The following is a 57671-nucleotide window of genomic DNA, read 5'->3' on the forward strand; positions in this document are numbered from 1 at the left end:
TGGAGGATTAGCTCAGTTGGGAGAGCGTCTGCCTTACAAGCAGAGGGTCACAGGTTCGAGCCCTGTATCCTCCATTTTTTTTTGCGGAAGTAGTTCAGTGGTAGAACATCACCTTGCCAAGGTGGGGGTCGCGGGTTCGAATCCCGTCTTCCGCTTATAATATGAATAAATCGGTTAAAGATTCGAGTCTGGGACAAAAAGTTTCGGACTCTTTTTATTTCTAGATCTTTGGTGTGAAAATGCGTACTTAAAGATAACTAGTTGAACTTAATCTCTTAATCTAAATATGCCAAATATGAGATTGAGATTATCCGGAGTGAGATGTTAGGCCACTCTAGTTAATTGCCTCATAATATATTTTTGTAATCAGTTAGTTTACTTTTCTTATATTGTAAACATAAATTTTTTGAGTTTGTAAAATATTTTACAACATTGAAATTAAAAATAAGTTATCCTATATGTATTCAAAGATATAGGGGTGATTTTGGATGATTGATGATACAGATGATATAAAAGAATTGATTAGAAATTTTAAAAGATTTCAAACAGGGGATATGTTTAATGAATTGTTTACGTGTTATCGGCCATTAGTTGCAACATGTATAAATTATTTCAAATTTAGTTATTTAGATATCGATGATCTTATACAAGAAGCAAGAATTATTTGTTATCAAACTGTCATGTCATATCAAAATGATATGGAGATAACTTATGGAGTATATTTCAAGCGCTGCTTGTTAAATCAATATCATACGCTTTTACGATATGAAAATGCTCGAAAGCGTGGAGGAAAGGAAAAAGATGTTTCTTTAGATAATTTACTAAAGAAAAAAGGTGAGGATATTTTGGAAGATGATAAGAGAACATTTGGCATTGAAGACTTTATAGTATTAAACGATATTTTAAATAGAATTCCAAATTTCTTTTCAAAAATAGAATTTAAAGTTTTTCAAATGCATCTTATATATGAATATACACCTAAAGAAATTTCAGAAATGTTAAAAATACCATTAGCTAATGTTTATAATGCAATTTATCGTTATAAAAATAAATTAAACAGAATGTATTGATAAATAAATTGGGGTAATGCTATGCGAGTAGTGTAATAGATAAATAGAAGTGAAATAAAAAAGATGTAATTCTTGTAATAAAAATACAAGGATTACATCTTTTTAACTAAATTACAGTTATACGAAAGCCACTTACCGGATTTGAACCGGTGACCCCCACCTTACCATGGTGATGCTCTACCTGCTGAGCTAAAGTGGCATTGCAGTACCTAAAATAGTATATTATACTGCTTAAATAAATGCAAGTAGTAATTTAGATTATTAGAAAGTGGAGGCCTGTTCTTTGATATAAAGATTGGGGTCAATAGTCGAGAGAACGGGAGCTAATTCTTCAATACTTATTAATATCAAATGGTGCATTGCGCGTGAACAAATTGTATATAAGATACCAATACTACTTGGATGTGAATAATTTTTTGATGAAACGTCATAAGCAATTACATTATCAAATTCTAAGCCTTTAGCTAGATAAATGGGTAAAATAATAACACCTTTTGGTAATACGCGATCAGCATCAGTTAGTAAAGTTGTAGGAAATCTTTTATTTAGTTTATTATAGATTTGGTTACTTTCTTGCATATTAGCTGTAATTATCGCAATTTGATCATTATTTTCAAGTGCTTTATGGATATGGACATAAAGGGCCTGTTCTGCTGCTGTATTGTCATTAGCAAAAACGATATGTGGTTTATTACCAGAACGGGTAAATGCTTGAATTTTATCACCATCTGGTAGTAAGGATTTCATAAAATTAGTTATTTCAGTAGTCGAACGATAGCTTTTATTCAAAGCAATTGTGCGTGTTTTTTTAATATTCAAAGTTTTTTCTAAAGAATCTAACAAACTAGAGTTACTGACTAGTGGATTAAAAAGAGCCTGTTCACTATCACCAAGTAATGTCAATTTTGCATTAGGAAAGGCAAAATGTAGGTATATAAGTTGGGATAAAGTGTAATCTTGGATTTCATCAATAAATAGGTGTGCAATTGTATGGTTGCGGCCACTATCAGTGATTAAATCACGTAAATAAAGTAGAGGTGCACAATCTTCTAGAGCAAGTTTGTGGAGTTCTAGATGCTCCACAAATAAAGGTAGAGCACTCTTAAGATTTAATTGCAGAAAATCTTCATATTGTGCATAGATATCAATAAAGTAATTGTTGTATAAAGCATCATAAACTACCGCGTAATGTTGTTTAACAATTTGATGTGCAATATAGTGTTCTTCATCACTTATTTCTTGGAACAGACCACGTTGTTTATTTTCTAAATAAGCATTATATTGTTCATCCGAAAGAATATCAATTTTTTCTAGTACCCAATCTGACCGTGATTCTTTATTGACTAGTTTATTTAGCCGTTTAATTAATTTGTTTTTAGTTTCAAAAAAACGTTGTGGGGTTTTCATAGTGGTTGGCAAATTAGCAAAAATTTCAGAAATCTCTGTGTGATTAAAGATAGTTGTCCCACCTAGCATAATATCAGTAAATTGTAGTTGTTTTGAATTAAGTGAAGCAACATAATCTTTAATTTGCTGCATAAAAGAAGCTTGTTCTTTTAATTGTTGGATATTACGCTGCTTTTTACTTAATGTAGGTTTTTTTTCGTAACGTTCGAATAAAGTTTCAACGGTTAGTCCTTGAAAACGTTGAGCTAAAAATTCTGCTAAAGTAAGTTGACGCATGTTTCGTTCACCTAAGCTTGGCAAAACCTCAGAGATATAACGGCTAAACAATAAATTAGGTGAAAACAATACGATTTGATCAGCATTTAAACTCGTACGACTATGGTAAAGTAAAAAAGCAATCCTTTGTAAAATGGCTGAGGTTTTACCACTACCAGCAACACCTTGAACTAGGAGCAAATCATGTTTTGTGTCGCGAATTATATCATTTTGCTCTTTTTGAATGGTAGCAACAATATTATGCATATATTCATCACTGTGTTCACCTAAAACACTTTTAAGAATTTCATCACCCACAAGTTCATTAGTATCAAACATATTTTTTATTATTCCATTATTAATCGTGAATTGACGTTTCCGTTTTAAATTAGTAGTTTGTTTTCCCATAGGTGTTTCATATTCAACTTCTCCAAGTCGACCATTATAGTAAATAGAAGAAATTGGAGCACGCCAATCATATATTATAAATTCCTGATTAGAACCAACTAAAGAAGCTGTGCCAATATAGAGTGTTTCGTTGTCATCTGCTGAATCTTGAATGTCTATGCGACCAAAGTAAGGGGAATTGTTTAGTTGTTTTAGTTCTTTGATTTGTTTATTTAAGATTTGCTCATTTTCGATGTTTTTTGCGACCAATTGCTTTTGTTGCTGAATTTCAGCATTGGTTTCCATACGATCATCAATCTCAAAGGTGTTTATCCGGGCATTTTGAACATAATTTTTTTCTACTAAAGAACGCTCTTTTTGAGCCTTATCGTAGACGGTTTGCGCTTGTAGTAGTTGATTAGAAATTTCATGTCGCACCATAGCGACGCGTTGTTGCTCTATTTGACGCTCTTTTTCCATGAATTATCTCCTTAATTAATAAACTGCACAATATGCTAACATGGATATTAGTTTATAGCAAGTAAAAATTATGTGCTTGTTATATATAAAAATAAGGCCTCATAGACTACATTCATAGTAGATAAGACCGATGTTATTATTAGTGAATTGTTTCAGCATCAGGGATAAAAGAAACATCTGTATCAATAATCCCAAAACGATGTAGCATTAAATTTTCAATTGACTCAGCTAGACGATAACTATCTAAAACGGTCATGTTTGCATCAACGACTAAAACGACATCTAAAGTAACTATATTACCGTTGTAATGAGCCTTTAATTCGTCAACTTTTTTAATTTCAGGAAGCCTATTCAAGGATAGCCGAAATTGTTCTTCAGCATTTGGATCAAAATAATCAGCTAAATTTAAACTACTTTCCCAAAAAATACGTGCACCAGAATACAATATGAATATACCAACTAAGATACTAGCAGCGCCATCAAGCCAAGTTAGATGAAATAAACGTGCACCTAAAATTGAAATAAAGGTCCCGATACTCATAAGAGAATCACTTAGACTGTCTTTAGCTGATGCAACTAAAGCAGCATTTTGAAGCTTTAAGCCTGCTTTTTTATTGTAATACCATACACCTAGCATTACGATACTTGCAATTGCAGCACCAACAAGCGCAAATTGGTTAGGAACGATTCGTTTGCTCGGTATTAAAAGGTTTTGTATACCTGTAATAATAACACTTAATGAAATTGTAACCATGATAATACTTGTGACGAGAGTAAAGATGGTTTCATATCTAAATCGTGTGAATTGAACCCGCTGATCATTACCTGTTTGACGTAAAGAAATTTTAGGTATAGGTGCACCAACGATATCGTCATCATCAATATCTTGTGCGATATGAAGGCCAACCATTAATAAAATTGTTGAGATTATTCCCGAAAGGTTATTAAAAGCATCGGCTCTTAAAGTTTGTGAATGACTGATATGTGCTAAAAAATACTCCAATATTGAGATTGATAAGTAGGCACCTACGTTAACAATTAGATGTTTACTAGCAGCCTTTAATTTAGCTAATTCTTTACTTTGGAGTTTTTCCCATGCTTGATATTCGCGTTCTATGTGACGGTTAATATTACGCAATTAGAGTCCCCCTCTTAATAACTATGTTAACCAAATTTTAAATTACTCAAGAATAAACTATTATGGTGCTTATTTTAACAGCTTAATATCTAATACTCAAATAATATAAAACTGTAGATGAATTCAATTTAATTTTATTGAAAACAAGATTAAAGTTAACTATTTTAAATAATTGTGCTTTATTTAACTCGATAATGTCTAATACAGCTAAGTTCTATGTGTAATTTTAATATAAAGATTGAAATTTAGGTTTATTTAAGTTGAAAAGTTAAGCATTGTTGGATAAAATAAAAGAGTACTTTGTTGAAGCAGTAATAGTAGAAACGTAATATTAACAGAGAAGATACCTTAGCTGAAAAGTATCTTTGCGTGTCGAATTGGAACTGAGAGAAGACAGATAATTGAATAAAAAACTAAGAAGAGGCAGAATTTTCTGCAATATAGGTGGTACCACGGCGCTGTCGTCCTATTTAGGGATGATAGCGTCTTTTTCTTGGTAGTATCTTGTATAGAAGGGACAGATTTAAATGGAGAAAAGAAAACAAATTATTTTAACAGGTGATCGACCAACAGGAAAGCTACATCTTGGTCATTATATCGGTTCATTACTGAATCGAGTAGAGATGCAAAACTCAGGAGATTATGATTCATTTATTATGATTGCTGACCAACAAGCATTAACTGATAATGCCAGAGATCCAGAGAAGATAAAAAACTCTTTGTTACAAGTAGCCCTAGATTATTTATCTGTGGGAATTGATCCAAAGAAATCCACTATTTTTGTACAATCACAAATTGCAGCATTAGCCGAGTTAAATTTATACTATTTAAACTTAGTGACTGTTTCACGGTTAGAACGAAATCCAACAGTTAAAGCTGAAATTCAACAGAAGAACTTTGAACGTTCGATTCCAGCAGGTTTCTTCACATATCCAGTGAGCCAAACAGCTGATATTACAGCATTTAAAGCTGATTTAGTTCCTGTGGGTGATGATCAGGAGCCCATGATTGAACAAGCACGTGAAATTGTACGTTCATTTAATTCGATTTATGGAAAGGAAGTATTAGTCGAACCTAAGGGTGTCTTTCCTCCGAAAGGAAGAGGAAGATTACCAGGTTTAGATGGAAATGCAAAGATGAGTAAGTCATTAGGTAATGCTATTTATTTATCAGACGATGCGGACACGCTTAAGAAAAAGATAATGTCAATGTATACTGATCCAAAGCATATTCATGTTGAAGACCCAGGCCGAATTGAAGGAAATATGGTATTCACCTATTTAGATGTTTTTGATGATGATAAAGCAAAAGTTGCTGAATTAAAAGAGCAATATCAAGCTGGTGGTTTAGGTGATGTCAAAATAAAACGCTATCTAAATGAAGTATTAGAAGCTAAATTAGCGCCAATTAGAAAAAAGCGTGCGGAATTTGAAAGTGATATTCCAGGAGTGTACAGAATGTTAAAAGAAGGCAGTGCACGTGCAAATGAGGTGGCTAATCAAACGCTAGCTGAAGTGAGAGCTGCTATTGGTGTAAATTATTTTGATGAAATCTAAACTAATTTTTGATGAAAGATGTGGTATAATCTTGTCAATCAATAAGATGAGGTGTAGATGATGCAAAATGTAGTAATGTTAGATTTAGGATCTAATTCAACACGTCTCTCAATTAATGAGTTTTCTGAAAATGGTACATTTAAAGAAGTTAAGCGATTGAAAAAAATGACGCGTATGGCTGAAGGTATGGGGAAAAATTCTAATGAAAAAATACTACAGGAAAGTGCAATTAAGCGAACATTAGCTGCTTTACAGTGTTTTAAAAAAGAATATGAAAATCTACCTAATTTAAAAGTTAAAGGTATTGCGACAGCAGCTGTAAGAGCAGCAGAAAACAGTACTGATTTTTTACAAAAAGTTAAGGAATTAACAGGGGTAGAAGTTGAAGTTTTATCTGGTGACGCAGAAGCCTATTATGATTACGTAGGTGTAAAAAAATCGTTAAATTTAGATGATTTTATGTTATGTGATATGGGTGGAGGCAGTTTTGAGCTTGTAGTAGTAAAAAATGGTGAAGCTGTCAATTTAACAAGTATCCCTTGTGGTGCAGTTAGTTTAACGGAAAAATTTAATGTGGCAGATGAAGTATCTGCACAAAATCTCTTTCGGTTTCAAGGATTTATTCAAAAAATTTTTAATGAACAAAGATGGTTGTTGGAAGGACGATATTTACCACTGGTTTTATTGGGTGGTGCGAATAGAACTGTAGCACGGACAGAGATGCAACGACGTGGAGCAAAGAACCTAGATGATTTTCATGGTGTCAAAATGTCGGCAAGAAGTTTCTTAAATATTTATACGGATTGGCTTGGCTTGGATAGGCGTGAACGGGAGCAACGGTTAGGTATTGATGCAGAGCGAGCTGACATTATTTTGGGAGGCTTGACTCCGATAGCGTTATTAATTCAGCAATTAGAAATTCCAGAAATTATTTTTTCTGAGAGTGGGGTTCGGGAAGGTATCTTGTATACATCGATTTAGTAGTTTGTATGTACAATGAGAGGTGAAAATTATGGTACTTTTAATATCATTGTTAGCATTATTTATCTTTTGGAAAGTTATTAAGTTCTCGTTTAAACTAATCTTTGCGTTGTTTCTAATAATTTTAATCGCAAATATTTTAAAATCAATATTTGTTGGTATAGCAATTGCAGCAGTATTTTTATTAGGCGGATTTTTTGTAAGAAACTAATATATTTTAGACTTAAAAGACGAGTCTGGGTTTTGTCCCTGACTCGTCTTTTTTCAAAATATTGGTATTAAAAGGTGTGTTAAAAAGGCAACTGATTGTGTTTTTCTCTTAATCCAGATAATCAAAAACTGGATTATTACGACTTTAACGTGCTCTAGCTAATTAACTTTTGTACAGTCCAAGCTTTCTTTGATAGTATTTTTATTGATATGACCAATCTTGGCGCAAGAACTTTTCAGATAATGTTGAAATAGTGCCATCACTTTTTAGATTTTGGAGAGCTGTGTTAAGTTGTTGGAGTAATTTTTTGTTATGATAAACACTTGCTACTAATTGTTGTGAGGTAATCTGTGAATCACTAATACGATTTAATACTTGAGCAACTTCACTTTTATTAGTAGGGTCATTTGCTTTTACCAATTCGGGTTGATCAACAAGTAATTTTGAATATTGATAATCACTTAGAATAGCAGCCTTTACTTTTCCTTTGTTTAAAGCAGTTAGTAAAGAAGTCATATTTTTATATTTTTTAGGATGCATTTGTAAGCTTGTAAGCAGTGAAGCTTGATTATTATCTATTAGCATACCTACATTGTGATTTGCAAGTTTAGTGATTGTTTTATATTTACTATCGTGGCGAATAAATAAGATATTTCCTGGATATAAATAGGAGTTTGTCTTTGAAAATTCACTTGGTACAATACTTGTATCACTACTACCCAAGGCAATATCAATTTTGTGCGTACGTAGTTTTGAAAACAGTTGCTTGTGATTTTTAACAGCAATAATCTTAACAGATCTATTTAATTCGGTCCCTAACTTTTTAGCAAGAGAAACATCTAAACCAGTATATTTATGTTGGGAATATGAGCTATATGGTTTATTTGTTTTTAACACACCTACTTTTAAAACTGTTTGGGCATGCACGTTTGAAACGGTTGTTAAAGTCCCCAGTAGTAAACTAAAACTCAATAAAAAGAATCCTAGCAGTCTTTTCAAAAAAAGACCCCCTTAATTTGATTGATAGGACTATTTATAAAACAAAATTTTTTTCTAGTCCTAGTTTATTATATAATATACATTGACAAGTAAAGTTTAAAATTTTTAAAACTAATCGTTTTTTTTGAAAGGAAGTAAAAATGTCTGGATTTAAAAAATATTATCAAAAAACATGGAATGAACGCCTTCAAGTTTTAGAAGAAAAACATCTACTAAATGTTAATGAAATAACATATTTACGTGAGCTTGTTTCTGCAAATTCTTTAGGTGATACAGTTATTGAAAATTTTATAACAGAGTATTCTTTACCGGAAGGATTAGGTCTTAATTATTTAATTGATGGGCAAGAGTATGTTATTCCAATGGTTACTGAAGAACCATCAGTGGTTGCTGCAAGTTGCCATGGTGCTAAAATTATAAAGGCAGCTGGTGGATTTAAAACTAAATTAGTAGAACGTTTAATGATAGGTCAAGTTTTACTCGAGAATGTAGTAGAAGCTGAAAAATTAATTGCAAAATTAGAGGATTATACCGCACAGATGTTAAAAGTCGCAAATGATGCGCACCCATCTATTTTAAAACGTGGTGGAGGAGCTCGTTGGATTCGTTTACGTATTTTAGATCATGATCTTATTTCAGTTGATTTAGCAGTTGATGTGAAACAAGCTATGGGAGCAAATATGCTAAATACAATGCTTGAAGCAGTAGCAAATTTTATTCAGCGAAAATTTAATCAAGATATCTTAATGAGCATTTTATCTAATTATGCAACTTCATGTTTAGCAACTGCACAATGTGAAATTCCAGTGGATAAATTAGCTAAAGGAAATATTTCTGGACTACAAGTTGCTAAAAAAATTGCGCAAGCTAGTCGTGTTGCCCAATTAGATGTGTATCGTGCTGCTACACATAATAAGGGGATAATGAATGGTGTTGATGCTGTTGTTTTAGCCAGTGGTAATGATTGGCGGGCGATTGAAGCCGGAATTCACGCATATGCAGCTCGCGATGGACAATATCGCGGATTAAGTAATTGGAAAGTTGAGGCAGATAAGCTTATTGGTGAAATGACGTTGCCATTGCCTCTAGGGTTTGTTGGTGGGTCAATCGGCATTGTTCCACTTGTAAAAATTAACCATAAGTTATTGCAGATTAATAACGCAGAGCACTTAGAGAGAATTGTCGTCTGTGTTGGTTTAGCCCAAAATTTAGCTGCTTTAAATGCACTCGTAACTGAAGGAATTCAGAAAGGACATATGCATTTACAAATGAAATCTCTTGCTGTGACAGTAGGTGCAAAATTAACAGAAATTAACATGTTGGTTAATTTATTAGAAAAAGATAAAGTAAGAGATTCGGCAAATGCTAAAAAACTATTGGAACAATTACGAAAGAAGGAAAATTAATGTCGGAAGTGGTTTTGAATGCTACTGTTAATGATCTTATTAAAGAAGTTCAACAAATTCATCCTGGAAAAATCGAATTTAGTTATTTAGATAAAAGTGTAGGCTATTTACGTCATAATCAAGCACAACAATATTTAGCTGATGGACATATTAAAGTTGATGTATATGATCAAACAGCGCCGAATTATACAGTGTCACATGAGTTATTACATTTTATTTTAATGTTTAAGGGAACTCCGCGAATTTCATTTAATTTAACAAGTGGTGATCGCAAACTGGATGAACAGCTAATGATTACAGCAACTGAATTATATGACTCAGTTTTGCATTTTGTAGTGTACCAACAACAGCGTGATCGTGGTTTAATCGATAATCAGATTGAAGAATTATATTTTAAAGGTGTATTAGCAACGCTTAAGCCTGAACCTGAAGGCACGACTGATCAATGGATGGTATTGAGAACATTAACTTTATTTGACACATTAGTCTTTTTTAAAGACCAGTTGGAAGTGATAATACCTAAACTTGAAGAATTATATCCGAATTCTTTGCGAGCTGCGCAACAGCTTTATGCTGAAGCAACTAAAAAAGAAATTAAGACAGCCTTTGCGATGCGACGGGCCGTTGTTAAAGTTTGGCAGCTTTTTGATGAGCAACTACAAAGCTGGGGATTAATGAAGATGCATTTAAATGAGTTTGCAACTCTTACAGCAGTTTTAAGTGAACGCCAAAGTCGTTTAGAAGTCCAACAGTTATTTGGAATATATCATTCAGCATTTCAAGATAATCTACATTTTAAGGATGCATATATAGGTAAGTTCAAAAGCGATGGCCAAAATACATTTATTTTTTCTGAAAAAAATATGGATAAGAAAAAGCAATTTGCAGATATTTATGCGATGCAAACTGGAACCTATTTAAAAAAGACGGGATATCCATATTTAACGCGCTAAGTTAAAGAAAGGTGAGCAATAATGACAGAGCTTAACAAAATATTAAATCGTGCAAATAAGATTGTTTTTTTAACAGGTGCAGGTGTTTCAACAGCATCGGGTATCCCTGATTATCGTTCTAAAAATGGGTTATATGCACAAAAGAAAACACCAGAGTATTTGTTGAGTCATACTTGCTTAATCCGTGAACCAGAAACCTTTTATCAATATGTTAAACATAACTTATATTACCCTAATTCTAAGCCAAATATTATCCATAAAAAAATGGCTGCTTTTGCAAAAGCAGGTAAAGCAATTATTATTACACAAAATATAGATAATTTACATGGACAGTCAGGTGTACCTGTCGATAGGTTAGTTGAGTTTCATGGGAATTTATATAAAATATACTGTCAAAAATGTCATCAAAGAGTTCCTTATCAAACCTATTTGCAAAGTATGCACCATCAAAACTGTGGTGGCATTTTACGGGCAGATGTTGTGTTGTATGAAGAAGGAATTAAACAAGAAAATCTACAAAAATCAGTTTTAGCATTGCAACAAGCTGATACAATTGTAGTTTGTGGAACGTCTTTTGTTGTATATCCATTTGCGGGTTTAATAGAGTATCGTAATTCCAATGCGAAAGTTGTGGCGGTTAATAAAGAAACAATTAGCTTGCCGGAAAAGGGAATTATGATTAAAGGTGATGCTGTTCAAGAATTTGAACAAGTTACCATTAAAGCCTAAATATTTTGAGATAGCATAAAGAGGTATGGAATCTAGATTAATAAAAGATACTGTAATAATAGGCTTAAAGAACAATCAATGCTTCTCGTATTGAAATAAAGATTATGGTATACTTTAAACATCTAGCAGTAATTTTTAACGTTTTTTGGTTTTATTTTAATTTTTCGAGAGGTAAAAAACGTTATTGTGAAAGGAATTGAATTTAATGGCTGAAAAACCAACATTTTATATAACTACGCCAATCTATTATCCATCAGGCAAACTACATATTGGTAATTCATATACAACGATAGCATGTGATGTTTTAGCGCGTTATAAGCGATTACAAGACTTTGATGTGTTTTTCTTGACGGGAACAGATGAACATGGTTTAAAGATTGAACAAAAAGCAGAAGAATTAAAAATGTCTCCGCAAGACTACGTAGATCAAATGGCAGCTAAAATTAAGGAACTTTGGAAAACACTAGAAATTTCTAATGATAAATTTATTAGAACAACAGATAGTTATCATGAAAAAGCTGTGCAGAACATTTTTGAAAAGTTATTGGCTAAAGGTGATATTTATTTAGGTAAGTATAAGGGATGGTATTCAGTTTCTGATGAAGAATACTTTACAGAATCACAATTAGCTGAAGTCTATCGAGATGATGATGGCAACATGACCGGAGGCAAAGCTCCTTCTGGTCACGAAGTTCAATTAGTCGAAGAAGATTGTTATTTCTTTAAAATGAGTAAGTATGCAAAGCGTCTAGTTGAATATTATGATGCGCATCCTGATTTTATTATTCCAGAAAACCGTAAAAATGAGATGATAAACAATTTCATCAAACCAGGTTTAGAGGATTTGGCCTTAACACGGACAAGTTTTAATTGGGGGGTAAAAGTTCCAAGTAATCCGAAGCATGTTGTTTATGTGTGGATAGATGCGTTATGTAACTACATTACAGCATTAGGCTATGAAACGGGCGAAGATGCTAGTTTATATAAAAAATATTGGCCAGCTGATGTCCAGATGGTAGGAAAAGAAATTGTGCGTTTCCATACAATTTATTGGCCAATTATTTTAATGGCGTTAGATCAACCATTACCTAAGCATGTTATTGGACACGGATGGTTGTTGATGAAAGACGGTAAAATGTCTAAATCAAAGGGTAATGTTATCTATCCAGAAATGCTAGTGGAAAGATATGGTTTAGATGCATTAAGATACTATTTGATGAGAGCTGTACCATTTGGAAATGATGGTGTTTTTACACCGGAAGACTTTGTCAGCCGCGTTAATTTTGACTTAGCTAATGATTTAGGCAATTTATTGAACAGAACGGTAGCTATGGTTAACAAGTATCGGGCAGGTAATGTGCCGGAACTTAGAGCTGGTGTAACAGCATTTGATAGCTCTTTGGAAGAAGAAGCACAGACAATGATTGCTGAATATGAAAAGGAAATGGATGCGGTTCGTTTTTCTAACGCCTTAGATGCTTTATGGAAATTTGTTTCACGTTCTAATAAATATATTGATGAAACACAGCCATGGAGTTTAGCCAAAGATGAAGCTAAAGCAGCCGAACTTGATAGTGTGCTAGCACATTTAGTTGCAAGTTTACGCTTGATTGCTATCTTATTACAGCCTGTAATGACACATGCACCTAAAAAGATTTTTGAACAATTAGGAATTGCTGAAGAAAACACTTCAATTAAGGGTGCTTCATTCTTTGATTTACCTGTAAAAACGGTTGTTGTTGCCAAAGGAACACCTATTTTTCCACGCTTAGATGTGGAAGAAGAAATTGCCTATATCAAAGCTAAAATGACAAAAACACAAAAGGTTAAAGGTCGTAAAGCATTGGCTGAACAAGCAGCAAATAATTTTGATCCTAAACAGACCCAATTAAATCTAACCAAAGATGCAATTCGTTTTGATAAATTTGATAAAGTTGAATTGAAAGTTGCAAGAATTAAGGCTGTTTCGCGAGTAAAAGGAGCAGATAAATTATTGAAATTCCGACTAGATGCTGGTGATGAAGGTGAACGTCAAATTTTATCTGGAATAGCACAATGGTATCCAGAACCAACTGAATTGGTTGGTAAGAATGTAGTTGCAGTTACTAATTTGAAACCACGTGAAATGCGCGGAGAAGTTAGCCAAGGAATGCTCTTATCTGCCGAATTTGGGGAAACAGTCCAACTAATTACGGTTCCTGATAATATCCCTGCTGGTTCGATAGTTGGATAATAGAACAAAAACAAGCAAAAGTATATCTAAAATTTAAAATGTGGGACAAAAGATAGTGTTGCGCAAGGGCAAGCTATTTTTTGTCCCATTCTTAAACTGTTTCAGAAAAACAAATTTAGTTGTAAAATTAAGGGTAAATAGATTAATTAATGGAGAAAAATATGGAAATTTTTGATTCACATACACATATAAATGCCCCAATTTTTGCTAATGACTTGCCCGACGTTATTGAACGTGCTGCAGCAATGGACGTATCAGCAATGTTATTAGTAGCCTATGACGAAGAAAGTGCTGCTAAAATGTTGTCTCTTTGTGATAAGTATCCACATATCTACGGAGCAATTGGTATTCACCCAGACAATGCTACAGGGTACAATGAGGAAAAAGAACAATGGTTACATCAAGTGCTAGCTCAGCCTAAAGTGTGTGTATTAGGTGAGATAGGTTTGGATTATCATAATGAGATAGATCATACGATTCAAAAAAAAGTTTTTGAAAGACAATTGCAATTAGCAAAAGAGCTAGATTTACCTGTTAGTATCCACAATAGAGATGCTACGGCAGACACGTATAGCATTTTGAAAGAACATTACTATGATGGATTTACAGGAATTATGCATAGTTTTAATGGTGATGAAAACTGGGCGAATAAGTTTATTGAACTAGGGATGTATTTGTCATATAGTGGAGTTGTGACCTTTGGTAATGCTAAAGAAGTTTTACAAGCTGCTAAAAAGACACCATTAGATAAAATTTTGGTTGAAACAGATGCACCATATCTAACGCCATTACCATTTCGGGGAAGAATGAATGAACCCGCAATGGTACGCTATACACTAGAATTTTTAGCGCAAAAACTTAACATACCAGTAACGAAACTTTCAGAAATAACTTATCAGAATACGAAAAGGATTTTAAAAATAGATGACAGAAGAAAAAATGAAAATTAAAGAAGTCATTGTAGTTGAAGGAAAATCAGATACAAAGCGGATAAATATGGCGGTTAATGCCGATACATTAGAAACGCGGGGTTCAGCTATCAGTGAAGAAACTTTAGAGCAAATTGAAGAATTACATGAAAAGAGAGGCGTTATTGTATTTACAGATCCTGATTATTCAGGCGAAAAAATACGAAAAACGATTCGTGAAGCAGTACCAGGAGTAAAACATGCTTTTTTGAATAGGAGTGAAGCGGCTCCCAATCACAAAGGCAGTTTAGGGGTTGAACATGCAAGCTTTGAGGCAATCCGAGCCGCCTTACGTAATTTGTATACAGAACAACCAGAAGGTCAAGTTTTAATTACTCGTGAGGACTTAGCAATAGCAGGTTTAATTTTAGGAGCGGATGCGAAAAAAAAGCGACGTGAATTGGGAGAATATCTACATATTGGTTATACAAATGGAAAACAATTGTATAAGCGATTAAATCTATTCCAGATTACGCGCGAAGAGTTTGCAGAAGCAATGCGTTATATTAACAAGATGGAGGAACAAGATGGCAAATGAAATCCCTGAAATTGCTTCACCAACTAGAACAAAAGCAATTATGGAAGCATATGGATTAACTTTTAAAAAGAGCTTAGGCCAAAACTTTTTAACTGATATAAATGTTTTGAAAAAAATTGTGTCTGCTGCCCAAGTTAGCACAGACGATGATGTAATTGAAATTGGTCCTGGCATTGGAGCTTTGACAGAACAATTAGCAAAAAAAGCGCACCAAGTTTTAGCATTAGAGATTGATGAACGCTTATTACCCGTACTTTCAGAAACATTAGCGCCATACTCAAATATTCAAGTAGTTCATCAAGATATTCTAAAGGCTGATTTAGAAAAATTAATTGCGCGTTATTTTGATGGTAAACATAATTTAAAAATTGTGGCTAATTTGCCATATTATATTACAACACCAATTATCATGCACTTATTAAGTACAAAGGTAAAATTAGCGGGTATTGTTGTAATGATGCAAAAAGAAGTAGCTAATCGTCTTGCTGCTAAACCAGGGACAAAAGATTATGGCTCATTATCAATTGCAATTCAATACGAAATGGATTGTGAGGTAGCATTTATTGTACCTAAAACGGTATTTGTACCTCAACCTAAGGTAGATTCAGCTATTATATCTTTGACAATGAAAGAACATAAAAGTGAAATGCCACAAGATGAGACGCATTTTCATAAACTTGTAAAAGGAGCTTTTATGCATCGCAGAAAGAGTCTTTGGAATAATTTACAAGGACTATATGGAAAAGAAGCAGATATTAAAGAATCAATAGAAAAAGCACTACAGCTGGCGCAAATAGAGCCTTCAATTCGTGCAGAACGTTTAACAATTACTGAATTTGTTAAACTATCAGATGCTTTGTTAGTAAATGGATTGAAATAATAGTCATTAAGATAAAAACCGTTAAAACTTGTTAAGATAGCCTAGTTAGTTTTTACACTAATAAGGAAGGTCTAAAACAATCGTTTTAACGGTTTTTTATAAGAAATATAATACCTAGGATAGATAAAAAAATAGTATTTTATTTTTTTGAAGAGACTAATGAATATGGATGCACAAGATAGACTTCATTGCAGAAGCCACAAAGACTATTATAGATATGCTGAGCCCGTGATTGCTTTTGCGATATTCCAAAAACAGTAGGACCACTGCCACTCATTTGAGCCGCATCTGCACCAAATTGGAGCATTTTATTTTTAATACGCAAAATGTCGGGATAACGCTTAGCTGTAATTGGTTCTAGCGAGTTACCCATGGTGGCAATCATTGCGTCATAGTCATTTTTTTGAATTGCTGCAACAATACCTGGGACATTTTGATGTTTTAATGAAGCATAATCTATCTGTCGTAAAATAGATGGTGTTGAGACACTTGCCTTAGGTTTAGCGATGACAATCCAAAATGGAGGTAAGTCACCAATTGGAGTAACAATTTCGCCTTTACCAGTAACTAATGCGGGTTCGCTGTAGATACAAAAAGGAACATCAGAGTCAATTTCAAGTCCGATTGTAGCTAATTGTGCATGGGTAAGCTCTAGTTTCCATGCTTTGTTTAATGCACGTAAAACAGCCGCTGCATCAGAAGATCCTCCGCCCATTCCTGCTGCAACAGGAATATTTTTGTCAATTTTAATAACAACACCTTCATTGATATGATAGAGACTTTGTAACTTGCGAGCTGCTTGATAAGCGAGATTACGATGATCACAAGGTAAAAATCCTGTATTTGTTAAAACAACAATCTTTTTTGTATTAGAAATGGTTTTTAAATGTACGTAATCTGCCAAATCAATTGCAGTCATAACCATCTGCCACTCATGTTCACCATCTTGATGGCGAAAGGGTGTGTCTAAGCTTAAATTTAATTTAGCTGGAGCCTTCTCTGATATCTCCATGGCCTCACCTTGTTTCTTGATAAAATAATTAATTTTATTATACTAATTTGTGCACGATGACGCAAACGAGCACTGTAAGTACAGTCAATAATTGGATCTAGGAAAAAAACTCTAGATTTTTTATGCCATAAAAATGGGCGCTAAAAGGTTGCTAGTTACATATATCTCCGTTAATAAGGTAAGTAAAGTCCTTAATTAGCTAATCATTTTTTGTGCCATTTTCTTATGAAAATAAAAAAGCGTGTGATCAAATTAGCTTACGTAAACATAAGCAAGTTTTAGCACACGCTTAAAATAGTTATCTGGAGCCAAGTTGGTAGATAATCAAACTATTCACCATATTCTAATAGATTCTGAAAACCAGTATCGCTTAGGTTTGGTGATACCCGAACTCTGTGTAATTCTAACAATCCATTACTACTGCTGGCTAAGCCTTCCTCGGTTGATGTAGCAATTGTATATCCCGCCTTTTTGGCTTCAGTTAGCGTAAGACTGTTATATTTTCCAGATGGGTAACAGAGGTATTTTGTATTTTGATCTAAGGTTTTATCCAACCAAGACTTAGAATTTTTAATTTGATAATTCTGTTCAGTTGCTGTAAGTTCTGACAAGTCTAAGTGATTAACCGTATGACTGCCATAAGATACTAAACCACTTTTTTTCATTTCTTTAAGTTGTGCAACAGTTAATTTGTTGGCTTGTTTATTTTGAATTTGACCGGTGATTAAATTAATAGTTGCTTTAATTTTGTACTTTTTCAAAATTGGGTAAGCGGCAGTATAATTATCTTCATAGCCATCATCTAGAGTAACCCAAACAATTTTTTTAGCAGGTTTTTCGTTTGTTGTTAAAACACGATATGCTTCAGCAGCAGTAAGGGTATAATAACCATGTTTTTTAAGCCATTGCATTTCTTGTTTGAATTTTTCTGGTGAGACGCATAATGAATTGCCAGAAACGTTTGAAATGCTATGGTACATTAGAATTGGAAATGAAATTTTAGTTGAATATTTTTTCCATTTGGCATTTTCTTTTTTTTGTTTAGCAATTGATGAAGCTTTTGCTGCTGCAACTACTTTTTTAGATGATTGCTTTTTCATAGCAGATATTTTTTGCTCTTGTAACTGCTTTTGATGTTGAGAATACTTTGTACAAGCAATAGCAACAATAATTACTAGTAGTATTCCAAGTAACCCCAAGATAGTACTTTTCTTTTTTGACATATTTAGTTCCCCTCAATTATAGAAAGTTAATTTCATTTTAGCATATAAGACAAAAAAGTGGACAATTAAATAAATTTTTAAAGATAGCTAGTGTTTGATTAAAAAATAACTTGACGTTATTAGCATAATGTAATATATTTAATGTAATTCAAGCGTAGAGAGGTATTTAATGATGATAAAACCTGTATCTTTACAATCGAATAGCTATTATTACTTTTATTTCTTTAAGGAATGTTTGTAATCAGAATTCTTTCTGGGTGCAAACAACAAGCAATGTTTGCGCCTGTGAGAGATAGAAGTTTTTGAAGTATCAAAACGACTCACAGATGGTAATTGATAAACTGTGGGTCTGCTAAAACAGAAATTTAACAGCATGAATGCTATTAAACCTAGAGATTATCATTACTGTGATAGTTTCTAGGTTTTTATTTTGTGTAAAAAAGAAAGAGGGAATTTTGGATGCAAAAAATTAGTGGCAAGGAATTCACGCTTAATATTTTAAATGGAATAAGTTTGGGAGTAGTTGTTACGTTGGTACCATCAGCTTTAGTCGGGCAATTAATGAAAGCTTTAACAGGTATATTTCCAATGGCAACAACAATTATTGCAATGACGACATTTACGATGTCATTATTAGCTGCAGTTTCTGGTTTTTGTGTAGGTTATTTATTCAAATTTAATATGATTCAAACAAGTGCAGTTGCAGCAGCAGCTATGATTGGCTCAGGGGTAATTACACAAACTAAGGCTGGATATACATTAAGTGGAACAGGTGACGTTATCAATACGGCAATTACAATTACTTTAGCTGTTATTGTTGCACGGTTTATAGGTGATAAATTTAAAAACTATACGGTATTACTATTACCGACATTAGTAATTATAATTGCTGGAGGGTTGGGGTTAGTCGCATTACCTTTTATAAAAATGGTAACAACATTCATTGGGATAGGTGTTAAGAACTTAGTAACTTTACAGCCAATCTTGATGGGTGCGTTAGTTGGAGTTGTTTTTGCAATTTTAATTTTATCTCCAATCAGTTCAGTCGGGATTGCAACAGCAATCAGTTTAGCAGGCATTGCTGCAGGAAGCGCAAATTTAGGTATCGTTGCAGGAAGTTTTACTTTAGCTATCATGGGAAGTTCAGTTAATACATTAGGAACAACATTAGCGCATTTTATCGGAACACCTAAGATACAAATGGCTAATATGTTAGAGAAACCATTTTTATTTATACCAGTAATAATTAATGCGGCAATTCTAGGGGCATTGGGGGCAATTTTTAATATTCAAGGGACTGCAATGAGTGCAGGATTTGGTTTTAGTGGGTTAATTGGACCTTTAGCTGCTTGGAATGAAATGAGTGCAAATATTGGTTCAATATTAATTTTAGTAATTTTGTTTTTGTTGCTACCAATCGTACTTGGCTTTACAGCAAAATATATATTTGTTCAAAAAACAAAACAAATTACACCAATGGATTTATTAATTCAAGTATAGTGTCTTAATAATTACATTAAGACACGGGTAAATAATAGCAGTAAAAAGTGATTTTCTTTTGTGTATTCAGTAGAGGAAATCACTTTTTGTATTGTTGATAGTAATAATACTAGGCTGAAAGCTCAACAATGCTTGACGTAATAGAACTCCAGTGATATGCTATAAAAAGTTTTGCCTTTTTACCGAACGTTAATGCTTATTGGATAAAAGCAAATATAAGATGGAATATTCTCTATTTAAGAAGTTAAAAGCGAACAATCTTAATGTTTTTTTCAAAAAAGCTAGGAAATAAATGTGATATAACGTATAATGAAATTGGGATAAAACAGATAATATGAATTTGTTGGAGGAAATAATTTGAAAACTAGAAGAAGCGATCGTTTAATCGATATGACACGCTATTTATTAGAACGACCACATACATTGATTTCATTGACATATTTTGCAGATAGATATGAATCCGCAAAGTCTTCAATCAGTGAAGATCTTTCTATTATTAAGCGGACATTTAAGTTTCGTGGAATCGGAATTTTAGAAACTATACCAGGAGCAGCAGGAGGGGCCCGATTTATTCCTTCCATATCAGAAGAAGAAGTGCGTAAATTTATTTCAGATATGACACATGAAATGTCAGAACAAGATAGATTATTGCCTGGTGGTTATGTTTATTTATCAGATTTATTAGGAAGACCAGATGTATTACGGAAAGTCGGTCGTGTAATTGCACGTCAATATATTGATAAGAAAGTCGATGCAGTTATGACTGTTGCGACCAAAGGTGTTCCAATTGCACAAAGCGTTTCTAGCTATTTAAATGTACCATTTGTAATAGTGCGGCGCGATTCAAAAATAACGGAAGGTTCAACGGTTTCTGTTAATTATGTATCAGGTTCAAGCGAACGAATTGAAAAAATGGAATTGTCAAAGCGTAGTTTAAAAAGAGGCTCGCATGTGTTAGTTGTTGATGACTTCATGAAGGGCGGTGGAACCGTCAATGGTATGAAGAGTATGATTGAGGAGTTTGAGTCTGAACTTGTAGGAATTACAGTTTTTGCTGAAGGTGCTTTTGAGGGGCATCGGATGGTAGATGAGTACACTTCATTATTACGTGTGGATAAAGTAAACACATTGGACAAGACAATTCATGTGAGTGCAGGTAACTACCTTGAGAAGGTATACTCTAAAGACTAGTAGCCAAGCATAGAGTAAGAAAACGATATAAAAGCGAGATAATTGATGTAACTAGCAAAAAAGAAAGGCTAATTTTAAAGATAGCCTTTCTTTTTTTGCATGCTTTGAGGAATAATTTAATTTCTGAAACGTATTTTGGTGCTTATAGGAGAATAAATAGTAATGCGTCAATCTTATTTTAAATTATGATAGTCTGTTAAAACTAAGTACATTAAGGTCAACCACTCCTGTCTAAAGTCAAAAGCTTGTGAGAACTGCCCCTAACGACAATTTGCTTAGATACAGCGATTGCCTGTAAGCAGGTCTTACGTGCTAATTACCAAAGCCTTTATAGTCCGCAGGTTGCCAGACGGACTATATTCTCTTACATTGATGCTATACCTTTAGCCAAAATATTTTTAGCAGCATTATGGTCACGAATATGGTAGGTTTCGCATTGCGGACATGTCCAATCACGGTCGGCTAGCGTAAGTTTGTTAGTTGTTCCAGTACCCATAACAAAGCCGCAAGCACTACATGTTTGGGTAGTGTTTCTAGGGTTAACGGTGATAAATTTTTGACCATACAGATCGGCTTTATAAGCCAGCATGCCTAAAAGCGTTCGCCAACCAACATCAGAAATACTCATGGCCAGAGCGTGATTTTGTAGCGTATTCTTACTTCTTAGCTCTTCAGCGACAACCAAATCGTGTTTCTTGATAAGTGTTATCGAGACGAGATGTAAAAAGTTTTTACGGCGATTAGCAATTTTACGCTGTTTCTGATAATTCTTGGCATTGCTTAATGGTTTGTGCTCCTTTTTGGCACGTAGTGCCCGTCGAGAAAGTTTACGCTGTGCTTTTGCCAACGTACCTTTAACAGAACGATAGTAACGGGGATTGGCAACAATCTTTCCTTCAGAGTCAGTTAGAAAATTATCAATATTTAAGTCAATCCCAATTGAAGTGGCTGTTTCATTATTAACTTTGTTTACAAAAGGTTGTTCAGATGCTAATTGCATTGAGACATAGTAACGACCAGTGGCGTCCATTGAAATTGTGGTTGTGCCAATACGAATATTGTCGAGACGATTGAATATTTTCTTTGATATACCCTTGAAACGCAAGCTACCTAATTTCGGTAGTTGAATATGTTGGAAATTAATGATCCTAACACTGCCATTTTTCATGTTAGGTAGAGCTAATTTACTAGCATACATACATGAAGTTTGGTATTTTTGTTCAATTCTTTTTTTATGAAACACTGGTATTCCAGCATGATGAACTTTTCTAAATAAATTCCAAGCAGCACGATAGTTTTATAACTTTCATTTTCATTTAATTTGGGTAACAAAATATAGAAATCTTGCATTTACAACGCCGGCATTAGTTTCAGACATGAAGATAATTCTGATAAGAATCGCAGAACTAAATGAGGTTACAATAGAAAAAATGGAAGTAATGCCAGACCACATACACATGTTGGTAAGCTTCAAGCCTAAGTACGCTCCTACTAATATTGTGAAAGCATTTAAGGGTGCCTCTGCACGCATGTTTTTCGAAAAACACCCAGAAATAAAGCGACAAAAATTCTGGGGTGGTCATCTATGGTCTCATAGTTATTACATGAGTACTTTAGGCAATATGAGCAAAGATGTTGTGGAACGATATATCCAAAGCCAAAAGAAAGACGTCTCTCGGCGTTAATACAAAGACATTCAACTGCCTGATTAAAATCATAAGATTTCTACCATATTTCTAATTAAAATATCTTGCAGCTAGATTACATGGTTAAGTAATATTAAGCAGTGATATGTTCTTTTAGGTAATTAAGTAAGGATAAGATAGCTTTTATTATGGAGAATCCTATGTTATATTGGTATTATATGGGTACTTGAAAGTATGGTTCTATAAACAGATGCATTATTTGTAAGAAATAAACATTTATAATGTTGCTTTTTTATGGTGATTGTATAATGTTTCATTTGTTAATATGACATTACAAGAGTAGCCATCTTTAATGAAAGATATATTATTTAAGATGAGGGATTATAATGACAGCGAAGTATGCAATTATTTTGGCAGCAGGTCAAGGAACAAGAATGAAATCGAAGTTATACAAGGTTTTACATCCTGTTTGTGGTAAGCCAATGGTGGAACATGTTCTAACACAAATTGAAAAAAATGATATGGATGAAATTGTTACAGTTGTAGGTCACGGTGCACAAAAAGTTGAAGAAACATTAGGTACAAGAACAAAATATACTTTACAAGCGGAACAATTAGGAACTGGACATGCCGTTTTACAAGCAGAATCTCTTTTGGGTGATAGGGATGGGATGACATTAATTGCTTGTGGAGATACCCCATTGTTTACTGCTAAGACATTTTCAGAATTATTTGAATATCACAAGTCAAAAGGTGCTGTTGCAACGGTATTAACAGCGAAAGCTGAAAATCCGTTTGGATATGGCCGAATTATTCGAAATGAATTGGGAATTGTTGAAAAAATCGTTGAACAAAAAGATACGAATAAAGAAGAAGCTGCTGTTAAAGAAATCAACACTGGTGTGTATTGTTTTGATAATAAAGAACTTTTCCATGCTTTACATAAAATAAGTAATGACAATTCACAAGGCGAGTATTATCTAACTGACGTAATGGAAATTTTTCAACAAGAGGGTAAAGTAGTTGCTGCATACCGGATGAAAGATTTTTCAGAATCAATGGGTGTTAATGATAGAATTGCCTTGTCTAAGGCGACTGCAGTAATGCGGATGCGGATTAATGAAGAGCATATGCGTAATGGTGTGACATTGATTGATCCACAAAACACGTATATAGATACTGATGTTAAAATTGGTTCAGATACAGTGATTGAACCTGGTGTGCAACTTAAAGGACATACTGTAATAGGTAATGACTGCTTTATTGGTGCACATTCTGAAATTTTAGATAGTGTTATTGAAGATAACGTAACAGTAACTGCTTCTTATCTAGAAGAAGCAATTATGCATAAAGAATCTAATATTGGACCATATAGTCATTTAAGACCACAAGCTGATATTGGTGAGGCCGCACATATAGGTAATTTTGTAGAAGTGAAAAAAGCGCATATTGGTAAAAATACTAAAGTTGGTCATTTAACGTATGTCGGTGATGCCACATTAGGTAAAGAAATTAATGTGGGTTGTGGGACAATTTTTGTCAACTATGATGGAATTAATAAGCATCATACAAATGTAGGGGATTATTCATTTATTGGCAGTGGTTCTAATATAATTGCGCCAGTAGAAATTTCCGATCATGCGTATGTCGCAGCAGGTTCGACAATTACAGATGATATTTCTTCGCATGACATGGCAATAGCACGTGGTCGACAGGTTAATAAAAAAGGTTATTTTGATCATTATCCCGTTGCTAAGGCAGCAATAGAAGCTGAAAAGAAGCAATAATAAAAATTTAAAGATAATTTTTAGTAAAGGCTTGATTTTAGAAAGATAAATGCATAATATTATTATTGGAATAATACTGAATAAATGGAGGCTGTTATGTCTGAACAATATGCTGGATCAAAGTTAAAAATTTTTGCTTTGAATTCCAATAAACCATTGGCTGAAAGAATTGCTGATGCGGTAGGTGTACCGTTAGGAAAAACGTCTGTTGATCGTTTTAGTGATGGTGAAATTAGGATTAATATTGAAGAAAGTATTCGTGGTGATGAGATTTTCATCATTCAGTCAACTTCAGCACCTGTGAATGATAATTTAATGGAACTTTTGATTATGATTGATGCGTTACGCCGTGCAAGTGCAGATAAGATTAATGTGGTTATCCCATACTATGGTTATGCACGTCAGGATCGGAAAGTTCGCTCTCGTGAGCCGATAACAGCTAAATTAGTTGCGGATATGATTGAAAAAGCTGGAGCAAATCGAGTCATAGCACTAGACTTACACGCTGCTCAAATCCAGGGATTCTTTGATATTCCAGTGGATCATTTGATGGGAGCACCATTATTAGCAGACTATTTTTTAACACAAGGGTTAGAAAAAGATGCAGTTATAGTTTCACCTGATCATGGTGGTGTAACTCGAGCACGTAAGTTAGCAGAGTTTTTGAAGGCACCAATTGCCATTATTGACAAACGCCGTCCTAAAGCAAATGTAGCTGAAGTTATGAATATTATTGGGGCAGTAGATGGGAAAAGATGTATTTTAATTGATGATATGATTGATACTGCTGGTACAATTACTTTAGCCGCTCAAGCGCTAAAAGATGCAGGTGCTACAGAAGTCTACGTGTGCGCAACGCATCCTGTTTTTTCTGGTCCAGCTATTGAAAGAATTGAGAAATCACCAATTAAACAAATGATTGTGACAGACTCTATTCAATTACCAGATGAGAAGCAAATTGATAAATTAATTCAGATTTCAGTTGGCCCTCTAATTGGAGCTGCAATTAAACGAATCCATGAGAATCAGCCTGTTAGTCCATTATTCAAAAATAGATTTCATGGTGTAAAAATCGATAATTAAATTTTAGTATATTAATATTAGAGAATACTGTAAGAAAGTTTCGTAAAAGATGCTGGTTTATGGTATTCTTTTTGTGTAGAAAATAGAATAATTAGAAAAAGTATGCTAAATATGTTTTAGATTAGGTGATAAATTGAAACAGCGGATAGTTTTACAACCAATAACGAAAAAGGATAGTGTAGAATTATTAGAATTAATTAGTGAGAATAGTAAGTCTTTTAGAAACTGGATTCCACATTTGGAGTTAGATACAGCTCAACAAGTGGAAAATTTTATAAAGCTAAATCAATATCGTGAAAATGTGGCGCATAATCAAATTATGCGTGGAATAAAACTAAATAATGAACTTATTGGAATAATAGACTTACATAACATTTCTATGTATGAACGTAGTGCAGATGTGGGATATTGGTTGGCAGATGGGTTTGTTGGAAAGGGTTATATTACGGAAGCATTGCAGAAATTACACCATTACGCCTTTGTAAACCTAGAATTAAATAAAGTACATGCTTTAATAAAGAGATCTAATATTAAAAGTCGGGCAGTTGTTGAACGAAATAATTATCAAAAGGTGAATTCAATAAAGGGGTTATGTAATGTGGAATATATAGAATATATATTAATGCGTAATGATTGGTTAAAGACAAAAGATTAGAATAATATATACAAAAAATCTAGGACAAAGGGTATGTAGGCCCTGAGTCCTAGATTCTTTGTGTCATCTCATATTTGGTGACAAAATTTGTTTTCAAAGATAGCTAATTGTATTTAATCTAGTAACTTACGACGTTAAGTTTTCTTAGCAATCTGGTTTTTATAATACTTTCATTTTGAAATGATTAAATTATAATTCTTGATAATTAGCAGGATCTTGTTCCTTTTTTAGGCGACCATTACTTTTATCTAAGTTGGAAATAGTTGCCATTTCGGCGGCAGTCAATTCAAAATCAAAGACACTTCGATTTTCGATTTGATGTTTAGCAGAACTGGCTTTGGGAATTACGGTAACTCCAAGTTGTATTTCCCAACGTAAGATAATTTGACTGATAGATTTACCATGTGCTTTTGCAATACGACTAATTGTTTGATCATGTAACATTTCACTGGAACGACCAATGGGACTCCAAGCTTGAGTTACAATACCATGTTCTTGATCGTATTCGATTTGCTTAGGCTGTGACCAATAAGGGTGCAATTCAATTTGGTTAACTGCAGGTGTAACACCAGTTGCGGTAATGATACTGTCTAAATGTTCAGGCAAAAAGTTGGAAACACCAATGGAGCGTACGAGTCCAAATTTTTGAGCTTGAACTAGGGCTTTCCATGCTTCAATATATTTGCCATTCATTGGATTAGGCCAGTGAATTAAATAAAGATCGTAATATTCTAAGGAAGAGCGATAAAGTGATTCTTGGATTGTTGTCAATGCTTCATCATAGCCATGATGTCTTCCAGGGAGCTTTGATGTGACAAACAGATGACTTCGAGCGATGCCAGAAAGTGCAACAGCTTTGCCAACTGCACCTTCATTTTCATAATTAAAAGCAGAATCAAGCATTGTATAGCCATTGTGAAGTGCACTAGTCATAACATTAACACCGACAGCACCGTTTAGTCTAAAAGTACCAAAGCCAATCTTAGGCATGACATTGCCGTCATTTAAACGAATATTTGGAATAGTTGTCATAAAAAGCCTCCTAAGTATAGTAAAATTTAATTTTTTTCAGATTCATTTTCAGTAACACGTTTAATAACTGAATAACGACGAGCGTGCTCATCTTTTTCATCTGTCAAGGCAGCCATTTCATCGAAAATAAAATAAGGATTGCCGTCTTTTTCCTGAACAACTAGAATAGGTTTCTTATCTTTATGGTGATAAATTTGTGCTGCAATATACGCTTGGTTGAAATCATAATCACTAGCAAGTGATTCACCTGGATTGAAAAGAACATTTTCACTCATATACATTCACATCCTTACTATATTCTATTGTTATTTTACCACTAGAATAACAATGGAACAAAAATTGAGTTTATTAATCAAAAAACTGATGACTAATACTTGCAAATGGCTTAACTTTTACAACAGGTATTGTGTGGGGAAGAAGACTTTTTTCTAGCCATACCATGTCATACCAACGATTAAATTTATTTGCACAATTATGAAAATGTGCATTTAGTTTAAAACCACGGTTTTCATGAAACAAGATACTTGCTTGTGTAACGTAAGGATCATTAGCAGTACGTGGATAAGTTACGCAAGCATTCATATTAGTTATATTTTGGGCCTGACAAATTTTTTCTAGTAAGTTGTATAGTTGGGTACCTAAACCTTGATGGCGTATATTTTGTGCAAGATAAATTGATGTTTCTACTGACCAATCATAAGCAGCGCGTTCTTTAAATGCAGAAACATAGGCATAACCAACGATTTTTTCATTTTGTTCAGCAACAATATATGGATACTTTTTTAAGATAGTGTAAATACGTGTGGAGAATTCAGATAGTGAAGGTACATTTGTTTCCAAAGTTATCGCAGTATTTTCAACGTAAGGTGCATAAATATCTAAAAGTGCTTGAGCATCTGTTTTTTTCGCAATTCTAAATGAGAAAGATGACATAGATAATCCTTTCTTGATGAAATAATTTAAATGTTGTTTAACAACAAAATTAACACAATTGCAAAAATAGTCAAGAACTGCTTGCATTGAGCTTAGAATAGGATATAGTATAATAATGCATTAACTTTTAGGAAGAGAAGAAAGGATTAGGTATGCAATTAAACGTTACTTCGACAAAACCAACTAAAGGATTATTATTGTTTTATTTTTTCTTATCAATTATTTTGAATAGTATAGGCAATGCGCTAACAGTTGCCATAAATTTAGGGAGCGCTTTGTGGACTGCGGCTTCGGTCAATTTAGATCATGTTTTAGCCGTTTCTTTGAGTTTGATGATGTTTGTGCCATCATTTTTGATAATTATCGTGAATATAATTATTTTAAAGAAAGTAAGTTTATCACGAATTATTGGTAATTTAGTGTTTTTAGTGCCTTTTTCGTTGTTAGTGGGCCAATTTTCAACATTATTAGGGAATACAGGAATAAACAATTTAGCATTTCCAATTAGAATAGCACTTGATTGTTTAGGTGTATGTCTTATTTCAGTTGCAATTTCATTATATCAAAGAGTAAATTGGATGCTTCATCCAGTTGATGATTTAATGCAAATCGTGCGGTTTAAGTATTTTAAAGGAAACTCAGTTATTGCACAATTAGTTGTTTTTACCCCACCATTGATAGCAATAATTATTTCTGTAATTATTACACATCAGATTTATGCGGTGAATATTGGGACTATTTTTGCACTTGTGTTTCAGGGAGCATTAGTAGGGATTGCAGATAAATACATTTTTCCAAGTCTCAAGCACCAGAATATAGATAAGTAATTATAGCAAGTAAAAAAGAAAAAGTATTTTGAAAAACAGTATAATAAGAAAAGCAGTTAGAGTTAGTCGAGCTGCTTTTTTATTTAATTTGCATTTATATAGATGTTTATGCTAATTTATATTTTGAGAGTCTTAATACAATGTAAGCGTAAAATGTTTACACAGCCACTTTTAAATGAAAAGCGAGGAATAATAATTGATTACAGTTAGTGACTTAAGCTTAAACTTTTCTGGTCGTCTCTTGTATGATGATGTTAATTTAAAATTTACAGCAGGCAATTGTTATGGAATTATCGGGGCAAATGGCGCAGGAAAGTCAACTTTTCTAAAATTATTAGAAGGAAAACTGGAACCAACTACTGGAAAAATTACAATTGATAAAAATGAACGAATGTCCAGTTTGAATCAAGATCACTTTGGCTTTGAAAAATATACAGTTTTAGAAACGGTGATTCAAGGACATAAGAAGTTATATGCTATTATGCAAGAAAAAGACATGTTGTATGCAAAACCTGATTTTTCTGAAGAAGATGGGTTAAAAGCCGCTGAATTAGAAGGAGAATTTGCTGAGATGGATGGTTGGAATGCGGAATCCGATGCAGCCCAATTATTACAGTCATTAGGTATTGCTGAAAAATTGCATACACAAAAGATGAGCGAGTTAGCTGAAAGTGACAAAGTTAAAGTTCTGCTTGCACAGGCATTATTTGGTCAACCAGATATTTTATTATTGGATGAACCGACAAATGGACTTGATGTGCAAACTATTAGTTGGCTAGAAAACTTTTTAGCAGATTATCCTAATATTGTGATTGTAGTTTCCCATGATCGTCATTTCTTAAATCAAGTTTGCACGATGATGTGTGATGTTGACTTTGAAAAAATAAAACTTTTTGTTGGTAATTATGATTTTTGGCTAGAATCTAGTCAATTAGCAGCTAAACTTCAAAGTAGTGCAAATTCCAAAAAAGAGGAACAAATAAAGGAACTACAGGAATTTATTGCACGCTTTTCTGCGAATGCTTCGAAATCCAAGCAAGCAACTTCGCGAAAAAAACAACTTGATAAAATCACTTTAGATGATATAAAACCTTCATCAAGGAAGTATCCATTCATTAAGTTTGAAATGGAACGTGAATTAGGCAATGATTTAGTTAAAGTTGAAAATGTTTCAAAGACAATTGATGGAGTTAAAATATTAGATAACATTAGTTTTATTTTACGTACGGGAGATAAAACAGCAATCATTTCACGAAATGATTTGGCAACAACGACTTTAATGCAAATTTTAGCTGGTGAGATTGAACCAGATGAAGGAACGGTAACATGGGGTCAAACAACAAGTCGTAGTTATATGTCACGGGATGTAAATGCTAATTTCAAACAAGCTGATCTTACTATTTTGGACTGGTTGCGCCAATTTGCTTCAAAAGAAGAAAATGATAATACATTTTTACGTGGCTTTTTAGGGAAGATGCTCTTTTCGGGTGATGATATTATTAAAGAAGTTGGAGTGTTATCTGGTGGTGAAAAAATGCGCTGTGTGCTATCAAAGATGATGCTTCAAAAAGCTAATGTTTTATTAATGGATGACCCCACCAATCATTTAGATTTAGAGTCAATTACGGCGTTAAATGATTCGATGATTGATTTTGCTGGTGCAATAATATTTACTTCGCATGATCATCAATATATTCAAACGATTGCAAATCATATTGTTGAGGTTTCCGCAAAAGGTGTTATTGATAGAGCTGATACAACATATGATGAGTTTTTAGAACATGAGACAACCCAAAAGCAAGTAGAAGATTTATATAATTAATAGTTGCATAGATAGATTAAATAAGACGATTCTGAGGGAAAAAACCACTAGAATCGTCTTATTTGCATACACTACGATATAAGTTTTATTAAAGTTTGAAATAATACTTGAAAAATTGGTATATACCTATTATAATTGGACTATACCAATAAACGGAGGTAAGTGAAATGAAAGTTATTATTGTTAAAGATAAAGAAGTTGGCGGAAAAAAAGCTTATGATGTTTTTGTTGAAACTCTAAAAAAGGGAAGTAGAACTTTCGGATTGGCAACTGGTGGAACCCCTGAAACAACTTACAAACAACTTGTGAATAGTGATTTAGATTTTACTGATTGTACATCAGTTAATTTAGATGAATATGTTGGATTAACACCAGATAATCCTCAAAGTTATAATTACTATATGCACAAACATCTTTTTGATAGCAAACCGTTTAAGAATTCATATTTACCTGATGGAAGTGCAAAAGATGAAAATGAAGAAATTAAGCGATACAATAACATTTTAAAAGATAATCCAATTGATTTACAGCTGTTGGGAATTGGTAAAAACGGACATATTGGTTTTAACGAACCCGGTTCACCAATTGATGCAAAAACACGAAAAGTACATTTAACAGAATCAACAATTGCTGCAAATGCACGTTATTTTAAAAATAAAGATGAGGTTCCCCAGTATGCATATTCGATGGGGATTGGATCAATCATGCAAGCTAAGGAAATTTTGGTTGAAGCATTTGGTGCAGAAAAAGCAGAAGCTGTCGCAAAGATGATTGAAGGAAAGGTTAGTCCTGATGTACCTGCAAGTATCCTACAACGTCATGCAAATGTAACTGTTATTGTGGATGAACAGGCTGCTAAGCTATTGAAAAAAGATTATAAATAAACAATAAAGCAAGACCTTGACTAAATATAAGAAAAAAGTATAGTAAAAAAGACTGTATTATATTGGGATTTTTTATCTCAATATGATACAGTTCTTTTTTTATAGTCAGAATAATAGTTGATTTCAAATTCTTCTTTCGATTAGGCAAAGAATTTTTAGCTAATTAAAGTGGTCTGATTTTGGTTACTTCTCCAGAAGAAAGAATGGTTCCATCTGCTAGAACCAAAGCGCCCTTATCATTGATAGCAGTGACTGTGCCGGTAAGAGTCTTTTCTCCTTGTGAGATGGTAACTTTATGGCCAATGATATTTGAGTGTTGCCGATATTCATCCATGAAGGTACCGTCAAAATAGTTTTTATATAAATTAAAAAATTCAATTAAATAGTTAGCGATAAATTCATTTCGGGAAACGTGGGCTTGCAATGCATATTTACGTAATGAACCTGCACGTTTTTCAATTTCAATCGGAAATGTAGTAGTTAAATAATTAATACCGGCACCAACAACTATTTTAGTGAGTGATTGTGTTTCAAGATCACTAATACCCTCTGTTAAAATACCACAGATTTTTTTTTCATCAACAATAACGTCATTAACCCATTTAATTTGGGCTGTTGCGTTTAGTTTTTTTTCAATTGTTCGTGTTATTGCTAATGAGACGGCAGTAGTAAGCAATCCAGGATCAAAATCAAAACGTGAGTTGTTAAGTAAAATACTAATATAGATACCTGTCCCACTTGGAGATACAAAATTACGTCCGTACCGTCCATAGCCAGCCGTTTGTTGATCAGCTATTACAATGTATGGTGTAGCGATATTGGCTTGATTTCCAAGCTGCTTAGCCCGGATGTTAGTTGAATCAATTGTTTTGTGAATTTCTATAGGATATAAAAAAGTTGTAGGTAAATATTTGCGAATTAAAGCTTCACTAAGGTTCCCACTGTCGTATAATTGATAGCCAACCCGGGGGCGGCTATCAATTTTATAGCCAGCTGTTTGCAAGCTTTTAATAGCTTTCCAAACAGCTGTACGTGATAGGCCTAATTGATTAGCTATATCTTGTCCAGAAAGAGGATCGTTTGTGTGTGTGAGCAATTCTAAAACTTGTTGCGTAGTGGACATATAATCTACTTCTTTCGTAACGTAATTAGTTTAATTATAGAAAAATAGTCTTATAAGTGCAAACTATTGGTTAAACTTTTATCGGAAGTCTTACAATTCAAGTAAAGCAGTGGTATCTTGAACATAAGTGTTTTCAAGGGAGTTGAATTTATGAAAAAAAGGCAATTTAAACGTATTTCAATTGAGATATTTGTAATTATCTTTAGTGGGTTAGCAATATTTTTTTGCTCGACACACAATGAATCTTTATATAAGCAAACGATTGGAAATGTTGTTTCGGTAAAAAATGGGAAAAGAGAATCAGTAACAGATGAGTATAATAATAAAGATTATCAAACAACACAAACTGTTAATTTGCAGATTATGAATGGTAAAGATAAGGGTAAATATGTAGAACTAAAAAATACGTATTCACAATCGGGTGCACTTGATCAGAAACTCAATAAAAATCAAAAGATATTTATTGAGTTGCATCATACAAATGGAAAACTAACAGCTGTTTTTATGTATTCCAAACGAGATACATATTTATTGATGTTGTGCTGGCTGGTAATTGTTTTACTCTACATTATGATGCAAATTAAAGGAATTAGAACAATCTTAAGTGTAACAATTAACTTTATTCTTTTCTTAATTTTTGTGCAATTAGATGTAAACTTGAATATAACGTATTTTTTCTGGTTATTCGCTTTAAGTGCCTTGTTATTTACAGCTTTGTCACTTATTATTGTGATAGGTTGGAACAGGCAATGTGCAATAACCTTTGTGGCGATTGTGTTTGGGACAACTTTAGGGTTGGTGATAGGTTGGTCTATATTAGAATTGACAAACAGTCAAGGTGTGCATTATGAAGCACTAGATATGGCGACACAAGCACCTAAACAGTTATTTTTCGCAGCAACACTTATTGGGCTGTTAGGGGCAGTTATGGATGCAGCAACAGATATTGTCTCAACTTTATTTGAAATGAAGGAGAATACACCTAATATTTCTCAAAAGCAACTTTTTTTATCTGGCAGACAAGTTGGACGTGCAATTATGGGACCATTAATTAATGTATTATTTTTAATTTTCTTTGCTGAAACTTTTGCAATGGCGGTTCTTTATTTTAGAACAAATAACACATATAGCTTTACATTTGCATGGACGATGTCATTAGGTGTGGTCCAATCACTTATTAGTGGTATTGGAATTGTATTAGTTATTCCTACAGCTAGTTATCTTTGTTCACGTTTGCTAGGAGGAAAGTAATGTCATCAATTAGTGTTTTAATAATTATTTTATTTGCTTTAATGACGATTGTTGGTGGTAAGCAAGGGATGGTTTCTTTTTTTAGTGTTGCTTTGAATTTTTTTATTTTATTTATTACGGTAATTTTAATTTCTGGTGGCTTTCCAATATTAGGCGTTTCATTATTTGCAGGGATTTGTATATTAGCAATTACAATTTATATGGGCAATAATGATGAACGTTCGACAAATGTAGCATTTATTGCTACTGTAATAGTAATGCTAATAATGATAATATTAATTATACCGTTTGATCATATGGTACAAATTCAAGGGTTTAGTAACGAAGAATCAGAAGAAGTGGAAGCTTTTAATTTGTTGATTGGCATTAATTTTGAATCTTTGGCAATTGCAACAACTATTTTAAGTACATTAGGTGCTATTGCAGAGGCTTCAATAGCAGTTGCAAGTGGATTAGAAGAACTAATTGCTCAAAACAGTGATATTACAGTTACACAACTATATAAAAGTGGACGTAATATTGGGTTTCAAATAATGGGAATGACTTTTAATACGTTATTTTTTGGAATGTTTGGTGGTAATTTAGCTTTATTCATTTTGTTATATAAGTTGCATGCATCATTTGGGTATTATTTAAATTCGAAGATTTTTGTAGGCGAAAGTATGTCAGTTCTGTATTCTGCAATTGCTGTAATTTTGGTGATTTGGATAACCACATATTTAATGGGAAGAAAATTGAATTCGCTGCAAGAAACTACAGCTGATTTGAATAAACAAGATAAAAGGGATTTATAGTAATTAATTTAGAGGGGGCTTTATGATGAAGAAGTTTAATAAAAATGTCGTTTTGGGGATGGGCTTAATAATGTTGTTGACAAGTCTAAGCGCTTGTTCAAATAGTAGTTCATCAAGCCAAAAAAGTTCAGCTAGTGAAAGTGTAACGCAATTAGATAAAGTAGCTAATAGTACGTATAAAAAAGCAGTAAAAAATTTAGAAGATGGCGATGTTAAATTAGCTTACCAGAATCTAAAAAAAGTGAAAATTAAAAAGACAACGCCAAACAAGGTACGCCAACTAAAGAGCAATGTAACATCATTATATAAAGCTAAGGTTGCCTTAGAGAATAACAATGTTACGCCAGCTCAAAAAAAATTGAATACATTAGCTAGCGTGTCTAAACCAGCGGCTTTGCAAAAACAAATTCAAGTTGTTAAAAAAGAGTATAAAGTAGTTAAATTAGCTAACATATATTATCATGAAACAATCAATTATTATCATGCTGAAAAATATAGTGATGCTAAAGGAAGTTTAGATTCTTTACAAGCTTTGTCTAGTAAGTATCAAGCTGTTGCAATGTTACAAAAGAAGACAAACAAGTATACTACACTGTTGAATAGCAAGCTAAAAGCAGAGTCTAGTTCAAACGCTACGAGTGCGACGAGTTCAAGTTCAACATCAAGTGCAAATAACTCTAGTTATACGAATGCACGTAATTCAAAATTGGTAAGTTCTCAGTATTCAAAACAAACAGGAAGTAATATCTCTTCGGCAACTAATTCACAGGTTTCAGCAGTTGCTAGTCAGTTATCTGATGCTGAAGTAATCAGCAAATTCTTAGCAGCTACAGGGATAACGCAGCAAGAAGGGGATGAATACTTCACACAATATGAAGGAAATAATGAATATAGTATTGAAATCCGTAATACAAGTTCCAATAACTCAGATATTTCTGTTATGAAGGGAATGTATAAATTTAATACAGACACCAAAGTTGCGCAGAAGCAAGATGCAATTACAGGTGAGTATCAACAAATAAATTAATTATTTATGGTGAAAGAATGAAAAACTTTAAACAAAAGCTATGGTTAAAAGCTGACGGAATAGTCATTTTAATTGCAGTTGTATTAGCAACTACTAGTCGTCTACTAAATATACAAAATAATATTTCTGATTTTATGTTTTTAATTGGAATGGCACTAATTTGTCTAACAATAATAAATATTTTATTGCATGCGGGATTATTGGCTGGATGGTTTCGCAAAAAGCAAAAAGGTGAGACAGATGAAGAGTATCAAGAGCGTAAAATTGATGTCCGAAACATCGCCTCGGAAAAAAAGAACGCACCTATTCATTTTGAAAGCTTTGCAGCTAATTGCTTGATCTTAGGTATTGTTTTAATTGTATTAGCGATAGCCGTTACTTTATAAGTTAGATAGTATTGCAAAGACAAGGAATCAATACAAATAGTACCCCCAAAAAAGTTAGACTTTTTTGGGGGTACTTCAGCTTTATCAGACTTTTTGGGTATCAAAATGCAATTAGTTGTATTTAACCTGTAATCCAATCTGCGGATTACAGGTTAATGTTTTCTAGTTAATTACCATTTGTCTCAATTGCTGGTAATGTCTATAGAACAAATTTTTCAATTGCTTTTGCTAAACCATCATGATTGTTATCATCTGTTATATATTGTGCACTTGACTTAATCTTTGGAATAGCATTTCCCATAGCAATGCCTAAACCAGTTTTGATTAAAGTCAAATCATTTTCCTGATCTCCAGCTGTCAGGATTTCACTTACATCAATACCCAACATTTTAGCCAATTTTAGAGTAGCATTTCCTTTGGTGGCATCTGGATGCATAAACTCAAAGAACCATTTTTCACTGCGAACAGTGTAATATTTATTTTTTATAGCAGGAGGAAGTCCTGTAGTTGCACGTTGCAATATATGGGGCTCATCGGCCCACATATACTTTGCTGGTTTAAAAGTATGTGGGATTTCATTTTGCAAGCGATAATGTAGTGGCATTTTTGTATAAAAAGAATCTAAAACGCTGTAATAACTAATATCTGGAGTAGTTACATACATATCAGAAGAAGGTAAAATTGCTTGTCCATGAATATTCAACTGATGACTTAGATTATCAAGGGTTAAAAAATCGGTGTAGTCTAAGGTGTTAGAAATTAAGACTTCATTATTACCGACTTTTTGGACTTGTGCCCCATTATAAGTGATGACATAGTCGTTAGCACTGGTTAATCCAAGTTGGGTAAGATAATTTTGGACACCGCTAACAGGTCTGCCTGTACATAAAACGATATGAACACCATTTGCATGAGCTTTTTTTAAAGTATTTATTGTATATTCAGAAATTTCTTTATTATCCTTAACAAGGGTTCCATCGATATCAGTTGCGATTAATTTAATTGTCATAAACTTGCTCCTTTATACAAGATAATCGTTTTTTATGTGTGCAGAAAATTGTGGTGAAACAAGAAAATCTATTTGAGAAGAATTACGTAGCATTTCTTTTGGGAAAAAGAAACGTTCATCCCCTAAAAATTTACCAGTAATAGCTTTAACTAATTCACTAATAGCTGAAAGTTCGACAATACTTCCATCTTTTCTGATTAGTTTAATTTGCGATGAATGATTTATTGAAGATGAATAGCTATCATAAGGTAGATCAAAACTATCATTAATTGCTGTATAGTAATCTGGATTATAACCGGCTTGCTCAACTAGCTCATTAAGATGAGGGATAAGCTTTTTAGTATCATCTGTAATACGCACTGATTTAAAGGGCTTTCTATCAAGAAAACGACTCGCTAAATCACGTAATATCCTGTCATCTGAAGAACGCCATAACTCAAAACAAGTGTTTAAAACACCATCATCTAAATGGAGATAATCATTTAAAGTTGCTGTTTTTGTGAAAAATGGAGCTAGAAAACTAATGCTAAATGTATTTTTTAGTGTTTCAGTTTTGCTTAAAGTTTTAGCACGATGCAATAAATGATCTAAAGTAACTTCCATCGATCGTGATACGGGATGAAAGTAAACTTGCTGATACATTTGAAAACGGCTGACAATATAATCTTCAACTGCATGCATACCACTAATATCAAAGATAATACCATCATTGTATGGACGCATGACACGCAAGATTCGAGTTAAATCAAAAGAGCCGTAACTTGCACCAGTATAGTATGAATCACGTAAAAGATAATCCATGCGATCAGCATCTATTTGACTTGAAATCATTTGAACAACCTGTTTATTAGGATATTTTTTTGTAATAACACTAGCAACTTTTTCTGGGAAATCTTCAGAAACAGTGCGTAAAACAGCATTGACTTCTGTTTGTGGAGATGTAATTATGTCAACAGTCATCTTTTCATGGTTGGTATGAAAGATATGTTCAAAAGTATGCGAGTATGCGCCATGTCCTATATCATGTAAAAGCGCTGCGCATAAGGCAACGATTCTTTCATCATCATTCCAGAGGCCATCATGCTCATTTTTTGTGGGATAATTTCGCAAGAACAAATCACAAATGCGCCGTGTAATTTCATAAACACCAACGGAGTGAGTGAAACGTGAATGCTCAGCACCATGAAAAGTAAAGCTGGTGGTACCCAGTTGTCTGATGCGACGTAATCGTTGAAATTCACGCGTGTTAATAAGGTCTAAGATAACTTGATGTTGAATATAGATATAGTCATGGATAGGATCACGTAAGACTTTCTCCATGGGCAACATTTTTAAATGATATTTTGAGATAGTTGTTCACATCCTTTAAAATAATTCTTTAAATATATTATACCACGACAAGTTTTTGGAATTCCTGTTTAATTGACTGTATAATTAAGTATATAAATTTGAGATAGGATGATAACTATGGCACAACTTAGCAAAGGAACACCAGTGCTTGTCCATGTTGTAACACAGCATGTTCAAGATGGTGAATTAAGTAAATTTGATGAAAATTTTAATGGCCAATTTTTTCAAATGGGAACATCAATTTATTTACGATATAAGGAAAAACTAGCTGATCAAAAGCCTGCATTGGTCACGATTAAAGTTGCAGCTCCTGATGAGGTACAATTAACGCGAAAAAATGACGATTTGAATTTGCATCTTTATTTTTTTGCAGGTAAACAAGTGAATGCACGTTATGTAACACAATATGGCGTTGTTCCAGTTACAACACAGACAACAAAACTTAATGTAGTCGTAGGAGATACATTTGATGGATTAGTAGGAAAAATAAATATAGATTATTTATTATATTCTGGTTCACAGCAGCTAGGAGACTACAAAATAAGATTGCAATTCAAGGGATAATATTGTAATATGAAGGATAGACTGTGGAAGGGACGTGTACCGGTTTGGAGCTAGAAAAATTCAAGGATGCAAATAAAAATGAATTGTCAATGATTGAAGTTGCACATGCAATTTTAAATGAACATGGCGATGTTATGGGGTTTGCTGATTTAACTAATAAAATTCAAGAATTTCTTGGAACTAGTGATCAAGAAATTAGAGATAGGTTAGCACAATTCTACACTGATTTGAATGTTGATGGTAGCTTCATTTCATTGGGAGATAATGTTTGGGGATTACGTTCTTGGTATCCATTCGATTCAATTGATGAAGCACTTGTACATTCAGAAGAAGATGAAGAACATCCGCGGACAAAAGTGAATGCATTTTTAGCTGATGATTCAGAAGACGATGATATTATTGATTATGATGATGATTCAGAAGATGATGATATGGATGCCGATTATGACGATGACGATGAAGATGAAGCACATGAGTTAAAGGCATATAGCAAGGATTTAAATGATATTGGTGATACAGATGATGAAGATGAGGATGATTTACCTGATGGAATTGAAGGTCAATTATCTGAATTATCGGATGACGACGATATTGATGAAGAAGATGAATTATAAAAAAGAAAATGCTTTATTTATAATTTACTGAATTTAAGCCTTGACGACCATCTAATAATTATGTAGAATTCTTTATGGGCGCTTCACTAATTTTGGTTAGTGAAGACAAGCGTACGGCAAGACAAGCTCTCTATTCTAATTAGACTGAATAGGGAGCTTGTTATTTTTGTTAGTCAAATGCGATCCCGACGATAAAACAATTTAAAGGAGAAGTCATAATGACCAAATATATTTTTGTAACAGGCGGTGTTGTTTCCTCACTTGGAAAAGGAATTGTAGCAGCATCATTAGGTCGTTTGTTAAAAAATCGTGGTTTGAAAATCACAATTCAAAAATTTGATCCATATATTAATGTAGATCCAGGAACAATGAGTCCTTATCAACATGGAGAAGTATTTGTAACTGATGATGGAACCGAAACTGACCTTGATCTTGGCCACTATGAACGTTTTATTGACATTAATCTAAATAAATATTCTAACGTAACAACTGGAAAGATTTATTCAGAAGTGCTAAAAAAAGAGCGGCGTGGTGATTATTTAGGTGCTACTGTTCAAGTAATTCCGCATATTACAAATATGATTAAAGAAAAAATCATGCGTGCAGGCAGCGTGACTGATGCAGATGTTGTTATAACTGAAGTTGGTGGGACAGTTGGCGATATTGAGTCATTACCATTCTTAGAAGCGCTACGTCAGATGAAGTCAGAAGTTGGTAGCGACAATGTTATTTATATTCATACGACATTAGTTCCATATCTAAAGGCTGCCGGAGAGATGAAAACAAAGCCAACACAACATAGTGTTAAAGAATTACGTGGATTGGGAATTCAGCCGAATATTTTGGTTGTTAGAACCGAAGAACCAATTTCACAAAGTATGCGTAATAAAATAGCTAGTTTTTGCGATGTAGAACCTGAAGCAGTAATTGAATCAATGGATGTGGATACGTTATACCAGATTCCATTGAATTTACAAACACAAAAAATGGATGAAATTGTTTGCAGAAAATTAAACTTAGAAACACCACAAGCAGATATGACAACATGGGTTGAATTGCGCAATCGTGTAAAGACATTAGCTGGTCAAGTTAATATTGCGTTAGTTGGTAAATATGTTAATTTACAAGATGCATATATTTCCGTAAACGAAGCATTGAAGCATGCTGGGTATCAAATTAATGCAAAGGTTGAAATTACGTATATTGATTCTGAAAAGGTAACTGAAGATAATGTTGCACAAACATTAGCAGAGTATGATGGAATTATTGTACCAGGCGGCTTTGGAGATCGAGGTCTAGAAGGGATGATTCAATCAATTCGTTATGCACGTGAGAACAATGTTCCATTTTTAGGCATCTGTCTTGGCATGCAAATGGCATGTATTGAATATGCACGAGATGTTGTCGGCTTAGAGGATTGTAATACGACAGAAGTTGATGCTCATTGCAAGAATAATATTATTGACTTAATGGCTGATCAAACCGATGTTCAAAATATGGGTGGCACGCAACGCTTGGGCTTGTATCCATGTAAATTACGTCCAGGTACGCATACTGCTACTGCATATAAGAACCAAGATGTTATCCAAGAACGCCATCGTCATCGTTATGAATTCAATAATAAATATCGCGATATTTTATCAGAGCAAGGGATGGTGTTTGCAGGAACATCACCAGATAATCGTTTAGTAGAAGTAATCGAATTAACTGATCATAAATTCTTTATTGCAGCACAATATCATCCAGAATTCTTGTCACGTCCACAACGACCTGAAGGATTATTCCAGGCTTTCATAGATGCAAGTGCTAAGAAGTAATCTATTATTGAAAATTATGTTTTTTCTAAATTGCGTGGTATCATTATATTAGTTTATCTAGGAGGACTTACTGTTATGAAAGAAATTAGTCAATTGAACGAATTGGCACAAAAAATTGTTGAATTTGAAAAAGAACATCGTTTGAATGATACAGATTTTGCTTTGTTAAGTCGATTATCAGTCGAAAAAGTGCATGCGTTAAAAGCAATGTATGCAACTCCAACTGAAGAAGAAATAGAAATGTTAAATGAGACATTTAATGCTGAAAATCAGAGTTCACTAGAAGAATAATGATAATAATTCGAATAAGGTAAATGAGGATAATTAGCACGAAAATGAAAGTGATACAAAAGACGATTAGCTAAAAGGTAGAGAATGCTAACGTTGTAAACCGAATAATTCGAGACTTGCATTGTTTTGATTATGACGTTAAGTACAACTAGCAGTCTTTTGACACACAGTTTGGCAACAAGTATGTTGAAATGTAAAAAGTCTGGAAACTTTTTCCAGACTTTTTTGGTGTCTACTGAAACTAACTATTAGAAAAAATAGGGTAGCACTTATTAGCTAAAGATTAGTTTATAATCCAACAGATAATTAAATAGACTAACTTTTTATACAAAAATTAAATTTTTTTAATGGAAATGATTAAACTTTAAAGGGATTTAATGAAAAATATGGAGAAAATACTAAAAAAATGAAAATCTAATCTAATAGCCATTGAAACACAGCCAACTATCTTGTAAGATTAGAAGAGGTACTTTTTTGTACTTAGTGCATACTGAAGCTGATGTGATAGTGAATAAGTAAGCACATTAAAATAGATAATAATTTATTTATAAGTTTTTATTAATGAGCGAGGATTAATTTGAAAATGAAAAAAATGATTGTAAAAGGTGGACAAAAATTGTCTGGTGAAGTAACAATTGGTGGTGCCAAAAATAGCACAGTTGCATTAATACCAGCAGCAATTTTAGCAGATACACCAGTTAAATTTGACACAGTTCCAGATATTTTAGATGTTCATAACTTAATGTTAATATTAAATTCGTTAAATGTTACTTCCCATTTTAATCATGGGGAATTAGAGATTGATCCAACAAATATTAAAGCAGCACCATTACCTGGGAATACGATTCGTAGTTTAAGAGCTTCTTATTATTTTATGGGCGCGCTTTTGGGGCGCTTTGGTGAGGCAATGGTTGGTTTTCCCGGTGGCGATAATATCGGACCAAGGCCAATTGATCAGCATATTAAGGGATTTAAGGCACTAGGGGCATCTGTAGAAGAAAAAAAGAATGCTGTTCATATAACGACAGGCCCTGACGGTTTACAAGGTGCTCGAATCTTTTTTGATTTAGTTTCAGTTGGTGCGACAATCAATGTTTTACTTGCAGCAGTAAAGGCTAAGGGAACAACCATAATAGAAAATGCAGCTAAAGAACCTGAAATTGTTGATTTAGCAACTTTTTTGAATAACATGGGCGCTCACATTCGTGGTGCGGGAACCGATGTTATTCGAATTCAGGGGGTCGACTGTTTGCGTGCCAAAAACACACATACAATTATACCTGATCGAATTGAAGCAGGAACTTATTTAGCATTTGCTGCTGCAAATGGGAATGGTGTTTGGATAAAAAATGTCATTCCTGAACACTTGGATCCATTTATTGCAAAAATGCAAGAAATGGGTGTTCATTTGCAGATAGATGAGGATAAAATTTATGTTCCTGGTGGTGATCTTTTGGCACCAATCACTGTAAAAACAGCACCTTTTCCAGGGTTTGCAACAGATTTACAACAACCATTAACACCTTTATTGATGCAAGCAAATGGAAGGTCAACGATTATTGATACATTATATCCAGAAAGAATTAAACATATTCCAGAGATGCAACGAATGGGTGGAAGAATATCAAGTAAAGATGGGATAATAACTATCTCACATTCAACTAACTTGAAAGGTGCAACTGTGAATGCCAGCGAGATACGAGCAGGTGTTTCTCTTTTAGGACTAGCATTAATGGCTGATGGAACAACAGTAATAGAACATGCTGATCATATTTTACGTGGATATGATCGGATTGTTGAAAAATTTAGAAATTTGTCTGTTAATTTACAGGTAATTACAGAGTCAGCAGATGTTAGTAGATAAAACAGAGGAGTCTTTCTATGACAGAAAAACCGAAGATAAGTAAAAGTGACGATAATAAAAAGATTAATCAGACACGAAAACAAGCCACCAGAACTCTCCCAAATAAACGAAAGAGTATTCGAACGTTTGATAATCAAGGTGAAACACTGGATGGAGTAGGTTTATCTGCTGCAGAAAGAAAAGCGATTACAGAAGCAAGAAAAATAGTAATAGCAGAACTTCAAAACAAGCCACTGCAAGAATTATATCATGAGGCTGAAAGATATAATATTGACGGTTCTGACATGAGTAAACAGGAACTTATTATCGCTGTAGCTCAAGCGCAATCAGATGAAGAGGGACGTTACTTTGTAGAAGGAGTCTTAGAGATTGTCCGGACAAAGGATAAAGATCCCTTTGGTTTTTTAAGATTGGTAAACTATGGTCCTTCACGGGAAGATTTATATGTTTCTTATTCACAGTTACGATTAGGGTTGCGACAAGGTGATTTAGTTGCAGGAATTGCACGTCCAGCGAAAAAGGGCGATAAAAGTGGTGCATTGCTGTGGATTGACACGGTTAATGGTAAAAGACCAGAAGAGGCTCGGCATCGACCACCATTTAATGGATTAACTGCGATTTATCCAGATAAATTAATTAAATTAACAACGACGCAGGCGCGGTTATCGACTAGAGTTATTGATTTGTTTGCACCAATTGGTTTTGGGCAGCGTAGTCTAGTAGTAGCACCGCCAAAAGCTGGGAAAACAACATTATTAAAAGAGATAGCTCAAGGAATTACAAAAAATTATCCGGAAACAAAACTTATTATGCTGTTAATTGACGAACGTCCTGAAGAAGTAACTGAGCTAGAACGTACGATTAATGGTGAAGTTGTGTATTCTACCTTTGATCAAAGACCAGAAAATCATGTGCGTGTTGCTGATTTTGTACTAGAACGAGCAAAACGTTTGGTTGAAGAAAAAGAAGATGTTGTAATTTTAATGGATTCAATTACTAGACTAGCTCGTGCAGCCAATCTTACTGAAAGACCTAGTGGACGCACATTATCTGGTGGAGTTGATCCTGCAGCACTGTATAAACCCAAACGTTTTTTTGGTGCTGCTAGAAATGTAGAAGAAGGCGGTAGCTTGACAATAATTGCGACGGCTTTGGTCGATACTGGTAGCAGGATGGATGATGTTATTTTTGAAGAATTTAAGGGAACTGGTAATCAAGAAATTAAATTAGACAGAGAGTTAGCTGAACGTCGTATTTTCCCAGCGATTGATCTTAAGGTTTCGGGAACACGCAAAGAAGAATTATTACTCTCATCGCCAACCTTAAAAGCAATTTGGCAATTGCGTGATACATTGGGGAAGTCTTATGATAAACGAGAGGGATCATTTAACCGAAATATTGATTTGACACAGAATACGCGAAAAGTGTTAGCGATGTTAAAAAAGTCTAAAACAAATGCTAAATTTCGCCAAAATATTTTGGAAAGTCACTTTAGTCAGCAATCTAAATAATTATAATTTTTGATTGCTTTGCTTTGTATTTCATGATATGATGTTATCTGTTGTAATATACAGAAAATAACTCTGACTCAGCAAATGAATCAGGGCAAAGGAGCGAATTTTATAATGAAACAAGGAATCCATCCAGAATATCATGAAGTTGTTTTTATGGACTCAGCTACAGGCTACAAGTTTTTATCTGGTTCTACAAAAAACTCTAGTGAAACAGTTGAATTTGAAGGTAACACTTATCCATTGATTCGTGTTGAAATTTCAAGTGACTCACATCCTTTCTATACAGGCCGTCAAAAGTTTACACAAGCCGATGGTCGTGTGGATCGTTTCAACAAGAAATATGGTTTTACAAACTAAATGTTACAAAAAAAGATTGGCGTATAATTTACGTCAATCTTTTTTTTGTGTTTTTGTAGTTTTCCAAAATATAGCTAGGCTTTCTTTTAACTGTTCCTGATTATATAAGATAATCCCATGTGACCAGTGAGGTGGATAATATTTTTGATAATTCAGCGTTGCAAAACGGCTATCAATTAATAAGACAACTCCACAGTCAGTAGTTGAGCGAATTACACGTCCAGCGGCTTGAAATATATTGTTTAAACCGGGTAATTTATATGCATATTCAAATCCATTTTTTGATTGGGCGTTAAAATAATCCTTTAATGCATCATTTTCAGGTGATATTCCCGGCAAACCAACACTCACAACTGCAACTCCACTTAAACGATTACCCTTTAAATCAATACCTTCAGAAAAAATACCGCCAAGAACAGCAAAACCAACTAAGGTTTGAGTATTATTGGATTTGAATTCTTTTAAGAAAGAATCTCGTTGTATAGCATCCATACTACTTGATTGGACTAGAATATTTGTTAAAGGGTATGCTTTATTAAATCCTTCAACAATTTGTTCAAGATAACTATAGGATGGCATAAAAATGAGATAGTTTCCCGTTTTCGCAGAAATCATGGTATAGATGCTGGCTAAAACATCCTGTAAACTTTGCGTACGTTTGTGGTATGTGGTTTGAACATTAGCAGTAATAAATAAACCCAGCTTTTTTTGGCTAAAAGGTGAATCAAGTTGATAACCCACACTTTTTGTTAGACCTCCCAGAATTTCTTGGTAATAAGAAAGAGGGGAAAGAGTGGCAGAAAATAATATTGCTGAGCCAGCAAGTTTTAAACTTTTATCAATGAAAGAACTTGGATTTAAGCAAAAAATCTTAACTTTAATTTGATTGTTGGGTAGTAAGTCTACTTTAGTGCGAAAGGTTTCATCATAGAAATCACTAATTTTGAGATAACTGTAACAAATAAAGAAAAAATCTAAAATTTCTTTTATATTAGGATCTTGAGTATGGCTTCGCATCCATTCTTGTGTATAATCACAAAACTTATGTAAATACTTGTTTAAGTTAGATAGTTGTTCTGAAAAAATTACATATTTTTGTTGATAGTCAATTAAGGGTTGCTTAATGTCATTTAAACAATCAGAAATGTTTTTCAAATGTTTTAAGAGCGATTGATAGTGCGTCTTTTTTTTATTTAAAGTTAGTTCTAGTGATGATAATGTTTGTGAATCAATTTCTTTTGTATACATTGAACGTGAACGCTCAACCAAGTTATGTGCTTCATCTATTAAAAAACAGTTATTTGAATCTTCTTCAGTAAAAAATCTTTGTAAATAAACAAGGGGATCAAATAAATAGTTATAGTCGCAAATAATAACGGCACAAAAAAGACTGATATCCAATGAAAATTCAAACGGATCAACTGTATGCTTACGTGCATAGTTGCAAACTATTTCTTTAGTAATTTGTGTTTCGTGTTCTAAAATATCCTTTAGCGCAGGACGAATACGGTCATAGTAACCTAATAAGTAAGGATTCTCTTCGTCTGGAATATCAATTTCTTCAGGAAAAGTTATCTGCTCTTTAGCTGTTAATGTAATGCTACGTAAAACTAATTTTTTTTGAGACATTAATTGTAGTGCATCTTCAGCCACCTTACGAGTGCTTTGTTTAGCAGTTAGATAAAAAATACGAGCAATTTTATCTTGCCCTAAGGCTTTTATGGTAGGAAAAAGGGTAGAAATTGTTTTTCCAGTGCCAGTAGGTGCTTCAACAAATAGTCTTTTTTTCAATAAAATAGCCTTATAGACATTAACTGCAAGTTCATGCTGATTACGACGATAAGATTTAAATGGGAAAGATAAATGCTTAATGGATGTTGTTTGCTCAGTATGAAGTTTTTCTTTTAAAGTTATCCATTTTTCATATTCAGAAATAACACTGTCAAAAAAAGTAGCTGCTTGTTCTTTGGTAATCAGTAATTCTTTTTCTGTGGTTTCCATAGTAGTTGTTTGAACGTAAATAAGCTTTAGTGATAGAGAAGATAAGTTTTCTTGTGTCATTAGAATATGCGAATAGATTTTTGCTTGTGCCCAATATAACGTAAGTGTGTTAGATGTAAGCTCTGAAAATGCAAGGCTAGATGTTTTAATTTCACGAATTTCATCATAAATATTATTAGTTTTATGTAATCCATCAGCGCGTCCCTGAATTGTAAAATTTCTGTTTGCAAGTAATATCGGATATTTAAGAGATACTTCTTTTTCAGTTGCAGTTGACCATTTTTTTTGAATCCTTTGATGAATATGGGTTCCCAAAAGGGCTGTTTTTTGTCGACTGGTACCGATGCCAACAGAAATTAAGTCACCAGTTTTTAAAATGAATTCTACTAATTCACGTACTCCAATTGTTGGCATAGGTTTCTACTCCTTTGATAATTTGTTCATTATTATAGATTATACTTTATAGTTAATGAAAGCAAATTTTATTATAAAAGGAATAATGTTCGGATTTAACAGATGGGTAAAAATGTTGTTATAGCGTAGTAAAAATTAAATTTAGACAATTTTAGCTTTATAAACAATACATATGATAACTAAAGCACTTTAGCTAAAAGCGAACGTTAATGAATTGCAATTTAAGTATTTACATACATTTAAAGATGAGTTATAGTAATAAAGTGCTACTATTATAGAAAGATGAACAGCTATTGTTCGTAAAAAGAGGAGAAGATATTTTGAAAAACGCAATTTCATCATATTTTGATTTTGAAAAACTAGGAACTAATGCTAAACGTGAAATTTTAGCAGGTTTCACAACATTTATTTCAATGTGCTATATTTTGTTCGTTAATCCGAGTGTTTTAGGTGATGCTGGAATGGATAAAGGTGCTGTTTTTACAGCTACGGCAATTTCTAGTGCTATTGGTTGTATTTTAATGGGAATAGTTGCTCGCTATCCAATTGCAACAGCACCTAGTTTAGGAATTAATGCATTCTTTGCATACTCTGTATGTATTGGCATGAAAATTCCCTGGCAAACAGCATTAGCAGGAGCATTTGTCGCAGCTGTTATCTTTATTTTAATTACGATTTTTAAATTACGTGAGATTATTATTGATTCAATTCCACAAGATTTGAAGTATGCTATATCTGCGGGAATTGGAATGTTTATTGCTTTTATAGGATTGCAAGATGGAGGGATTATTGTTAAAAATAGTTCTACACTTGTTAGTTTAGGCAGTTTTTCTGGTAAAGTTTGGATTACAATATTTGGATTAGTTGCAATTGCTATTTTAATGGTATTACGTGTTCCAGGTGCAATTTTTATCGGGATGGTTTTAGCAACAATTTTTGGTATTTTTACGAAATTAATTTCTGTACCAACTGCATTTGTATCTACTGCGCCAAGTTTGAAACCAACATTTTTAGTTGCTTTAAAACATGTAGGTGATATTAATAGTTTTCAGATGATGGTTGTCGTGCTAACCTTTTTGTTGGTTGCCTTTTTTGATACGGCTGGTACATTAGTAGGTTTATGTACGCAAGCAGGTTTTGTTAAGGATAATAAAATCCCACGAATTGGTCAGGCTTTGATTTCAGACTCAACCGCTATGTTATGTGGTACATTACTTGGAACATCACCTGTAGGTGCTTATGTAGAATCTTCTGCAGGTATTGCTGTAGGTGGACGGTCAGGATTAACAGCAGTTACAACCGGAGTTTTATTCATTTTTGGATTATTCTTTTCACCATTATTAGCGGTTGTTACTACTCAAGTTACAGCACCTGCATTGATCATAGTTGGTGTTTTAATGGCACAAAATATGGCACATATTGATTGGAACAAACTCGAAATTGCTATTCCTGCATTTATTATTATTGCAACTATGCCATTAACATATAGTATTGCTGATGGATTAGCTTTAGGTGTAATTATGTACCCAATTACAATGGTTGCAGCAAAACGTGGAAAAGAAGTGCCTATTTTGATGTATGTGCTATTCTTTATTTTTATCGGCTTTTTCTGGGTATTGAGTCGAGGATAAACAATCTATAATATAAAAGTATAAAGCTACTAGAACTTGTCTCCGATAAATAATAGGAGGCGAGTTTTTTTAGTATCTATGAAATTCACAATCTAATTAACTATTTTATTAAAAATAGGTTAACAAAAAAAATAATATTGAGAAAATTAAGTTATTTGAAAACAGTTATATGTATACAAAATAAGCAATTATTGATACAATATGATTAGAAAAAAATAATAAGGTGAAAATAAAATGTCGAAAAAAGTAATAATTTCAGCATTGGTTAGTTTAGATGGATTTATTGCTACATCACAAGGAAATAGTGCAATTTTAGAAGAAAATTTTTTTATATGTCAGCCTGCAGGAATCGAGCTTAGAAAACCAGCTCAAAGTGAGTGGATTTTATTAGGTCGTAAAACATTTGAAATATATAGAGAAAAATTACTGAAGTATGTTCAAGAAGGTTGCAAAATAGCCGTTTTAACACATAATCCACTAAGGTTGAATGAAACAGAAAGATGTGTGTATTGTTTTAATAGAAGTGTAGAGCAAGTTATTGAGATATTAAAAAAGAAAAGTAGCGCTAATATCTGGATTATTGGTGGATATCAAGTTATTAACGAAGTTACCAGTCATAATTTGGCTGATGAAATCCATCTTATAACGTTACCATTGGTATTAAATGAAGGAATACCACTATTTAATACAGAATTACCGGCACCTAGAGTTGAATTAAGTGATGTACAAAAGTATGGTGAATTGACGTATTCTACATGGAAAAGAAGTGTATAAGATGACAAATGAACAGCGACAACAGCTAGGTCATAAGGCGATGAATTTATATCAAATTGAGATGAATAATTTGCCACAGTCATCGGAATTGATAACAATTGAACCTGATGAAACGCTAGGTGATACGCATAATGATACGGCTATTTTTGTTAAAAATGAAAATTTGTTATATCGCATTCATCAATTTAATAAGAAACTACATATCGGTTGTATGAATTTTGCAAGTCCAATAGAACCCGGTGGAGGATTCTTGCAAGGAATTGATGCTCAAGAAGAAGCAATTTGTCGAAATAGTTTTTTATACCCGGAATTGTGTAAATATAAAAAAGAGTACTATATAAAGAACATACAAGATAATAATTATTATTTCTATAGTCCATCAGTTATTTATGCTCATAATGTAAAAGTTATTCGTGATGAACATGAAAATAATTTCTTTGCAGATGTGAGGTTTGTTGATTTTGCTAGTGTTGCAGCGCCTAATGTTGCTGAGATGAAACGGCAACATTTACAGTTGGACGAAAAACGAATTGAAGAAGATATTCTGAAAAAAGTTATCTATACATTGAGAGTATTTAAACAAAACGCGATTAGATATTTAATTTTAGGTGCATTTGGATGTGGTGTTTTTGGCAATGATCCGCAAATGGTAGCAAAGGTTTTTAAAGAAGTTCTACAACGTGATGAATTTAAGGATTCATTTTTGGAAATTTATTTTGATATTTTGGATAACTCCAAAGCTTATCAAGCATTTAAAAAAACATTTAAATAAATAGATATTGGAACGAGACAAAGTGCAATTGCTAAATTTCGTTCCAATATTTTTTAGTCATAAGCACTGCTAATATTTTAATTCACTGTGGCAAATTATTAAATGAGTTAAGATTGATTTGATATTTTAAAGATAGATAAACTTTGTAATTATTTATGTCAATTAAGTTGACAATGAATAGACATAAGAGTAATATGACAATGTGTCATATGACAATATGTCATATTGGGTTAAAAATCAAAATTAGAAGGAGAAAACATATGACAGTTTTAGAACTGAGAAATGTAACTAAGACTTACAAAATGGCGGGTGGTGGAACATTCCAAGCCTTAAGAGGAATTAGTGCATCCTTTAATGCAGGAGAATTAGTTGCAATCGTTGGGGAATCTGGAAGCGGGAAGTCAACTTTAATGAATACAATTGGCGGACTGGATTCAGATTTTGGTGGTGAGATTATTTATGAAGGTAAGAACTTAGCCAAATACTCAACACAAGAACTAGTTGACTATCATAAAAAAAGCATAGGCTTTATCTTTCAAAACTTCAATTTAATTCCACATTTGAATTTGTTAGACAATGTAGCTTTAGCAATGACTCTTTCCAATATTGATCAAAAGGAACGAGAAAAAAGAGCTAAGCAGTTACTTGAACAGGTGGGTTTGGGAGAACATATCTATAAAACACCTGATGAAATTTCTGGTGGTCAAAAGCAAAGAGTAGCAATCGCACGTGCGTTGATAAATGATCCTGATATGATTATTGCAGATGAACCAACTGGAGCGCTAGATGCAGAAACGACAACAATTGTTTTGGATATGATTAAAGACATTGCTAAAAGTGGTAAATTAGTTTTAATGGTAACTCATTCAGAACGAGTAGCAAGTCATTGTAGTCGTGTAATTCGAATTGATAATGGAAAGTTATTAGACGATGTTGAGCAAGAGCAAGTACAATTTTTAAGTAAAAAAACTAATGATAATTTCCAAATTAAAAATATGAGTGTATTAAATGCTTTTAGATTAGCTGTTCTAAATATGAAAGCAAAATTTGGACGCAATGCATTGGTAGCACTTGGCTCAAGTATAGGAATTATGTCTGTTGTATTAATGTTATCTCTTGGTAAAGGTGTAACGAGTTATGTGAAAAATACGATGAATTCATATACTAATCCCAAGGTAACAGAAGTGCATAAATCCTCTACGACTAAAAATAGTAATATGTCTGCTAAAGCAACTGGGGATTCTTCAACACAGGCACAAGCAAATCAAAATGTGTTGTCATCTTTAACAGGTACAGGTAGCGATAGTACTTTTACTAAAAAGGAGATTAGTAAGCTTGCAAAGCTAAAATATGTTGATAAGGTCCAAAAAGGTTTTAGTACAATTTCTTTAGGAACGACATCGGTAACATATAATAAAAAATCAGCAAGTATTATTCAGCTTCAAACGATGTCTTCAAGTGTTACAAAGTCGAATATAACTAGAGGACATAGGCCTGGGAAAAATGAAATCTTGCTTGACACAGGAACGGCAGATACATTAGGAAAAAATATTGTCGGCAAAACAGTGACCCTAACGATGACCGTTAACTCAAAACAGATTAGTAAAAGTTTTAAAGTTGCAGGAACATATTCACAATCTTCCAATAGTTCGTCGGCAACAGTTTTTGCCCGCTATACAGACCTGCAAAAACTCTATAAAGAAAATGGGGCTACGCTTAAAGCAAACGTAATATATTTAACAACTAAAGATAAAGAACAAACAGCTAAAGTTAAAACAAAAGTTAAAAAAATGGGTTATACCGGCTCAATTCAAGAAACGATGACAGATATGTTTAGTGATATGTTAAGTATCATTACAGATGTATTAACTGCAATTGCTGCTGTATCCCTAGTTGTTTCTGCGATTATGATTTTGGTTGTTTTAAATATCTCTGTAGTAGAAAGAACAAAAGAAATTGGCGTTTTAAAGGCACTTGGTGCTCGTAGAAAAGATATTCGTAGAATATTTGTATCTGAAGCCTTTTTAATTGGATTTAGCGCAGGGGCTCTGGGTGATGCAGTAACCTATATTCTAAGCTTAATTGCAAATCATTTTTCACAATCGCTATTTAGTATTAATGTAGTAGCTTTGACACCTAAATATGCAATTATCGGAATGCTTTTAAGTATTATTATTAGTATGTTAGCAGGATTAATGCCAGCTAACAGTGCATCTAAGTTAGATCCAGTAGATTCATTGCGTAAAGAATAATTGGAAAGGAGAATAAGTATGCCTAAACAGACTTTTTTCAATCTCACGGAGTCCAAAAGAAAAAGATTAATGGAATCTGCAGCGATTGAATTTCGTCAATATAGTTTTAATGAGTCTTCAATTAGTCATATAATTGCACGTGCGCAAATCCCACGTGGAAGTTTTTATCAATACTTTGAAGATAAAGCAGACTTATATATGTATTATACAAAAAAAATTGGTTTAGATTATAACGAGTATCTTCTAAAATTGTTGGAAGATAACAAAGGTGACTATTTTAAAACGCTTCGTTTGTTTATCAAAGATATCCTAAATGAAGTGTTTGTCGGCGAAAACGCAGTCTTTTATGCCAGAATGATGGAAGCTCATGATTTTGAGTTGTTTCGTAAATATAAACATAGAGACGAAAATGGCAATCATCCGCATGATGATCTGTTTAATGAAAAAATCTTTGCGAAAGTAGATTTAAAGTCGTTAAAGATAGATTCATATGATGAATTCAAAATGCTTAATATGATGCTTCTTTCAGGCGGGATATTTAGAACCGTTTCAAGTGGATTAATGATGCAAAAAGCACAAGGTCATGTTAATTTACAAGAATTGGAAGCAAACTATAATAAAATGATAGATTGGCTTCAGTATGGAGTTGCCAAATAATTTAGAAAGGAGTTGGTGTTTTGCTACGTTTAATGAAAAAAAAGCTCGACTGGTGGGCAGTTGTAGCGGCCACAGTTTTTCTAGGCATACAAGTAATGTGTGATTTATACTTGCCTAATTTAACATCGAAATTAATCGATAATGGAGTGGCCAAAGGAGATACCGACTATATCTGGCACATTGGTGCCCAAATGATAATAATTGCATTGATTGGATTAGCAGCTGCAATTTGCAATGTTTATTTTGCTGCAACACAGGCTCAAAAAATGGGAATGAGGTTGCGTAGTGATATTTTTAAAAAGGTTTTAGGCTTCAGTAATAAGGAAATTGATGATTTAGGTGCTTCTTCGTTAATAACAAGAACGACCAATGACGTTTTGCAAATTCAAAATGTTATTATTATGATGTTAAGAATGATGATTCAATCACCATTAATGTTGATTGGGGCAAGCTTTATGGCCTATACAAGTGAGCGCAGTTTAACTACTGTTTTTGCAGTATCAGTTCCATTACTTTTAATTGCGATTGCTATTGTTATGGGCATGGCAGTCCCACTATTTCAAAAATTGCAAAAGCAAATTGATAAAATCAACTTAGTTTTTAGAGAAGGGTTAACTGGCGTACGGGTTATTAGAGCTTTTCGACAAGATGAATTTGAACAGAAGCGATTTGATAATGCAAATAAAGATTATACAAAAACAGGGATTAAAGTTTTTAGTATCGTTTCAGTGATGATGCCAATTATGACACTTGTTCTAAACGGAACTTACATTGGAATTGTATGGTTTGGTGGCAAACTAATTGCAAATATGAATATGCAAGTGGGCAATCTTGTTTCATTTATGACATATGCTGCAATGGTTCTCTTTAGCTTTATGATGTTATCCATGATTTTTGTATTTGTTCCACGGGCCCAAGCAGCAGCTGTTCGTATTATTGAAGTCTTAGAAACAGAAAATTCAATTGTTGAAAAAGAAAATGCAATTGAAGCTGTTGAAGATGTACCTGCTTCATTAGAATATGACAATGTTTCATTTCGTTATGTGGGAGCAGAAGAACGTGTTTTGGATAACGTTAATTTTTCAATGAAAGCTGGACAAACCCTTGCTATTATTGGTGGAACAGGCTCAGGAAAGTCTACACTTATTAACTTGATTCCTCGTTTGTTTGATGTTGACACAGGAGCTGTTAAAGTTGATAACCAGGATGTTCGTGATTTAAAAGAGAGTAGTTTGCATAAAAAGATTGCTTTTGTACAGCAAAAGGCAATTTTGTTTAAAGGAACAATTCGAAGTAATATTCAATTTGGAAAAGAAAATGCAACTGATGAAGAGATTTGGCGTGCATTAGAAATTGCACAAGCAAAAGATTTTGTAAGTCAATTAGCAGATGGATTAGATGCTGTTGTTGAACAAAATGGTGATAATTTTTCTGGCGGTCAAAAACAACGATTGGCAATTGCGCGTGCAGTTGTAAAAAGAGCTTCGATCTATGTTTTCGATGATTCATTTTCTGCACTGGATTTTAAAACCGATGCTAAATTAAGAATGGCGCTAAAAGCAGACAAGGATATTAATCAAGCGATAGTTGTTATTGTTGCACAAAGGATTTCGACAGTTACGCAAGCTGATAAAATTATTGTATTAGATGAAGGAAAAGTGGTAGGAATTGGCAACCATGAAGAACTGAAAGCTAACAATGAAACATATCAAGAAATCATGCATTCGCAATTAAGAGAGGAGGATATCTAATGGGGCCACATGGACATAATGTTGGTAAGAAACAAAAAGGAGCAAAGAATTTTTGGAAAACATTAAATCGTCTAATAAAATTTATGAATCCATGGAAATGGAGTTTCATAATTGTTTTCATTTTTGCAATTGGTTCAGTTATCTTCCAAATCAAAGCACCTAAAATATTAGGAAAAGCAACAACTGTAATTTATGATGGGATAATCAAAGGATATCAAGAAATTAAGTTAGGCCAGCATTTAACAAGTTATCCGATTGATTTTACCAAAATCAAAAATATTCTAATTACGGTTGCAATTATGTATATTGTTTCGGCGATGCTATCATTTATACAGCAGATAATTATGGCAAGAGTATCACAAAAGATTGTTTACAAATTACGTAAAGAGTTAAAAGCAAAGATGCAGCGTCTACCGATAAGTTATTATGATACACATGAAAATGGTGATATTATGTCACGCGCTATCAATGACATGGATAATATTGCTGGGACTTTACAACAAAGCTTAACGCAGTTAGTAACAAGTATAGTTACTTTTGTAGGTGTTTTCTTTATGATGCTCAGCATTAGTTGGAAATTAACGCTAATTGCATGTATTACAATTCCTTTAGGATTAATTGTTGTAGCTATTGTCGCGCCGAAATCACAGCGTTTTTTTGCAGAGCAGCAAAAAAGCTTAGGAATAATTAATAACCATGTTGAAGAAAATTATGCAGGACATACCATTGTTAAAACATTTAACAAAGAAGAAAAAACAATAACTGAATTTGAAGAAGAAAACAAGCGTTATTATAAGAGTTCATGGAAAGCACAGTTTATCTCTGGTTTTATTATGCCATTAATGAATTTAGTTAAAAATATTGGTTACATTTTGGTTGCTGTTGTAGGTGGTATTCAAGTCTCTAAAGGACAGATAACTTTAGGTAACGTGCAAGCATTTTTACAATATGTTAATCAATTTACCCAGCCAATTACGCAAATCGCTAATATTGCTAACACAATTCAAGCAACAGTTGCCTCAGCTGAACGTATTTTTAATGTTTTAGATGAACCTGAGATGACACAACCGGATGCACTACCTGCCGAGCAAAAGTTACAGGATTTCAAAATAGCATTTGATCATGTAAAATTTGGCTATGGTGATGAGTTGCTGATGAAAGATTTCAATATGAAGATTCATGAAGGGCAAAAGATAGCCATTGTTGGCCCAACTGGAGCAGGTAAGACAACGTTAATTAATCTGTTAGAACGTTTTTACGACATAAAAGAGGGCGCAATTCGATTAAATGGTGATGATGTTCGCTCGTTGTCGCGTGAAAAATTACGTGAGCATTTTTCGATGGTCTTACAAGATACATGGTTATTTACCGGTACGATTTATGATAATATTAAATATGGGCGTGAGAATGCAACTAAAGAAGAGATAATAGCTGCTGCAAAAGCGGCCCATGTAGATACTTTTGTTAGACAATTACCAGATGGGTATCAAACAATATTAAATGAAGATGCAACAAACATTTCGCAAGGTCAACGCCAACTTTTGACGATTGCACGAGCCTTTTTAGCTGATCCAGATATTTTAATCTTAGATGAAGCAACTAGTTCAGTTGATACACGAACAGAAATTTTAATTCAACGGGCTATGGAAGACTTGTTGAAAGGTAGAACAAG

Annotated in this window: 49 protein-coding genes, 3 tRNA genes and 2 pseudogenes (1 of these 54 running past the window's edge); 40 read left to right on the forward strand and 14 right to left on the reverse strand. The window is 33.4% G+C overall.

The genetic code is table 11. The features are described 5' to 3' along the window. The first annotated feature begins 1 nt into the window (after nucleotide 1). From LB941_RS07905 to LB941_RS07915, 3 genes are all read left to right on the forward strand, one after another. Nucleotides 2-74, forward strand: a tRNA-Val gene (locus tag LB941_RS07905). 9 nt (nucleotides 75-83) lie between these two features. Continuing rightward, a tRNA-Gly gene (locus LB941_RS07910) sits at nucleotides 84-155 on the forward strand. A gap of 333 nt (nucleotides 156-488) precedes the next feature. After that, on the forward strand, nucleotides 489-1070 hold the full coding sequence (locus LB941_RS07915) for a sigma-70 family RNA polymerase sigma factor (protein WP_253360982.1): 582 nt from the start codon (nucleotides 489-491) through the stop codon (nucleotides 1068-1070). A 126-nt stretch (nucleotides 1071-1196) separates the two neighbouring features. Here LB941_RS07915 and LB941_RS07920 read toward each other — a convergent pair. The 3 genes from LB941_RS07920 to LB941_RS07930 form a co-directional block, all read right to left on the reverse strand. Further along, nucleotides 1197-1269, reverse strand: a tRNA-Thr gene (locus LB941_RS07920). Between the two features lie 62 nt (nucleotides 1270-1331). Continuing rightward, nucleotides 1332-3599: an RNA polymerase recycling motor HelD gene (gene helD, locus LB941_RS07925; protein WP_253360984.1), complete on the reverse strand. Its 2268-nt coding sequence runs from the start codon at nucleotides 3597-3599 to the stop codon at nucleotides 1332-1334. Between the two features lie 139 nt (nucleotides 3600-3738). Then, entirely contained in the window at nucleotides 3739-4737 is a 999-nt protein-coding gene (locus LB941_RS07930; RefSeq protein WP_253360986.1) for a cation diffusion facilitator family transporter, read from the reverse strand. Nucleotides 4738-5264: 527 nt separating this feature from the next. Here LB941_RS07930 and trpS point away from each other — a divergent pair. From trpS to LB941_RS07945, 3 genes are read left to right on the forward strand one after another with little or no spacing between them, the layout of a single operon-like run. Further along, nucleotides 5265-6293 (forward strand): tryptophan--tRNA ligase, encoded by a 1029-nt coding sequence (trpS, locus tag LB941_RS07935; protein WP_253360988.1) that lies wholly within the window; start codon nucleotides 5265-5267, stop codon nucleotides 6291-6293. A 60-nt stretch (nucleotides 6294-6353) separates the two neighbouring features. Continuing rightward, nucleotides 6354-7274 carry a Ppx/GppA phosphatase family protein gene (locus tag LB941_RS07940; protein WP_253361074.1) on the forward strand — a complete coding sequence of 307 codons (921 nt, stop codon included), beginning with the start codon at nucleotides 6354-6356 and terminating at the stop codon, nucleotides 7272-7274. 31 nt (nucleotides 7275-7305) lie between these two features. Then, entirely contained in the window at nucleotides 7306-7485 is a 180-nt protein-coding gene (locus tag LB941_RS07945; protein ID WP_253360990.1) for a hypothetical protein, read from the forward strand. Between the two features lie 201 nt (nucleotides 7486-7686). Here LB941_RS07945 and LB941_RS07950 read toward each other — a convergent pair whose 3' ends face one another. Next, complete coding sequence (locus LB941_RS07950) at nucleotides 7687-8484, reverse strand: substrate-binding periplasmic protein (RefSeq protein WP_253360993.1); 798 nt, start codon at nucleotides 8482-8484, stop codon at nucleotides 7687-7689. Between the two features lie 140 nt (nucleotides 8485-8624). On the opposite strand from LB941_RS07950, the gene LB941_RS07955 reads away from it, so the two are divergent. The 7 genes from LB941_RS07955 (at nucleotide 8625) to rsmA (ending at nucleotide 16191) form a co-directional block, all read left to right on the forward strand. Further along, nucleotides 8625-9890 carry a hydroxymethylglutaryl-CoA reductase, degradative gene (locus LB941_RS07955; RefSeq protein WP_253360995.1) on the forward strand — a complete coding sequence of 422 codons (1266 nt, stop codon included), beginning with the start codon at nucleotides 8625-8627 and terminating at the stop codon, nucleotides 9888-9890. Further along, nucleotides 9890-10843, forward strand: coding sequence for an IpaB/EvcA family protein (locus LB941_RS07960; protein ID WP_253360997.1), 954 nt, complete (start codon nucleotides 9890-9892; stop codon nucleotides 10841-10843). Before LB941_RS07955 ends, LB941_RS07960 begins: the two co-directional genes overlap by 1 nt. Before the next feature lie 21 nt (nucleotides 10844-10864). Then, nucleotides 10865-11572 (forward strand): NAD-dependent protein deacylase, encoded by a 708-nt coding sequence (locus LB941_RS07965; RefSeq protein ID WP_253360999.1) that lies wholly within the window; start codon nucleotides 10865-10867, stop codon nucleotides 11570-11572. Nucleotides 11573-11777: 205 nt separating this feature from the next. Beyond that, on the forward strand, nucleotides 11778-13805 hold the full coding sequence (metG, locus tag LB941_RS07970) for a methionine--tRNA ligase (RefSeq protein WP_253361001.1): 2028 nt from the start codon (nucleotides 11778-11780) through the stop codon (nucleotides 13803-13805). A gap of 161 nt (nucleotides 13806-13966) precedes the next feature. Next, a complete protein-coding gene (locus tag LB941_RS07975) occupies nucleotides 13967-14755 on the forward strand; it encodes a TatD family hydrolase (protein ID WP_253361003.1) in 789 nt (262 codons plus the stop codon). Continuing rightward, nucleotides 14745-15311, forward strand: coding sequence for a ribonuclease M5 (rnmV, locus tag LB941_RS07980; RefSeq protein WP_253361076.1), 567 nt, complete (start codon nucleotides 14745-14747; stop codon nucleotides 15309-15311). Before LB941_RS07975 ends, rnmV begins: the two co-directional genes overlap by 11 nt. Further along, entirely contained in the window at nucleotides 15301-16191 is an 891-nt protein-coding gene (gene rsmA, locus LB941_RS07985) for a 16S rRNA (adenine(1518)-N(6)/adenine(1519)-N(6))-dimethyltransferase RsmA (protein ID WP_253361005.1), read from the forward strand. Before rnmV ends, rsmA begins: the two co-directional genes overlap by 11 nt. A gap of 139 nt (nucleotides 16192-16330) precedes the next feature. On the opposite strand, the gene ispE is transcribed toward rsmA, so the two are convergent. Together ispE and LB941_RS07995 are read right to left on the reverse strand one after the other, a co-directional pair. Next, nucleotides 16331-17203 carry a 4-(cytidine 5'-diphospho)-2-C-methyl-D-erythritol kinase gene (gene ispE, locus LB941_RS07990; RefSeq protein WP_253361007.1) on the reverse strand — a complete coding sequence of 291 codons (873 nt, stop codon included), beginning with the start codon at nucleotides 17201-17203 and terminating at the stop codon, nucleotides 16331-16333. A 329-nt stretch (nucleotides 17204-17532) separates the two neighbouring features. Further along, nucleotides 17533-18426 (reverse strand): polysaccharide deacetylase family protein, encoded by an 894-nt coding sequence (locus tag LB941_RS07995; RefSeq protein ID WP_253361009.1) that lies wholly within the window; start codon nucleotides 18424-18426, stop codon nucleotides 17533-17535. Between the two features lie 459 nt (nucleotides 18427-18885). On the opposite strand from LB941_RS07995, the gene LB941_RS08000 reads away from it, so the two are divergent. After that, nucleotides 18886-19926 (forward strand): PTS sugar transporter subunit IIC, encoded by a 1041-nt coding sequence (locus LB941_RS08000; protein ID WP_253361012.1) that lies wholly within the window; start codon nucleotides 18886-18888, stop codon nucleotides 19924-19926. Nucleotides 19927-20283: 357 nt separating this feature from the next. Further along, complete coding sequence (purR, locus tag LB941_RS08005) at nucleotides 20284-21117, forward strand: pur operon repressor (protein ID WP_253361014.1); 834 nt, start codon at nucleotides 20284-20286, stop codon at nucleotides 21115-21117. Between the two features lie 364 nt (nucleotides 21118-21481). On the opposite strand, the pseudogene LB941_RS08010 reads toward purR, so the two are convergent. Beyond that, nucleotides 21482-22414, reverse strand: a pseudogene (locus LB941_RS08010) (RNA-guided endonuclease InsQ/TnpB family protein); the annotation flags it as partial. Between the two features lies 1 nt (nucleotide 22415). Between LB941_RS08010 and tnpA the strand changes: the two are divergent. From tnpA to LB941_RS08030, 4 genes and pseudogenes are all read left to right on the forward strand, one after another. Further along, a pseudogene (gene tnpA / locus LB941_RS08015) lies at nucleotides 22416-22802 on the forward strand (IS200/IS605 family transposase); the annotation flags it as partial. 347 nt (nucleotides 22803-23149) lie between these two features. Beyond that, a complete protein-coding gene (gene glmU, locus LB941_RS08020) occupies nucleotides 23150-24550 on the forward strand; it encodes a bifunctional UDP-N-acetylglucosamine diphosphorylase/glucosamine-1-phosphate N-acetyltransferase GlmU (protein ID WP_253361019.1) in 1401 nt (466 codons plus the stop codon). A gap of 96 nt (nucleotides 24551-24646) precedes the next feature. Then, entirely contained in the window at nucleotides 24647-25633 is a 987-nt protein-coding gene (locus tag LB941_RS08025; protein ID WP_253361021.1) for a ribose-phosphate diphosphokinase, read from the forward strand. A gap of 133 nt (nucleotides 25634-25766) precedes the next feature. Next, a complete protein-coding gene (locus LB941_RS08030; RefSeq protein WP_253361024.1) occupies nucleotides 25767-26288 on the forward strand; it encodes a GNAT family N-acetyltransferase in 522 nt (173 codons plus the stop codon). 189 nt (nucleotides 26289-26477) lie between these two features. On the opposite strand, the gene LB941_RS08035 is transcribed toward LB941_RS08030, so the two are convergent. From LB941_RS08035 to LB941_RS08045, 3 genes are all read right to left on the reverse strand, one after another. Beyond that, nucleotides 26478-27320: an aldo/keto reductase gene (locus LB941_RS08035; protein ID WP_253361025.1), complete on the reverse strand. Its 843-nt coding sequence runs from the start codon at nucleotides 27318-27320 to the stop codon at nucleotides 26478-26480. A 26-nt stretch (nucleotides 27321-27346) separates the two neighbouring features. Then, nucleotides 27347-27595 (reverse strand): hypothetical protein, encoded by a 249-nt coding sequence (locus LB941_RS08040; RefSeq protein WP_253361026.1) that lies wholly within the window; start codon nucleotides 27593-27595, stop codon nucleotides 27347-27349. 73 nt (nucleotides 27596-27668) lie between these two features. After that, nucleotides 27669-28253, reverse strand: coding sequence for a GNAT family N-acetyltransferase (locus LB941_RS08045; protein WP_253361027.1), 585 nt, complete (start codon nucleotides 28251-28253; stop codon nucleotides 27669-27671). Nucleotides 28254-28405: 152 nt separating this feature from the next. Between LB941_RS08045 and LB941_RS08050 the strand changes: the two genes are divergently transcribed. The 3 genes from LB941_RS08050 (at nucleotide 28406) to nagB (ending at nucleotide 31786) form a co-directional block, all read left to right on the forward strand. After that, nucleotides 28406-29080 (forward strand): DUF6198 family protein, encoded by a 675-nt coding sequence (locus LB941_RS08050; RefSeq protein WP_253361028.1) that lies wholly within the window; start codon nucleotides 28406-28408, stop codon nucleotides 29078-29080. 196 nt (nucleotides 29081-29276) lie between these two features. Further along, a complete protein-coding gene (locus LB941_RS08055) occupies nucleotides 29277-30902 on the forward strand; it encodes an ABC-F family ATP-binding cassette domain-containing protein (RefSeq protein WP_253361029.1) in 1626 nt (541 codons plus the stop codon). 167 nt (nucleotides 30903-31069) lie between these two features. Continuing rightward, nucleotides 31070-31786 (forward strand): glucosamine-6-phosphate deaminase, encoded by a 717-nt coding sequence (gene nagB / locus LB941_RS08060; protein WP_253361030.1) that lies wholly within the window; start codon nucleotides 31070-31072, stop codon nucleotides 31784-31786. 163 nt (nucleotides 31787-31949) lie between these two features. Here nagB and LB941_RS08065 read toward each other — a convergent pair whose 3' ends face one another. Continuing rightward, nucleotides 31950-32909 carry a biotin--[acetyl-CoA-carboxylase] ligase gene (locus LB941_RS08065; protein ID WP_253361031.1) on the reverse strand — a complete coding sequence of 320 codons (960 nt, stop codon included), beginning with the start codon at nucleotides 32907-32909 and terminating at the stop codon, nucleotides 31950-31952. Nucleotides 32910-33059: 150 nt separating this feature from the next. On the opposite strand from LB941_RS08065, the gene LB941_RS08070 reads away from it, so the two are divergent. The 4 genes from LB941_RS08070 to LB941_RS08085 are packed head-to-tail and all read left to right on the forward strand — an operon-like array spanning nucleotide 33060 to nucleotide 36367. Next, a complete protein-coding gene (locus LB941_RS08070; protein ID WP_253361032.1) occupies nucleotides 33060-34160 on the forward strand; it encodes a YibE/F family protein in 1101 nt (366 codons plus the stop codon). Beyond that, complete coding sequence (locus LB941_RS08075) at nucleotides 34160-34954, forward strand: YibE/F family protein (protein WP_253361033.1); 795 nt, start codon at nucleotides 34160-34162, stop codon at nucleotides 34952-34954. Before LB941_RS08070 ends, LB941_RS08075 begins: the two co-directional genes overlap by 1 nt. A gap of 22 nt (nucleotides 34955-34976) precedes the next feature. Continuing rightward, nucleotides 34977-35981 carry a hypothetical protein gene (locus LB941_RS08080; protein WP_253361034.1) on the forward strand — a complete coding sequence of 335 codons (1005 nt, stop codon included), beginning with the start codon at nucleotides 34977-34979 and terminating at the stop codon, nucleotides 35979-35981. Between the two features lie 17 nt (nucleotides 35982-35998). Continuing rightward, a complete protein-coding gene (locus LB941_RS08085) occupies nucleotides 35999-36367 on the forward strand; it encodes a DUF3899 domain-containing protein (RefSeq protein WP_253361035.1) in 369 nt (122 codons plus the stop codon). 199 nt (nucleotides 36368-36566) lie between these two features. Here LB941_RS08085 and LB941_RS08090 read toward each other — a convergent pair whose 3' ends face one another. Further along, nucleotides 36567-37376, reverse strand: a complete 810-nt coding sequence (locus tag LB941_RS08090; RefSeq protein ID WP_253361036.1) for a Cof-type HAD-IIB family hydrolase — start codon at nucleotides 37374-37376, stop codon at nucleotides 36567-36569. Nucleotides 37377-37388: 12 nt separating this feature from the next. After that, nucleotides 37389-38705: an HD domain-containing protein gene (locus tag LB941_RS08095; RefSeq protein WP_253361037.1), complete on the reverse strand. Its 1317-nt coding sequence runs from the start codon at nucleotides 38703-38705 to the stop codon at nucleotides 37389-37391. Between the two features lie 138 nt (nucleotides 38706-38843). Here LB941_RS08095 and LB941_RS08100 point away from each other — a divergent pair, with 138 nt between their 5' ends. The 7 genes from LB941_RS08100 (at nucleotide 38844) to LB941_RS08130 (ending at nucleotide 45747) form a co-directional block, all read left to right on the forward strand. Then, the gene (locus LB941_RS08100) at nucleotides 38844-39290 is read left to right on the forward strand and encodes a YwiB family protein (protein WP_253361039.1); all 447 of its coding nucleotides are present in this window, start codon (nucleotides 38844-38846) and stop codon (nucleotides 39288-39290) included. A gap of 44 nt (nucleotides 39291-39334) precedes the next feature. Continuing rightward, nucleotides 39335-39904, forward strand: a complete 570-nt coding sequence (gene rpoE, locus LB941_RS08105; protein WP_253361078.1) for a DNA-directed RNA polymerase subunit delta — start codon at nucleotides 39335-39337, stop codon at nucleotides 39902-39904. 218 nt (nucleotides 39905-40122) lie between these two features. Further along, nucleotides 40123-41721 (forward strand): CTP synthase, encoded by a 1599-nt coding sequence (pyrG, locus tag LB941_RS08110; protein ID WP_253361041.1) that lies wholly within the window; start codon nucleotides 40123-40125, stop codon nucleotides 41719-41721. A 75-nt stretch (nucleotides 41722-41796) separates the two neighbouring features. Further along, nucleotides 41797-42012, forward strand: coding sequence for an LBP_cg2779 family protein (locus tag LB941_RS08115; protein WP_253361043.1), 216 nt, complete (start codon nucleotides 41797-41799; stop codon nucleotides 42010-42012). Between the two features lie 583 nt (nucleotides 42013-42595). Beyond that, the gene (gene murA / locus LB941_RS08120) at nucleotides 42596-43876 is read left to right on the forward strand and encodes a UDP-N-acetylglucosamine 1-carboxyvinyltransferase (protein WP_253361044.1); all 1281 of its coding nucleotides are present in this window, start codon (nucleotides 42596-42598) and stop codon (nucleotides 43874-43876) included. 17 nt (nucleotides 43877-43893) lie between these two features. Next, nucleotides 43894-45387: a transcription termination factor Rho gene (gene rho / locus LB941_RS08125; protein ID WP_253361045.1), complete on the forward strand. Its 1494-nt coding sequence runs from the start codon at nucleotides 43894-43896 to the stop codon at nucleotides 45385-45387. Nucleotides 45388-45501: 114 nt separating this feature from the next. After that, complete coding sequence (locus LB941_RS08130) at nucleotides 45502-45747, forward strand: type B 50S ribosomal protein L31 (protein ID WP_253361046.1); 246 nt, start codon at nucleotides 45502-45504, stop codon at nucleotides 45745-45747. 33 nt (nucleotides 45748-45780) lie between these two features. Here LB941_RS08130 and LB941_RS08135 read toward each other — a convergent pair whose 3' ends face one another. Then, the gene (locus tag LB941_RS08135) at nucleotides 45781-48162 is read right to left on the reverse strand and encodes an ATP-dependent DNA helicase (protein WP_253361047.1); all 2382 of its coding nucleotides are present in this window, start codon (nucleotides 48160-48162) and stop codon (nucleotides 45781-45783) included. A gap of 320 nt (nucleotides 48163-48482) precedes the next feature. Between LB941_RS08135 and LB941_RS08140 the strand changes: the two genes are divergently transcribed. From LB941_RS08140 to LB941_RS08170, 7 genes are all read left to right on the forward strand, one after another. After that, nucleotides 48483-49793: an NCS2 family permease gene (locus LB941_RS08140; protein WP_253361048.1), complete on the forward strand. Its 1311-nt coding sequence runs from the start codon at nucleotides 48483-48485 to the stop codon at nucleotides 49791-49793. A 234-nt stretch (nucleotides 49794-50027) separates the two neighbouring features. Then, the gene (locus tag LB941_RS08145; RefSeq protein WP_253361049.1) at nucleotides 50028-50567 is read left to right on the forward strand and encodes a dihydrofolate reductase family protein; all 540 of its coding nucleotides are present in this window, start codon (nucleotides 50028-50030) and stop codon (nucleotides 50565-50567) included. A 1-nt stretch (nucleotide 50568) separates the two neighbouring features. Beyond that, nucleotides 50569-51339 carry a TIGR02452 family protein gene (locus tag LB941_RS08150; RefSeq protein WP_253361050.1) on the forward strand — a complete coding sequence of 257 codons (771 nt, stop codon included), beginning with the start codon at nucleotides 50569-50571 and terminating at the stop codon, nucleotides 51337-51339. Between the two features lie 260 nt (nucleotides 51340-51599). Beyond that, a complete protein-coding gene (locus LB941_RS08155) occupies nucleotides 51600-53591 on the forward strand; it encodes an ABC transporter ATP-binding protein/permease (RefSeq protein WP_253361052.1) in 1992 nt (663 codons plus the stop codon). A gap of 18 nt (nucleotides 53592-53609) precedes the next feature. Next, the gene (locus tag LB941_RS08160) at nucleotides 53610-54248 is read left to right on the forward strand and encodes a TetR/AcrR family transcriptional regulator (RefSeq protein ID WP_253361054.1); all 639 of its coding nucleotides are present in this window, start codon (nucleotides 53610-53612) and stop codon (nucleotides 54246-54248) included. A 20-nt stretch (nucleotides 54249-54268) separates the two neighbouring features. After that, entirely contained in the window at nucleotides 54269-55999 is a 1731-nt protein-coding gene (locus LB941_RS08165) for an ABC transporter ATP-binding protein (RefSeq protein ID WP_253361056.1), read from the forward strand. Then, a protein-coding gene (locus LB941_RS08170; RefSeq protein WP_253361058.1) for an ABC transporter ATP-binding protein crosses the window boundary here: on the forward strand, nucleotides 55999-57671 show its 5' portion. 154 nt of this gene lie beyond the right edge of the window; 1673 of the gene's 1827 nt are visible here — the first part of the coding sequence; it begins with the start codon at nucleotides 55999-56001; its stop codon lies off the right edge, out of view. Before LB941_RS08165 ends, LB941_RS08170 begins: the two co-directional genes overlap by 1 nt.

Source organism: Ligilactobacillus ubinensis (assembly GCF_024160875.1).
Lineage (GTDB): Bacteria > Bacillota > Bacilli > Lactobacillales > Lactobacillaceae > Ligilactobacillus > Ligilactobacillus ubinensis.

What these genes read in the sequence shown, in the direction of transcription:
- trpS (WP_253360988.1), top strand. Translation starts at nt 5,265, where the DNA reads ATGGAGAAAAGAAAACAAATTATTTTAACAGGTGATCGACCAACAGGA.
- LB941_RS07995 (WP_253361009.1), bottom strand. Translation starts at nt 18,426, where the DNA reads ATGTCAAAAAAGAAAAGTACTATCTTGGGGTTACTTGGAATACTACTA.
- LB941_RS08090 (WP_253361036.1), bottom strand. Translation starts at nt 37,376, where the DNA reads ATGACAATTAAATTAATCGCAACTGATATCGATGGAACCCTTGTTAAG.
- LB941_RS08035 (WP_253361025.1), bottom strand. Translation starts at nt 27,320, where the DNA reads ATGACAACTATTCCAAATATTCGTTTAAATGACGGCAATGTCATGCCT.
- LB941_RS07965 (WP_253360999.1), top strand. Translation starts at nt 10,865, where the DNA reads ATGACAGAGCTTAACAAAATATTAAATCGTGCAAATAAGATTGTTTTT.
- LB941_RS07955 (WP_253360995.1), top strand. Translation starts at nt 8,625, where the DNA reads ATGTCTGGATTTAAAAAATATTATCAAAAAACATGGAATGAACGCCTT.
- LB941_RS08145 (WP_253361049.1), top strand. Translation starts at nt 50,028, where the DNA reads ATGTCGAAAAAAGTAATAATTTCAGCATTGGTTAGTTTAGATGGATTT.
- pyrG (WP_253361041.1), top strand. Translation starts at nt 40,123, where the DNA reads ATGACCAAATATATTTTTGTAACAGGCGGTGTTGTTTCCTCACTTGGA.
- ispE (WP_253361007.1), bottom strand. Translation starts at nt 17,203, where the DNA reads ATGGAGATATCAGAGAAGGCTCCAGCTAAATTAAATTTAAGCTTAGAC.
- LB941_RS08135 (WP_253361047.1), bottom strand. Translation starts at nt 48,162, where the DNA reads ATGCCAACAATTGGAGTACGTGAATTAGTAGAATTCATTTTAAAAACT.
- metG (WP_253361001.1), top strand. Translation starts at nt 11,778, where the DNA reads ATGGCTGAAAAACCAACATTTTATATAACTACGCCAATCTATTATCCA.
- LB941_RS08070 (WP_253361032.1), top strand. Translation starts at nt 33,060, where the DNA reads ATGAAAAAAAGGCAATTTAAACGTATTTCAATTGAGATATTTGTAATT.
- LB941_RS07945 (WP_253360990.1), top strand. Translation starts at nt 7,306, where the DNA reads ATGGTACTTTTAATATCATTGTTAGCATTATTTATCTTTTGGAAAGTT.
- rho (WP_253361045.1), top strand. Translation starts at nt 43,894, where the DNA reads ATGACAGAAAAACCGAAGATAAGTAAAAGTGACGATAATAAAAAGATT.
- LB941_RS07960 (WP_253360997.1), top strand. Translation starts at nt 9,890, where the DNA reads ATGTCGGAAGTGGTTTTGAATGCTACTGTTAATGATCTTATTAAAGAA.
- nagB (WP_253361030.1), top strand. Translation starts at nt 31,070, where the DNA reads ATGAAAGTTATTATTGTTAAAGATAAAGAAGTTGGCGGAAAAAAAGCT.
- LB941_RS08150 (WP_253361050.1), top strand. Translation starts at nt 50,569, where the DNA reads ATGACAAATGAACAGCGACAACAGCTAGGTCATAAGGCGATGAATTTA.
- LB941_RS08040 (WP_253361026.1), bottom strand. Translation starts at nt 27,595, where the DNA reads ATGAGTGAAAATGTTCTTTTCAATCCAGGTGAATCACTTGCTAGTGAT.
- LB941_RS08065 (WP_253361031.1), bottom strand. Translation starts at nt 32,909, where the DNA reads ATGTCCACTACGCAACAAGTTTTAGAATTGCTCACACACACAAACGAT.
- LB941_RS08100 (WP_253361039.1), top strand. Translation starts at nt 38,844, where the DNA reads ATGGCACAACTTAGCAAAGGAACACCAGTGCTTGTCCATGTTGTAACA.
- LB941_RS08115 (WP_253361043.1), top strand. Translation starts at nt 41,797, where the DNA reads ATGAAAGAAATTAGTCAATTGAACGAATTGGCACAAAAAATTGTTGAA.
- LB941_RS07915 (WP_253360982.1), top strand. Translation starts at nt 489, where the DNA reads ATGATTGATGATACAGATGATATAAAAGAATTGATTAGAAATTTTAAA.
- LB941_RS08000 (WP_253361012.1), top strand. Translation starts at nt 18,886, where the DNA reads ATGCAAAAAATTAGTGGCAAGGAATTCACGCTTAATATTTTAAATGGA.
- LB941_RS07975 (WP_253361003.1), top strand. Translation starts at nt 13,967, where the DNA reads ATGGAAATTTTTGATTCACATACACATATAAATGCCCCAATTTTTGCT.
- rnmV (WP_253361076.1), top strand. Translation starts at nt 14,745, where the DNA reads ATGAAAATTAAAGAAGTCATTGTAGTTGAAGGAAAATCAGATACAAAG.
- helD (WP_253360984.1), bottom strand. Translation starts at nt 3,599, where the DNA reads ATGGAAAAAGAGCGTCAAATAGAGCAACAACGCGTCGCTATGGTGCGA.
- LB941_RS08155 (WP_253361052.1), top strand. Translation starts at nt 51,600, where the DNA reads ATGACAGTTTTAGAACTGAGAAATGTAACTAAGACTTACAAAATGGCG.
- LB941_RS08080 (WP_253361034.1), top strand. Translation starts at nt 34,977, where the DNA reads ATGATGAAGAAGTTTAATAAAAATGTCGTTTTGGGGATGGGCTTAATA.
- LB941_RS08160 (WP_253361054.1), top strand. Translation starts at nt 53,610, where the DNA reads ATGCCTAAACAGACTTTTTTCAATCTCACGGAGTCCAAAAGAAAAAGA.
- LB941_RS08095 (WP_253361037.1), bottom strand. Translation starts at nt 38,705, where the DNA reads ATGTTGCCCATGGAGAAAGTCTTACGTGATCCTATCCATGACTATATC.
- LB941_RS08130 (WP_253361046.1), top strand. Translation starts at nt 45,502, where the DNA reads ATGAAACAAGGAATCCATCCAGAATATCATGAAGTTGTTTTTATGGAC.
- LB941_RS08085 (WP_253361035.1), top strand. Translation starts at nt 35,999, where the DNA reads ATGAAAAACTTTAAACAAAAGCTATGGTTAAAAGCTGACGGAATAGTC.
- LB941_RS07940 (WP_253361074.1), top strand. Translation starts at nt 6,354, where the DNA reads ATGCAAAATGTAGTAATGTTAGATTTAGGATCTAATTCAACACGTCTC.
- LB941_RS08045 (WP_253361027.1), bottom strand. Translation starts at nt 28,253, where the DNA reads ATGTCATCTTTCTCATTTAGAATTGCGAAAAAAACAGATGCTCAAGCA.
- murA (WP_253361044.1), top strand. Translation starts at nt 42,596, where the DNA reads ATGAAAAAAATGATTGTAAAAGGTGGACAAAAATTGTCTGGTGAAGTA.
- LB941_RS08075 (WP_253361033.1), top strand. Translation starts at nt 34,160, where the DNA reads ATGTCATCAATTAGTGTTTTAATAATTATTTTATTTGCTTTAATGACG.
- glmU (WP_253361019.1), top strand. Translation starts at nt 23,150, where the DNA reads ATGACAGCGAAGTATGCAATTATTTTGGCAGCAGGTCAAGGAACAAGA.
- rsmA (WP_253361005.1), top strand. Translation starts at nt 15,301, where the DNA reads ATGGCAAATGAAATCCCTGAAATTGCTTCACCAACTAGAACAAAAGCA.
- LB941_RS08050 (WP_253361028.1), top strand. Translation starts at nt 28,406, where the DNA reads ATGCAATTAAACGTTACTTCGACAAAACCAACTAAAGGATTATTATTG.
- LB941_RS08025 (WP_253361021.1), top strand. Translation starts at nt 24,647, where the DNA reads ATGTCTGAACAATATGCTGGATCAAAGTTAAAAATTTTTGCTTTGAAT.